The 57,671-nt window shown below is 50.5% G+C and carries 53 protein-coding genes and 1 pseudogene (2 of these 54 only partly in view); 21 read left to right on the plus strand and 33 right to left on the minus strand.

All coding sequences use genetic code 11. The features are described from left to right. From cydB to J4613_RS10785, 11 genes are all read right to left on the minus strand, one after another. A protein-coding gene (gene cydB / locus J4613_RS10735; protein WP_000568258.1) for a cytochrome d ubiquinol oxidase subunit II crosses the window boundary here: on the minus strand, positions 1–241 show its 5' end (the start). It extends 899 nt beyond the left edge of the window; the window shows 241 of its 1,140 coding nt (coding positions 1–241); the start codon lies at positions 239–241; the stop codon falls past the left edge of the window. 15 nt (positions 242–256) lie between these two features. Further along, on the minus strand, positions 257–1,825 hold the full coding sequence (gene cydA / locus J4613_RS10740) for a cytochrome ubiquinol oxidase subunit I (protein WP_000884369.1): 1,569 nt from the start codon (positions 1,823–1,825) through the stop codon (positions 257–259). A 1,582-nt stretch (positions 1,826–3,407) separates the two neighbouring features. Then, positions 3,408–4,277, minus strand: a complete 870-nt coding sequence (gene sucD / locus J4613_RS10745; RefSeq protein WP_109267083.1) for a succinate--CoA ligase subunit alpha — start codon at positions 4,275–4,277, stop codon at positions 3,408–3,410. Beyond that, positions 4,277–5,443, minus strand: coding sequence for an ADP-forming succinate--CoA ligase subunit beta (sucC, locus tag J4613_RS10750; RefSeq protein ID WP_001048590.1), 1,167 nt, complete (start codon positions 5,441–5,443; stop codon positions 4,277–4,279). The genes sucD and sucC overlap by 1 nt, the downstream gene beginning before the upstream one ends. Positions 5,444–5,584: 141 nt before the next feature. Further along, positions 5,585–6,793: a 2-oxoglutarate dehydrogenase complex dihydrolipoyllysine-residue succinyltransferase gene (odhB, locus tag J4613_RS10755; RefSeq protein ID WP_017441684.1), complete on the minus strand. Its 1,209-nt coding sequence runs from the start codon at positions 6,791–6,793 to the stop codon at positions 5,585–5,587. A 14-nt stretch (positions 6,794–6,807) separates the two neighbouring features. Continuing rightward, positions 6,808–9,609: a 2-oxoglutarate dehydrogenase E1 component gene (gene sucA / locus J4613_RS10760; protein WP_001181504.1), complete on the minus strand. Its 2,802-nt coding sequence runs from the start codon at positions 9,607–9,609 to the stop codon at positions 6,808–6,810. A 525-nt stretch (positions 9,610–10,134) separates the two neighbouring features. Then, on the minus strand, positions 10,135–10,851 hold the full coding sequence (sdhB, locus tag J4613_RS10765) for a succinate dehydrogenase iron-sulfur subunit SdhB (protein WP_001537859.1): 717 nt from the start codon (positions 10,849–10,851) through the stop codon (positions 10,135–10,137). Between the two features lie 16 nt (positions 10,852–10,867). Next, positions 10,868–12,634, minus strand: a complete 1,767-nt coding sequence (gene sdhA, locus J4613_RS10770; RefSeq protein ID WP_000775561.1) for a succinate dehydrogenase flavoprotein subunit — start codon at positions 12,632–12,634, stop codon at positions 10,868–10,870. Then, on the minus strand, positions 12,634–12,981 hold the full coding sequence (sdhD, locus tag J4613_RS10775) for a succinate dehydrogenase membrane anchor subunit (protein WP_000254356.1): 348 nt from the start codon (positions 12,979–12,981) through the stop codon (positions 12,634–12,636). The genes sdhA and sdhD overlap by 1 nt, the downstream gene beginning before the upstream one ends. Beyond that, positions 12,975–13,379, minus strand: a complete 405-nt coding sequence (gene sdhC, locus J4613_RS10780) for a succinate dehydrogenase cytochrome b556 subunit (protein ID WP_000263340.1) — start codon at positions 13,377–13,379, stop codon at positions 12,975–12,977. The genes sdhD and sdhC overlap by 7 nt, the downstream gene beginning before the upstream one ends. Positions 13,380–13,772: 393 nt before the next feature. Next, positions 13,773–14,018, minus strand: coding sequence for a hypothetical protein (locus tag J4613_RS10785; protein WP_001539488.1), 246 nt, complete (start codon positions 14,016–14,018; stop codon positions 13,773–13,775). Positions 14,019–14,118: 100 nt separating this feature from the next. Between J4613_RS10785 and J4613_RS10790 the strand changes: the two genes are divergently transcribed. Continuing rightward, the gene (locus J4613_RS10790; protein WP_000785808.1) at positions 14,119–15,402 is read left to right on the plus strand and encodes a citrate synthase; all 1,284 of its coding nucleotides are present in this window, start codon (positions 14,119–14,121) and stop codon (positions 15,400–15,402) included. Between the two features lie 136 nt (positions 15,403–15,538). Next, on the plus strand, positions 15,539–16,585 hold the full coding sequence (locus J4613_RS10795; RefSeq protein ID WP_079951128.1) for an AbrB family transcriptional regulator: 1,047 nt from the start codon (positions 15,539–15,541) through the stop codon (positions 16,583–16,585). A 54-nt stretch (positions 16,586–16,639) separates the two neighbouring features. On the opposite strand, the gene nei is transcribed toward J4613_RS10795, so the two are convergent. The 18 genes from nei to ybgI form a co-directional block, all read right to left on the minus strand. After that, positions 16,640–17,431: an endonuclease VIII gene (gene nei, locus J4613_RS10800; RefSeq protein ID WP_079951129.1), complete on the minus strand. Its 792-nt coding sequence runs from the start codon at positions 17,429–17,431 to the stop codon at positions 16,640–16,642. A 33-nt stretch (positions 17,432–17,464) separates the two neighbouring features. Continuing rightward, on the minus strand, positions 17,465–17,617 hold the full coding sequence (locus J4613_RS10805) for a hypothetical protein (RefSeq protein ID WP_079958602.1): 153 nt from the start codon (positions 17,615–17,617) through the stop codon (positions 17,465–17,467). A 67-nt stretch (positions 17,618–17,684) separates the two neighbouring features. After that, positions 17,685–19,580 (minus strand): glycosyl transferase, encoded by a 1,896-nt coding sequence (locus J4613_RS10810; RefSeq protein ID WP_080222552.1) that lies wholly within the window; start codon positions 19,578–19,580, stop codon positions 17,685–17,687. Between the two features lie 57 nt (positions 19,581–19,637). Next, entirely contained in the window at positions 19,638–20,471 is an 834-nt protein-coding gene (locus J4613_RS10815) for a glycosyltransferase family A protein (protein WP_001667936.1), read from the minus strand. A 192-nt stretch (positions 20,472–20,663) separates the two neighbouring features. Then, on the minus strand, positions 20,664–22,442 hold the full coding sequence (locus tag J4613_RS10820; protein WP_000273746.1) for a glycosyltransferase: 1,779 nt from the start codon (positions 22,440–22,442) through the stop codon (positions 20,664–20,666). Between the two features lie 93 nt (positions 22,443–22,535). Next, a complete protein-coding gene (locus J4613_RS10825; RefSeq protein ID WP_000702849.1) occupies positions 22,536–23,246 on the minus strand; it encodes an ABC transporter ATP-binding protein in 711 nt (236 codons plus the stop codon). A gap of 3 nt (positions 23,247–23,249) precedes the next feature. Further along, positions 23,250–24,020: an ABC transporter permease gene (locus J4613_RS10830; RefSeq protein WP_000998823.1), complete on the minus strand. Its 771-nt coding sequence runs from the start codon at positions 24,018–24,020 to the stop codon at positions 23,250–23,252. A 128-nt stretch (positions 24,021–24,148) separates the two neighbouring features. Then, positions 24,149–25,282, minus strand: coding sequence for a glycosyltransferase family 4 protein (locus J4613_RS10835; RefSeq protein ID WP_064239923.1), 1,134 nt, complete (start codon positions 25,280–25,282; stop codon positions 24,149–24,151). Between the two features lie 12 nt (positions 25,283–25,294). Next, complete coding sequence (locus tag J4613_RS10840; RefSeq protein WP_000973922.1) at positions 25,295–26,191, minus strand: glycosyltransferase; 897 nt, start codon at positions 26,189–26,191, stop codon at positions 25,295–25,297. Further along, entirely contained in the window at positions 26,188–27,339 is a 1,152-nt protein-coding gene (gene glf / locus J4613_RS10845) for a UDP-galactopyranose mutase (protein WP_001524621.1), read from the minus strand. Before glf ends, J4613_RS10840 begins: the two co-directional genes overlap by 4 nt. A 285-nt stretch (positions 27,340–27,624) precedes the next feature. Continuing rightward, complete coding sequence (locus J4613_RS10850) at positions 27,625–28,365, minus strand: hypothetical protein (RefSeq protein WP_001194237.1); 741 nt, start codon at positions 28,363–28,365, stop codon at positions 27,625–27,627. 1 nt (position 28,366) lies between these two features. Then, entirely contained in the window at positions 28,367–28,702 is a 336-nt protein-coding gene (locus tag J4613_RS10855; protein WP_001182680.1) for a hypothetical protein, read from the minus strand. Between the two features lie 459 nt (positions 28,703–29,161). Further along, positions 29,162–29,728, minus strand: coding sequence for a tyrosine-type DNA invertase (locus J4613_RS10860; protein ID WP_000824704.1), 567 nt, complete (start codon positions 29,726–29,728; stop codon positions 29,162–29,164). A 59-nt stretch (positions 29,729–29,787) separates the two neighbouring features. Then, the gene (locus tag J4613_RS10865; protein ID WP_001521652.1) at positions 29,788–29,919 is read right to left on the minus strand and encodes a hypothetical protein; all 132 of its coding nucleotides are present in this window, start codon (positions 29,917–29,919) and stop codon (positions 29,788–29,790) included. 323 nt (positions 29,920–30,242) lie between these two features. Further along, a complete protein-coding gene (pxpA, locus tag J4613_RS10870; RefSeq protein ID WP_001017911.1) occupies positions 30,243–30,977 on the minus strand; it encodes a 5-oxoprolinase subunit PxpA in 735 nt (244 codons plus the stop codon). Then, positions 30,967–31,899: a 5-oxoprolinase subunit PxpC gene (gene pxpC / locus J4613_RS10875; RefSeq protein WP_111742403.1), complete on the minus strand. Its 933-nt coding sequence runs from the start codon at positions 31,897–31,899 to the stop codon at positions 30,967–30,969. Before pxpC ends, pxpA begins: the two co-directional genes overlap by 11 nt. Next, complete coding sequence (gene pxpB / locus J4613_RS10880; RefSeq protein ID WP_111742404.1) at positions 31,893–32,549, minus strand: 5-oxoprolinase subunit PxpB; 657 nt, start codon at positions 32,547–32,549, stop codon at positions 31,893–31,895. Before pxpB ends, pxpC begins: the two co-directional genes overlap by 7 nt. A gap of 15 nt (positions 32,550–32,564) precedes the next feature. Further along, positions 32,565–33,308, minus strand: a complete 744-nt coding sequence (gene ybgI, locus J4613_RS10885; RefSeq protein ID WP_000798844.1) for a radiation resistance protein YbgI — start codon at positions 33,306–33,308, stop codon at positions 32,565–32,567. 328 nt (positions 33,309–33,636) lie between these two features. On the opposite strand from ybgI, the gene J4613_RS10890 reads away from it, so the two are divergent. Beyond that, complete coding sequence (locus tag J4613_RS10890) at positions 33,637–35,118, plus strand: MFS transporter (RefSeq protein WP_001041123.1); 1,482 nt, start codon at positions 33,637–33,639, stop codon at positions 35,116–35,118. Between the two features lie 38 nt (positions 35,119–35,156). Here J4613_RS10890 and phrB read toward each other — a convergent pair whose 3' ends face one another. Together phrB and J4613_RS10900 are read right to left on the minus strand one after the other, a co-directional pair. Continuing rightward, the gene (gene phrB / locus J4613_RS10895) at positions 35,157–36,578 is read right to left on the minus strand and encodes a deoxyribodipyrimidine photo-lyase (protein WP_001142022.1); all 1,422 of its coding nucleotides are present in this window, start codon (positions 36,576–36,578) and stop codon (positions 35,157–35,159) included. A 110-nt stretch (positions 36,579–36,688) separates the two neighbouring features. Next, entirely contained in the window at positions 36,689–36,895 is a 207-nt protein-coding gene (locus J4613_RS10900; protein WP_000401435.1) for a YbfA family protein, read from the minus strand. 336 nt (positions 36,896–37,231) lie between these two features. On the opposite strand from J4613_RS10900, the gene kdpF reads away from it, so the two are divergent. The 10 genes from kdpF to J4613_RS10950 all read left to right on the plus strand — a co-directional run bounded on the left by kdpF (position 37,232) and on the right by J4613_RS10950 (position 49,843). Continuing rightward, positions 37,232–37,321, plus strand: a complete 90-nt coding sequence (kdpF, locus tag J4613_RS10905; RefSeq protein ID WP_001670793.1) for a K(+)-transporting ATPase subunit F — start codon at positions 37,232–37,234, stop codon at positions 37,319–37,321. Then, positions 37,321–39,000 (plus strand): potassium-transporting ATPase subunit KdpA, encoded by a 1,680-nt coding sequence (gene kdpA / locus J4613_RS10910; protein ID WP_079899337.1) that lies wholly within the window; start codon positions 37,321–37,323, stop codon positions 38,998–39,000. Before kdpF ends, kdpA begins: the two co-directional genes overlap by 1 nt. Before the next feature lie 20 nt (positions 39,001–39,020). Further along, positions 39,021–41,069, plus strand: coding sequence for a potassium-transporting ATPase subunit KdpB (gene kdpB, locus J4613_RS10915; protein WP_000088026.1), 2,049 nt, complete (start codon positions 39,021–39,023; stop codon positions 41,067–41,069). A gap of 8 nt (positions 41,070–41,077) precedes the next feature. Beyond that, on the plus strand, positions 41,078–41,662 hold the full coding sequence (gene kdpC / locus J4613_RS10920; RefSeq protein WP_000579804.1) for a potassium-transporting ATPase subunit KdpC: 585 nt from the start codon (positions 41,078–41,080) through the stop codon (positions 41,660–41,662). After that, positions 41,659–44,343, plus strand: a complete 2,685-nt coding sequence (kdpD, locus tag J4613_RS10925; RefSeq protein ID WP_000997473.1) for a two-component system sensor histidine kinase KdpD — start codon at positions 41,659–41,661, stop codon at positions 44,341–44,343. Before kdpC ends, kdpD begins: the two co-directional genes overlap by 4 nt. Continuing rightward, entirely contained in the window at positions 44,340–45,017 is a 678-nt protein-coding gene (kdpE, locus tag J4613_RS10930; RefSeq protein WP_064239921.1) for a two-component system response regulator KdpE, read from the plus strand. The genes kdpD and kdpE overlap by 4 nt, the downstream gene beginning before the upstream one ends. Positions 45,018–45,294: 277 nt before the next feature. Continuing rightward, on the plus strand, positions 45,295–45,399 hold the full coding sequence (gene speFL, locus J4613_RS10935) for a leader peptide SpeFL (RefSeq protein ID WP_015632840.1): 105 nt from the start codon (positions 45,295–45,297) through the stop codon (positions 45,397–45,399). A 379-nt stretch (positions 45,400–45,778) separates the two neighbouring features. Beyond that, complete coding sequence (gene speF / locus J4613_RS10940) at positions 45,779–47,977, plus strand: ornithine decarboxylase SpeF (protein WP_001292402.1); 2,199 nt, start codon at positions 45,779–45,781, stop codon at positions 47,975–47,977. Then, positions 47,974–49,293, plus strand: a complete 1,320-nt coding sequence (potE, locus tag J4613_RS10945) for a putrescine-ornithine antiporter (RefSeq protein ID WP_000042658.1) — start codon at positions 47,974–47,976, stop codon at positions 49,291–49,293. Before speF ends, potE begins: the two co-directional genes overlap by 4 nt. Positions 49,294–49,357: 64 nt before the next feature. After that, positions 49,358–49,843: a pyridoxamine 5'-phosphate oxidase family protein gene (locus tag J4613_RS10950; RefSeq protein WP_000070053.1), complete on the plus strand. Its 486-nt coding sequence runs from the start codon at positions 49,358–49,360 to the stop codon at positions 49,841–49,843. A gap of 114 nt (positions 49,844–49,957) precedes the next feature. On the opposite strand, the gene pgm is transcribed toward J4613_RS10950, so the two are convergent. Together pgm and seqA are read right to left on the minus strand one after the other, a co-directional pair. Then, positions 49,958–51,598, minus strand: a complete 1,641-nt coding sequence (gene pgm, locus J4613_RS10955; protein WP_000974385.1) for a phosphoglucomutase (alpha-D-glucose-1,6-bisphosphate-dependent) — start codon at positions 51,596–51,598, stop codon at positions 49,958–49,960. Between the two features lie 24 nt (positions 51,599–51,622). Then, entirely contained in the window at positions 51,623–52,165 is a 543-nt protein-coding gene (gene seqA, locus J4613_RS10960) for a replication initiation negative regulator SeqA (protein ID WP_000848395.1), read from the minus strand. Positions 52,166–52,349: 184 nt separating this feature from the next. Here seqA and ybfF point away from each other — a divergent pair, with 184 nt between their 5' ends. The 8 genes and pseudogenes from ybfF to tcuB form a co-directional block, all read left to right on the plus strand. Continuing rightward, complete coding sequence (ybfF, locus tag J4613_RS10965; protein WP_000773245.1) at positions 52,350–53,120, plus strand: esterase; 771 nt, start codon at positions 52,350–52,352, stop codon at positions 53,118–53,120. Between the two features lie 133 nt (positions 53,121–53,253). Further along, on the plus strand, positions 53,254–53,547 hold the full coding sequence (gene ybfE / locus J4613_RS10970; RefSeq protein WP_001040939.1) for a LexA regulated protein: 294 nt from the start codon (positions 53,254–53,256) through the stop codon (positions 53,545–53,547). 150 nt (positions 53,548–53,697) lie between these two features. After that, positions 53,698–54,228: a flavodoxin FldA gene (gene fldA / locus J4613_RS10975; protein ID WP_001018621.1), complete on the plus strand. Its 531-nt coding sequence runs from the start codon at positions 53,698–53,700 to the stop codon at positions 54,226–54,228. Between the two features lie 203 nt (positions 54,229–54,431). Further along, positions 54,432–54,517: pseudogene (locus J4613_RS10980) on the plus strand (ryhB-regulated fur leader peptide). Next, positions 54,510–54,962, plus strand: coding sequence for a ferric iron uptake transcriptional regulator (fur, locus tag J4613_RS10985; protein WP_000131699.1), 453 nt, complete (start codon positions 54,510–54,512; stop codon positions 54,960–54,962). The pseudogene J4613_RS10980 and the gene fur overlap by 8 nt, the downstream one beginning before the upstream one ends. A gap of 114 nt (positions 54,963–55,076) precedes the next feature. Then, positions 55,077–56,003 (plus strand): tricarballylate utilization LysR family transcriptional regulator TcuR, encoded by a 927-nt coding sequence (tcuR, locus tag J4613_RS10990; RefSeq protein WP_000423378.1) that lies wholly within the window; start codon positions 55,077–55,079, stop codon positions 56,001–56,003. 97 nt (positions 56,004–56,100) lie between these two features. Next, on the plus strand, positions 56,101–57,504 hold the full coding sequence (gene tcuA, locus J4613_RS10995) for an FAD-dependent tricarballylate dehydrogenase TcuA (RefSeq protein WP_000228705.1): 1,404 nt from the start codon (positions 56,101–56,103) through the stop codon (positions 57,502–57,504). Further along, on the plus strand, positions 57,491–57,671 hold the 5' portion of the coding sequence (tcuB, locus tag J4613_RS11000; RefSeq protein WP_111742405.1) for a tricarballylate utilization protein TcuB. 959 nt of this gene lie beyond the right edge of the window; only the first 181 of its 1,140 coding nucleotides appear in the window; its start codon is at positions 57,491–57,493; its stop codon lies off the right edge, out of view. Before tcuA ends, tcuB begins: the two co-directional genes overlap by 14 nt.

Genomic DNA, 57,671 nt, shown 5'->3' on the forward strand with positions numbered 1-57,671 from the left:
CGGCGTAAACCATCGGCCAGGCAGCAAACAACGCACCGCCCGCGGTGATCAACCACACCTGGTTACCGTCCCAGTGCGGGGCGATAGAGTTAATCATAATTCGACGTTCGGTGTCGTTACGACCGAGGAAACGGGTGAGCATCCCCACCCCCATGTCGAACCCATCGGTGACGGCGAAACCAATTAGCAAAATGCCAACCAGCAGCCACCAGATAAAACGTAGTACTTCATAATCGATCATTTGACGACTCCTGTCTTAGCGTGCCGGCTGAGAAGTCACGGTGGACTGCTCAAAGTGATAACGACCGGTTTTCAGGCTGCTTGGGCCAAGGCGTGCAAATTTGAACATCAGGAACAATTCTGCCACCAGGAACAGGGTATACAGGCCGCAAATCAGGAACATGGAGAACAGCAGATCGCCCACGGTCAGCGATGAGTTCGCCACGGCTGTCGGCAACACTTCGCCGATCGCCCACGGCTGACGACCATACTCGGCGACGAACCAACCTGCTTCAACCGCAATCCACGGCAGTGGAATACCGTACAGCGCCGCGCGCAGCAGCCATTTTTTCTCACCGATGCGGTTACGAATCACGCTCCAGAAGGAAAGTGCGATGATCGCCAGCAGCAGGAAGCCGCACGCCACCATGATACGGAAAGCGAAGTACAGCGGCGCAACGCGAGGAATGGAATCTTTCGTCGCTTGCTGGATCTGCGCTTCGGTCGCGTCAGTCACATTAGGCGTATAGCGTTTCAGCAGCAGGCCGTAACCGAGATCTTTCTTCATGCTGTTAAACTGGTCGCGAACGGCCTGGTCGGTAGAACCGGCGCGCAGCTGCTCCAGCAGTTCATAGGCTTTCATCCCGTTACGGATACGCTCTTCATGCTGAACCATGAGATCTTTCAGACCAATAACCGGCGTGTCCACGGAACGCGTAGCGATAATGCCGAGCGCATAAGGGATCTGAATCGCCAGATGGTTTTCCTGTTTGTCCTGGTCAGGAATGCCGAACAGGGTAAAGGAGGCCGGAGCAGGTTGCGTTTCCCATTCTGCTTCAATCGCAGCGAGCTTGGTTTTCTGCACGTCGCCCATTTCGTAACCGGATTCGTCACCGAGTACGATAACGGACAGTACGGCAGCCATACCGAAGCTGGCAGCAATAGCAAAGGAGCGTTTAGCAAAGGCGAAGTCACGACCTTTCAGCATGTAGTAAGCGCTGATACCGAGGATGAACATCGCGCCGGTGACATAACCGGACGCCACAGTGTGAACAAATTTCACCTGTGCTACCGGGTTCAGCACCAGTTCAGAGAAGCTCACCATTTCCATACGCATGGTTTCGAAATTGAAATCCGCAGCGATTGGGTTTTGCATCCAGCCGTTCGCTACCAGAATCCACAACGCGGAGAGGTTGGACCCCAGAGCCACCAGCCAGGTGACGCACATATGCTGAACTTTACTCAGACGATCCCAGCCGAAGAAGAACAGACCTACAAAGGTGGATTCGAGAAAGAAGGCCATCAAACCTTCGATGGCCAGCGGCGCACCGAAGATGTCCCCAACATAGTGGGAGTAGTACGACCAGTTTGTCCCGAACTGGAACTCCATGGTCAAACCGGTAGCCACACCCAGAGCAAAGTTGATACCAAACAACTTGCCCCAGAACTTGGTCATATCTTTATAAATCTGTTTGCCGGAAAGGACGTATACCGTTTCCATAATGGCCAGCAGGAACGCCATACCGAGCGTTAGCGGCACAAACAGGAAGTGGTACATCGCGGTCAAGGCAAACTGTAAGCGCGACAGTTCGACTATATCTAACATCATGACTCCTTGCTCATCGCATGAAGACTCCGAGAGTGAACCCCGTTAGAAAGGGTCACACGCATGCCCCAATACAAATTTATTTGCGGCCTTCCATCGTACTATCCCCTCGGGAAGGAAACAGTAATGATGAAAAGTTACAAACATGTTAATAAAAAACCCAAATTGATCCCGCAAATATATTACGCCGTAAAACCCTTACAATAAACAGGTTTTTAGTGGGTCAGATTTGCTTTTTTCGACAGCGATCAATTTATGGCTAATCTATCGCTTTTCAGGGAATTTGATCACGGACAATTTAACCAGTTTTGATGCTCTTTTCCAACATTTAAATATTGATTAAAATCAATTTTTAAAGTTAATGTTAATAATGTTTATTCATTGAATGCATGGTGAATTTTTTGTTAACTTTTTGTTTTTGCAAAGAGTAATTTCAAACCCCCTGTAAAAAGAGGCTTATTCGATAAGGCTAAACATTTTGTGCGTTTTTTACTGCCCCGCATCCAGTAAAAAACATTCCACATTGATGTTCAATTATTGCTAAATAGCTCACAGATTTTTTCTGCAGGTTATCAACACTTATTATTTTATACATTTAGTCTATTTTTATTTTACTTATAATTAACACCGCAAAGAAACTATCTCATTGCACACGCGCCATCATCCCACCGGGATTACCCTGCCCCAACTTCCCTTTCCCGACGACTAACGGCCAGGATCATCTTGCCAGGTTATCGCCTTAATTATCGCTAATAAGCCTTCCAGATAGCCAGGATCAAACATTTTACTCGCTAATTTTTCTTTATTTCAACAACACCGTATTTACCTCTCCATAATTATTATAGCGAAGATTCTGTTATCACCTTCACAGATTAACCCTCAATTTCTACGTCACTCATAGTGATAATTCTGTTTATTCGCAGCCATAAATACCCTTTAAACATGATTAATCACGAACGAATAGTGTCAATAAGTTCTTAATAATTTTTAAAGTTAACCTCTTTTAACCAGCAAAAGTTCATATGATTTATTAAACGATATCTTTAATACTTCATGGAAATAATGCCGGTACTCTTATGATTAAAATAGCTGTTTTATTCTGCCATTAAACAAGCAGTCTGTGTAAGCGCGATACATCTGAGGAGACATGTAGTTCGCGCTCAGGCAAACATGCGCGGCCACAGAGTCAAGCGTCAATTTACTATAGAAGTTAGCGTCAACATAGTGTAATGCTGCGATGCGTTTTTTTCATGGCGGAAAGCGCATAATCCGTCTCCAATGAGGTCGGCAGGTCTTTCACTAAGACAGCATCTGTGTTTTCTGCAAAAGAGTTAACCAGCAAACTGAGTAAATTTACTGCCGCTGCCAGACGGTTATTATCAATTATTTTTAGACTCCACCATGTTTTTTTACTGAGGCATCATTTTCCTATAGCTCAATATTTACAAAGCCAATAATTTTATATCCCGGATGCTTCACCCGTACTTTGCCACAAACAATAAAGCCATAAAAAAGGCCACCGTAAAGGTGGCCAACCATGTCGAAAACGGACATTTATCTGTTCCCGCAGGAACAGCGAGTTTTATTTTATAATTGCTTTCAGCGCTTCGCCGATATCGGCCAGGCTGCGAACGGTTTTCACGCCTGCGGCTTCCAGCGCGGCGAATTTTTCATCCGCAGTGCCTTTACCACCGGCAATGATGGCGCCAGCGTGGCCCATACGCTTGCCTTTCGGCGCGGTAACACCCGCGATATAGCCAACAACCGGTTTGGTCACGTGTTCTTTAATATAAGCAGCCGCTTCTTCTTCTGCGCTACCGCCGATCTCGCCGATCATCACGATCGCTTCAGTCTGCGGATCTTCCTGGAACAGCTTCAGGATGTCGATGAAGTTAGAGCCCGGGATCGGATCGCCGCCGATACCGACACAGGTAGACTGGCCGAAACCGTAGTCGGTGGTCTGCTTAACCGCTTCATAGGTCAGGGTACCGGAACGGGAAACGATGCCCACTTTACCTGGGCGATGAATGTGACCCGGCATGATGCCGATTTTGCATTCGCCCGGGGTGATAACGCCTGGACAGTTCGGGCCGATCATGCGCACACCAGCTTCGTCGAGCTTCACCTTCACGGTCAGCATATCCAGCGTCGGGATACCTTCGGTGATGGTGATAATCAGTTTGATGCCTGCATCAATCGCTTCCAGGATGGAGTCTTTGCAGAACGGCGCCGGAACGTAGATCACGGTGGCGGTAGCGCCGGTCGCTTCTACGGCTTCACGAACGGTGTTGAACACCGGCAGACCGAGGTGAGTGGTGCCGCCTTTACCTGGCGTTACGCCGCCAACCATCTGCGTACCGTAAGCAATCGCTTGTTCGGAGTGGAAAGTCCCCTGGCTACCGGTGAAGCCCTGACAGATAACCTTGGTATCTTTATTAATTAAAACTGACATTATTTCCCCTCCACTGCGGCAACAACCTGCTGAGCTGCATCCGTCAGACTTTTCGCTGCAATAATATTCAGGCCACTGTCAGCCAGTTTCTTCGCGCCGAGTTCGGCGTTGTTGCCTTCCAGACGCACCACCACCGGAACGTTCACGCCCACTTCTTCCACCGCGCCGATGATACCGTCGGCAATCAGGTCACAACGGACGATACCGCCGAAGATGTTAACCAGAACCGCTTTCACGTTGTCATCCGAGAGGATAATTTTAAACGCTTCGGTGACGCGCTCTTTGGTTGCGCCGCCGCCTACGTCAAGGAAGTTAGCCGGTTCGCCGCCATGCAGCTTAACGATGTCCATGGTGCCCATCGCCAGGCCCGCGCCGTTCACCATGCAACCGATGTTGCCGTCCAGCGCGACGTAGTTCAGTTCCCACTGTGCCGCCTGCGCTTCACGCGGGTCTTCCTGAGACTGGTCGCGCATTTCGCGCAGATCCGGCTGGCGGAACAGCGCGTTGCCGTCAGCGCCCAGCTTGCCGTCGAGGCAAATCAGATCGCCCTGCTTAGTGATCACCAGCGGATTAATTTCGATTAGCGCCAGGTCGCGCTCAAGGAAAATGGTTGCCAGGCCCATAAAGATTTTGGTGAACTGCTGCACCAGTTTACCTTCCAGACCCAATTTGAACGCCAGTTCCCGTCCCTGATACGGCATCGGGCCGGTCAGCGGATCGAGCGCAACTTTATGGATCAGATGCGGGGTTTCCTCCGCGACTTTTTCGATCTCTACGCCGCCTTCGGTAGACGCCATAAAGACCACGCGACGAGAACTACGGTCAACTACCGCGCCGAGGTACAGTTCTTTGCCGATGTCGGTCGCCGCTTCAACCAGAATCTGGTTTACCGGTTGGCCATTAGCGTCTGTTTGATAGGTCACCAGACGTTTGCCCAGCCAGTTTTCCGCGAAGGCGCGAATCTCTTCTTTGCTTTTTACTACCTTCACACCGCCCGCTTTGCCGCGGCCGCCAGCGTGAACCTGACATTTCACTACCCACGGGCCAGCGCCGATTTTAGACGCGGCTTCTTCGGCTTCACGCGGAGTAGTACAGGCATAACCCACCGGCGCCGGTAAGCCATAGCGGGCAAAAAGTTGTTTTGCCTGATATTCATGTAAGTTCATGTGTTCTGTCCATCCTTCAGGTAATCGTTATCTTTAGACCTGTAGGCCTGAAAGCTGCGCGCCATCAGGCATTACACCATCGCCGGATGGCGGCGTGAACGCCTTATCCGGCCTACAGGTAGCAGGTGATGCTCTTGCTGACTACACGTCCAACAGCAGACGGGTCGGATCTTCCAGCAACTCTTTGATGGTGACTAGGAAGCCCACGGATTCGCGACCATCGATCAGGCGATGATCGTAAGAGAGCGCCAGGTACATCATCGGCAGGATTTCCACCTTGCCATCCACCGCCATCGGCCTGTCTTTAATAGCATGCATTCCCAGAATCGCGCTCTGCGGCGGGTTGATGATCGGGGTAGACATCAGCGAACCGAATACGCCGCCGTTGGTAATGGTAAAGTTACCGCCGGTCAGGTCTTCTACGGTCAGCTTGCCGTCGCGGCCTTTGACAGCCAGTTCTTTAATTTTTTTCTCGATGTCAGCCATGCCCAGCGTATCCACATCACGCAGGACCGGCGTGACCAGGCCGCGCGGCGTAGACACCGCCATACTCACATCAAAGTAGTTGTGATACACCACGTCATCGCCGTCGATAGAGGCGTTCACTTCCGGATAACGCTTCAGCGCTTCCACTACCGCTTTCACGTAGAAGGACATAAAGCCCAGGCGGATACCGTGACGTTTTTCAAACACTTCGCCATACTGCTTACGCAAATCCATAATCGGCTTCATGTTGACTTCATTGAAGGTCGTCAGCATGGCGGTGGAGTTTTTCGCTTCCAGCAAACGCTCGGCCACGCGCTTGCGCAGGCGGGTCATTGGCACGCGTTTTTCGCCGCGCGCGCCCAGAGCGGGTTGTGCTGCAGGTTCAACAGCGGGTGCTTTAGACTCGCCTTTCGCCAGATGTTTTTCCACATCTTCACGGGTCAGACGCCCACCCACACCAGTGCCTTTAATGACGCTGGCTTCCAGATTGTGTTCAGCCAGCAGGCGACGGATCGCCGGGCTGAGCGCATCGTTGTTTTGTTCTTCCAGCGACGCCTGCTGGCGCTGTGCCGGCGTAGACGCTTTCTCTTCAGATTTGGCGCTGGTCTCTTTACCCGCGCTGTTGCCTTCACGCAGGCGACCCAGGATCTGGCGAGAGGTGACAGTCGTCCCCTCCTCTTCCAGAACCGCATCCAGAATGCCGTCCGCCGATGCCGGTACTTCCAGTACCACTTTGTCAGTTTCGATTTCTACCAGCACTTCGTCACGAACAACCGCATCACCCGGTTTTTTATGCCAGGTGGCGACGGTCGCGTCCGCTACGGACTCAGGCAGGTCGGGAACAAGAATATCTACGCTACTCATTATTTATCCTTTATTTAATCGACGTTCAGCGCGTCATTAACCAGATCTTGTTGCTGTTTCTGGTGAACGGACATATACCCTACCGCCGGAGAGGCGGAGGCCGGGCGACCTGCATAACGCAGAGCGGCCCCAAACGGAATCACTTCACGGAAATGATGCTGACTGCAGTACCATGCGCCCTGGTTGAGCGGCTCTTCCTGGCACCAGACAAAATCATGGACGTGAGCGTATGGTTGCAGCGCTTCCTGCACCGCTTTATGCGGGAACGGATAGAGCTGTTCGATGCGCACGATAGCGACATCTTTCTGGTCGTTTTTGCGACGTTGTTCCAGCAGGTCGTAATAAACCTTACCAGAACACATTACCACGCGTTTTACGGCTTTAGGGTCCAGCTCGTCAATTTCGCCAATGGCCGGCTGGAAGGAACCGTTCGCCAGTTCATCAAGCGTGGAAACCGCCAGCGGGTGACGCAGCAGCGATTTCGGCGACATCACCACCAGCGGACGACGCATCCCGCGCAGCGCCTGACGGCGCAGCATATGGTAGACCTGCGCCGGGGTGGACGGCACGCAAACCTGCATATTCTGCTCGGCGCAAAGTTGCAGATAACGTTCCAGACGCGCGGAAGAGTGCTCCGGCCCCTGCCCTTCATAGCCGTGCGGCAACAGCATCACCAGACCGCACATCCGGCCCCATTTCTGCTCGCCGGAGGAGATGAACTGGTCAATCACTACCTGCGCGCCGTTGGCAAAATCGCCAAACTGCGCTTCCCAGATAGTCAGGGTACGTGGTTCCGCCGTGGCATAACCGTATTCAAAAGCCAGTACCGCTTCTTCAGACAGCACGGAGTCCCAGACTTTAAACTGTCCCTGACCGCTGTGAATATGCTGCAACGGCGTATACGTTGAGCCGTTCGTCTGGTTGTGGATCACCGCATGACGATGGAAGAAGGTGCCGCGACCGGAGTCTTCCCCGGACAGGCGCACCGGAATGCCTTCATCGACCAGCGTGGCGTAAGCCAGATTTTCCGCACCGCCCCAGTCAAACAATTTCTCGCCTGCCGCCATTGCCTGACGGTCGCCATAAATTTTCGCCACGCGAGACTGCATTTCAATGGCTTCCGGCACGGTGCTGATACGTTTTGCCAGCTCCTGCAGACGCTTCATCTCAACTTTGTTCGGGTAGCTTTCGTCCCATTCGTGGTTGAGATATGGCGACCAGGTGAAGGAGTGCATGTTCATCGGACGCCACTCTTTCACTACGCACTCGCCAGCATCCAGCGCATCGCGATAGAGGTTGACCATTTCGGTGGCATCTTCCAGCGTTGCGACCTTATCAGCTTCCAGTTTGTCGGCGTAGATTTTACGCGGCGTCGGATGCTTTTTGATTTTCTGGTACATCAGCGGCTGGGTTGCGCTTGGCTCGTCGGCTTCGTTGTGGCCGTGACGGCGGTAGCACACCAGATCGATGAACACATCGCGTTTAAAGGTGTTACGGAAGTCCAGCGCCAGACGGGTCACAAAAGCGACGGCTTCCGGATCATCCGCATTGACGTGGAAAATCGGCGCCTGGACCATTTTACCGATATCGGTGCAGTAAGGCGTTGAACGCGCATCCAGTGGGTTAGAGGTGGTGAAGCCCACCTGGTTGTTGATAACGATACGTACCGTACCGCCCACTTCGTAACCGCGCGCTTTCGACATGTTCAGGGTTTCCTGAACCACGCCCTGGCCGGTCACCGCGGCGTCGCCGTGAATAGTGATCGGCAACACTTTGTTGCTGCTCGGTTCGTCCAGTCGGTCCAGACGGGCACGCACGGAGCCCATCACCACCGGGCTCACAATTTCCAGGTGCGATGGGTTAAACGCCAGCGCCAGGTGAACCAGACCGCCTTCGGTTTCGATATCTGACGAGAAGCCCATGTGATACTTCACGTCGCCGGTACCCAGATGTTCTTTATGTTTACCGGCAAACTCGTCGAACAGATCCTGCGGTTTTTTACCCAGTACGTTGATCAGCACGTTCAGGCGACCGCGGTGCGCCATCCCCAGCACCACTTCGCGAGTGCCGCTGTTACCCGCATGGCGAACCATCTCTTTCAGCATGGGTATCAGCGCATCTCCCCCCTCAAGCGAGAAACGTTTCGCACCCGGGAATTTGGCGCCCAGATAACGTTCCAGCCCTTCAGCGGCGGTCAGTTCGTTCAGGAAGCGTTTTTTCTCGTCAGCGCTAAAGGCCGCACGACCGGATTCGATGCGCTGTTGGATCCAGCGTTTCTCTTCGGTGCTGGTGATGTGCATATACTCAGCGCCAATCGGGCCGCAGTAGGTCTGTTTGAGCGCGTCGAGCAGCTCGCCCAGCTTCATCGTCTCTTTGCCGCTGGCAAAGGAGCCGACATTGAAGGTTTCCTGGAAATCGGCCTCGGTCAAATCATGGAAAGAAGGATCCAGATCCGCCACGCGTTCTTGCTTCCACAGTCCCAGCGGATCGAGGTTTGCATGTTGATGGCCACGGAAACGATAAGCGTTGATAAGCTGCAGGACTTTAACCTGCTTCACATTGGTGTCAGGGTCGGAAATCGTAGAAGAGTGACGTGAGCCAGCCAACGCCTGCCGCCGGAAATATTCACGTGTTTTTGAATGGAGTTGATCCGGTTTGACTCCGGTACCAGGTAACTGCTGGAACGTCAAACGCCAGTTAGCGTCTACCGAGTCAGGATCGGTTAAGAAGTCTTCATAGAGCTGTTCTATCCAGCTCTGATTCGAACCAGAGAGGTAAGAAGAGTCCAACCAGGCTTTCAAAGCGCTGTTCTGCATCGTGATCCCTTAAGCATCTTTTCTGCTTATTTAATACTCTAAATAGGTCACGTTTCAGGAAGGCGGCAAGCTTGCGAATCCCTGGGAGCTTACATCCAGTAAGTGACCGGGGTGAGCAAGTGCAGCCAACGCACATGCAACGTGAACTATGACGAGTATTTCGCCGTGGATACTAACCACGCATACGCTGTATGCGTGCCGGGGTTCACTTGTTGCGGACTGTCGTGTCATCTGCGTCCGCTAAGGAACCTTTAAAAACTGTCTAATAATCTTCGCTGTTCAGGCTACGACTGCGTTGCGGCCTTCGCTCACTCCGGTCACATAGTTAACTATGCTCCCGAAGATTCGTTCAGACCGCGCCTTGTCTCGCTCTGAACATCTCGATTATTACTAATCATATGGCAGTTTTTAGAGGTTTCCTGCACTTCTATTGCCCGATGGCGCCTGGCTTATCAGGCCTACAGAATACGTAACCTGTAGGCCGGATAAGACGGTACGTCGCCATCCGGCAACCACTACAACTACTTATGCGCTACGCTGCAACAGCATCGACTTAATATGGCCGATAGCGCGCGTCGGGTTCAGTCCCTTAGGACATACACTGACGCAGTTCATAATGCTGTGACAGCGGAATACGCTGAATGCATCGCTCATCCCTTCCAGACGACTGTCAGTCTCGGTATCACGACTATCGATCAGGAATCGATACGCCGCGAGCAGCCCCGCCGGACCGATAAACTTATCCGGGTTCCACCAGAATGACGGGCAGGATGTTGAGCAACAGGCGCAAAGAATACATTCATACAGCCCATCGAGTTTTTCACGCTGCTCCGGCATCTGTAAATGCTCACGTGCCGGTGGATTTTGCCCATTATTCAATAAGTAAGGCTTAATCTTCTCATATTGTGCGTAGAATTGCCCCATGTCTACCACCAAATCGCGGATCACCGGCAAACCGGGCAGCGGGCGAATCACAATCTTCTTACCCGGCTGAGTCAGCGCCGAAATAGGGGTAATACAGGCCAGACCATTCTTACCGTTCATATTCAAACCATCAGAACCACACACACCTTCGCGGCAGGAACGGCGGAAAGAAAGGCTGGGATCTTTTTCTTTAAGCTGGATTAACGCATCCAGCAGCATCATGTCGCGCCCTTCTTCGCCTTCCAGGGTGTAATCCTGCATACGCGGAGCGTTATCGACATCCGGGTTATAACGATAAATCGAAAATTCGAGTTTCATCATCCTGTCTCCGCAATTAATAAGTACGAATCTTCGGCGGGAACGCCGGACGCAGTTTCGGCTCCATATTGACGCTTCGGCGCGTCATGGATTCCGTTTGCGGCTGATACAGGGTATGACACAACCAGTTGGCATCATCACGCTCCGGGAAATCGAAGCGGCTATGCGCGCCGCGGCTTTCCGTTCGGAAGTTGGCTGATACGGCAGTGGCGTAGGCGGTTTCCATCAGGTTATCCAGCTCCAGACACTCAACACGCTGGGTATTAAACTCGCTGGACGTGTCATCCAGACGGGCGTTTTTCAGACGCTCGCGGATCACTTTCAACTGCTCAAGCCCTTTCGCCATCGCGTCGCCTTCACGGAATACGGAGAAGTTATGCTGCATACACTCCTGCAACGCTTTGCGAATAGCCACCGGATCTTCGCCATTGCGGTTATTGTTCCAGCGATTCAGGCGCTCCAGAGAACCTTCAACGTCAGACTCGCTGGCGTCGCGCAGCACGCCCTGCTCGGCGATGGATTCCTGTAAATGCAGCCCCGCCGCGCGGCCAAAGACCACCAGATCCAGCAGTGAGTTACCGCCCAGACGGTTGGCGCCGTGAACCGATACACAGGCGATTTCGCCTACCGCAAACAGCCCCGGAATGACCACGTCTTCGCCCTGCTCGTTCACGGTCAGCGCCTGACCGGTCACTTTAGTCGGAATACCGCCCATCATGTAGTGGCAGGTCGGGATAACCGGAATCGGCTCTTTCACCGGGTCAACGTGGGCGAAAGTACGGGACAGCTCCAGGATACCCGGCAGGCGAGATTCCAGCACCTCTTTCCCCAGGTGATCCAGTTTCAATTTAGCGTGCGGCCCCCACGGACCGTCGCAGCCGCGGCCTTCACGGATTTCGATCATGATGGAACGCGCCACCACGTCACGACCCGCCAGGTCTTTGGCGTTCGGCGCATAACGCTCCATAAAGCGCTCGCCGTGTTTGTTCAGCAGGTAACCGCCTTCGCCGCGGCAGCCTTCTGTCACCAGCACGCCCGCCCCGGCGATACCGGTCGGGTGGAACTGCCACATTTCCATGTCCTGCACCGGGACACCGGCACGCAGCGCCATACCGACACCATCACCGGTGTTGATGTGAGCGTTGGTGGTGGACTGGTAGATACGGCCTGCGCCGCCGGTCGCCAGCACCGTCGCGCGGGCTTTGAAGTACACCACTTCACCGGTTTCGATGCACAGTGCGGTACACCCCACCACCGCGCCATCCTGGTTTTTCACCAGATCCAGCGCATACCATTCGGAGAAAATCGTGGTGTGGTTTTTCAAATTCTGTTGATACAGCGTATGTAGCAAGGCGTGACCGGTACGGTCAGCCGCCGCCGCGGTACGTGCCGCCTGCTCGCCGCCAAAGTTTTTCGACTGGCCGCCGAACGGGCGCTGATAGATACGTCCATCATCAAGACGGGAGAACGGTAGCCCCATGTGCTCCAGTTCCAGAATCGCTTCCGGTCCGGTCTTACACATATATTCGATGGCATCCTGGTCACCAATGTAGTCCGACCCTTTTACGGTGTCGTACATGTGCCATTCCCAGTTATCTTCATGGGTATTGCCGAGCGCCACGGTGATACCGCCCTGCGCGGAAACGGTATGGGAACGGGTCGGGAAGACTTTCGAGAGCAGCGCACAGGTTTGGCCGCTCTGGGAAATTTGCAGCGCCGCGCGCATACCTGCGCCACCGGCACCAATCACAACAGCATCAAATTCTCTGACTGGCAGTTTCATTACACACCCCACACCACAACAAATCCATAGATGACGTAAACCACCAGCGCAACAACGATAACGAGTTGCAGTATCAGACGCACTGCCAGTGGTTTAACGTAGTCGGTTAACACCTGCCACATGCCGATCCAGGCATGAATCAAGATGGAAAAAAGCGCCAGCAGGGTGAAGACTTTGGTGAAGGCCGATGAGAAGAAACCGGTCCAGGCTTCAAAGGTCAGTTCGCCGCTCGTGGCGAAAAAACCCACCATGTAGATGATGTATAACGTCAGAACGATAGCGGTAGCACGGACCAGGATGAAGTCATGTACGCCATTGCGTCCTAATGCGGAGGCGTTGCTTACCATACGAGGACTCCTGCGAGAAGTGAAAGCACGACAGTGATAACAAAAGAGATTTTGGCAGAGCGTTGACCCGCTTCGAATGTTTCTTCCAGATAGCCAAAATCCATTAACATGTGACGAATTCCCACGATGACGTGATACGCCAGCGCGGTAAGGATGCCCCACATGATAAATTTAACGATGAAGCCGTCCATGATGTCGGCGGCCTGCTGGAATCCTTCCGGAGAAGAGAGGCTGGTGCCCAGTAGCCACAGTAGTATGCCGACGGCGATGAAAGTAATCACACCGGATACGCGATGGAGAATGGACGCTATCGCTGTGATGGGGAACCGAATCGTTTGTAGATCCAGATTGACAGGTCTTTGTTTTTTCACATTTCTTATCATGAATAACGCCCACATGCTGTTCTTATTATTCCCTTAAGACTTCGGTTACAGAGGTGAATCTACCTGTAGCCAGAAAGACGACGGGATTTCCTTCCTCCGGTCTGCGTGCGGGTCAGACAGCGTCCTTTCTATAACTGCGCGTCATGTAAAACACTGCTTCCAGTAGCTAAAACGACACGTTACAACGCTGGGTGGCTCGGGATTGCAGGGTATTCCGGAGACCTGGCGGCAGTATAGGACGTTCACAAAATCATTACAATTAACCTACATATAGTTTGTCGGGTTTTATCCTGAACAGTGACACAGGTCACGATAACAACATTTTTTTAATTTTCAATCATCTGATTTGACAAACATTAAACAAAATTGTTACAAACAACACCAGAAAAAGCATATAATGCGTAAAAGTTATGGGGTCACTCTTTCACCTGTTAATAAGTTATGCAACAGTACAATGATATTGACCCATTCTTTCAGGACAGTTATTAGTGATAGACAGGTTACATTACTCGGATTGCTACGTTCCTGATTTGCTGCTAATTCGAAATTAATCAAGCCGTTACCTGCAAGCGCCCATTGCTCTGTACCCAGGTCATCCCCTCTTTCACAGAGCGGCGAGCCAAATAACAAACTGGTAACGGTTGATTGATGCATACACAGAATCTTCCCTGCACTAACGACGAGGAAGATGACGTGTAGAAGGCAAGTCTGAGTTCCGGCAGTCTTAAGCAATAAGGCGCTAAGGAGACCGTAAATGGCTGATACAAAGGCAAAAATCACCCTTACTGGTGACACTGCTATTGAACTGGATGTGCTAAAAGGTACACTCGGTCAAGATGTTATTGATATTCGTAGTCTCGGTTCAAAAGGAATTTTTACTTTTGACCCTGGTTTCACCTCTACCGCATCCTGCGAATCTAAAATCACCTTCATCGACGGCGACGAAGGCATTTTGTTGCATCGCGGTTTCCCGATTGACCAGCTTGCTACCGATTCCAACTATCTGGAAGTCTGTTACATCCTGCTGTACGGCGAAAAACCGACGCAGGAAGAGTATGACGAGTTCAGAACGACAGTCACCCGCCATACGATGATCCATGAGCAAATCACTCGCCTGTTCCATGCTTTCCGTCGCGACTCACATCCGATGGCGGTAATGTGCGGGATCACTGGCGCGCTGGCAGCGTTCTACCACGACTCGCTGGATGTGAACAATCCGCGCCACCGTGAAATCGCGGCGTTCCGCCTGCTGTCCAAAATGCCGACCATGGCGGCGATGTGTTACAAATATTCAATCGGTCAGCCGTTTGTTTATCCGCGCAACGACCTTTCCTACGCCGGTAACTTCCTGAACATGATGTTCTCCACGCCGTGTGAAACCTATGAAGTGAATCCGGTACTAGAGCGCGCGATGGACCGTATTCTGATCCTGCACGCTGACCATGAGCAGAACGCCTCAACGTCAACGGTACGTACCGCAGGTTCAAGCGGCGCCAACCCATTCGCCTGCATTGCCGCCGGGATCGCCTCCCTGTGGGGACCCGCGCACGGCGGCGCCAACGAAGCCGCGCTGAAAATGCTGGAAGAAATCAGCTCTGTTAAACACATTCCGGAATTTGTTCGCCGTGCGAAAGACAAGAATGATTCTTTCCGCCTGATGGGCTTCGGTCACCGTGTTTACAAAAACTACGATCCGCGCGCCACCGTGATGCGTGAAACCTGCCACGAAGTGCTGAAAGAGCTGGGCACCAAAGACGATCTGCTGGAAGTGGCGATGGAGCTTGAGCACATTGCGCTCAACGACCCGTACTTCATCGAGAAGAAACTGTACCCGAACGTAGACTTCTACTCCGGCATCATTCTGAAAGCGATGGGCATTCCATCTTCGATGTTCACCGTGATCTTCGCCATGGCGCGTACCGTTGGCTGGATTGCACACTGGAATGAAATGCACACTGACGGCATGAAAATCGCCCGTCCTCGTCAGCTGTATACCGGCTACGATAAACGCGATTTTAAATCGGCGCTGAAGCGTTAATTGACAACCGGATGGCGACGCAACCCTCGCCATCCGGTACATTTTCCCTTTTTTCTTATCCTCATTATTTTATTCTTACCCCGTTACTCTCTATGATTAATTAAGGTTTCGCTAAATATCATTCAGGGAGCATGGAATGCCGATTCTGCAGTGGTTTTTGTTGTTCCTGTTATCGCTGCTCATTTCCCTTATTTTTCTCTATCTGCACCTTCCGGCGGCGATGCTGCTCGGTCCAATGATTGCGGGTATCGTGTTGAGTTTGCGAGGTAGTACGCTACAACTTCCGCGCGGTATTTTTCTCGCCGCGCAGGCGATTCTCGGCTGTATGATCGCCCAAAATCTAACCGGTTCGATATTGATCACCCTCGCCCTCTACTGGCCGGTCGTGCTTTTAGTGTTGCTGGTGACGCTGCTTTCCAGCGCGATAGTCGGCTGGCTGCTGGTACGTTACAGCTCGCTGCCCGGCAACACCGGCGCATGGGGGTCTTCGCCGGGCGGCGCGGCGGCAATGGTAGCGATGGCGCAAGATTACGGGGCGGATATCCGCCTGGTGGCGTTTATGCAGTATCTACGGGTACTGTTTGTGGCTGGCGCGGCGGTGCTGGTGACACGCCTGATACTCGGCGACAGCGCGGCAACGGTCAGCCAACAGGTGGTCTGGTTTCCGCCGCTTAGCGGTAATTTATTGACGACGCTGTTATTAGCGATCGTGGCGGGCATTGCCGGTCGCCTGATGCGTATCCCTTCCGGCACGATGCTGCTCCCCATGTTGGCAGGCGCGTTTCTCCATTCGCAAGGCATCATTGAGATTGAATTACCCGAATGGCTGCTGGCCGTGGCATATATGGCGATAGGCTGGCGTATTGGGCTGGGTTTTGACAGACAGGTGTTTTTTATGGCGCTGCGGCCATTGCCGCAAATCTTATTGTCAATTTTCGCGCTGATGGCGATTTGCGCCGCGATGGCGTGGGGAATGGCTTACTACATGCAGATTGATTTTATGACGGCTTATCTTGCCACCAGTCCCGGTGGTCTGGATACGGTTGCCGCGATCGCGGCAGGAAGCAGTGCCGATATGGCGCTCATCATGGCAATGCAAACCCTACGGCTGTTCAGCATTCTGTTAACTGGGCCAGCAGTGGCCCGTTTTATATCAACCTATGCGCCCAAACAACCTTTGTAGGGCTGATAAGCGTCGCGCCATCAGGCAATAGCCGCTCGCCGATGGCGGTTCCGGCTATTTCTGGCAATGCGGGCACCAGTAAAACGGGCGTGAGGACAGTGTTGTCTTTTCAATAATGCCGCCGCACCGCTCGCACACTTCGCCGTCACGGTGGAAAACCTTAAAGCGAAACAGTGCGCCATGATGCTTGTTCTCATCCGCCTGACCGCGAGTCGTGTAGGACAGGCGCGGAATATCCAACAGCGCGTGAGAAAGCGCATTCAGTTGCGCCTCGTTGAGATCTTTCGCTTTATGCTGTCCGGTTAACCCTACCTGCCAGAGGATTTCAACGCGCAGATAATTCCCCAATCCCGCCAGAAAGGCCTGATCCAGCAACAGTCCGGAAAATTGTCGGTTGCGAAAACGCGGCGACAGCAATCGAGCTTTAACCTCTTCCGGAGTAAGACGCGCGTCCAACACATCCGGACCGACTCGCTGTAAAAAAGGGTGCGTCGTGAGCTGCTCTGCTGTCAGCATTTCGATATCAGACGCGCTATAAAGCAGAATAGTTTTATCCGCCGTTTGTAGCCTGACGCGCAATATACGCGTGGTCTGCGGTATTTCACCAGTATCGATCACCCGCCATACGCCATAGAGTTGGTTGTGGCTGTAGAGCGTCAGGCCATTTGAAAAGTGGGTCAATAACGCTTTTCCCCGCGTCTCTATCCGGGTAACAATTTGACTGGTAAGCTGCGATTCATACGGTTTTAACTGTGCAAAGGCAAACCAGACATCGGTTAAGGGTTTGCCTTTGATTGCCGCCTCCAGATTATCCGCCGCACGACGAATTTCCGGGCCTTCAGGCATGATAATATCCTTTGTTAACAGTTGATTAATGGACTACTCCGCCTCTGACTGTCTGGAATGCACATCGAACGCCATAATGAATATCCACAGCGGATGGACAAACAGGCGGTGGTATCCAGTGATAATAACATTATCGCAGCACGAGACCACTTCCCCGTCAGGGTTAACATGATCGCGCCAGGGCATAATCGACTCAGCCCTTGTCGGGCGAGCGCCCAATAATGATTGTCTGCCTACCGGAATTAAATGACGCTTAGTTATATTTTGCCCAAAATTTTTTTCTGTTGATCCTTTTAAAGCCTTCTTTCCAATAACTGGCATTCAACTCTTTGATATAATTTTCTCCGGGAAAAAGTTTATCCTTTAAAGGCAGTTTCTTGGCTAGCACGATTCTTTCTGCGTTAGATCCCGCGGACTCTGAATGTGTGAGGGAAGATAAGGCGTCCAGTTGAGCGCTTGAGGGTCTGGCTATCAATTCAAAAAAAGGTTCTGACAATACAACACTACTAAGTGCTGCATAATTTCCTTTTTGTATGAGCGGTTTGACGTACTCAAAAAAAGAAATAATCCCTGATTGCAATCTTGCTGCTTTTTTTAAATACTCAATTTCAGAACCACTGCTATCTTCACGTACAGGAATTATTCCATTATCCGTTTTTTTATAGCCAATTGTTGACCCAGTATTGTCAGCCATAGCGAACTCCATTATTTCCACTCCTCCTGATAAGAAAAGATCACACTTATCGTTGGGATGGCCATAGTTGGTTAGCCAACCAAACATCTTATTATAAATAGATCGGTTATCATTGGCGCCAGCAAAAGTTGCCAAATAAAACCCATGTATTTGTTTTTCTGCCCATTGCGCACCTAAAGAACGAGCAAATACTGATTGAATATTACCCATCCATCCTACATCGATAAGTGCTATATTTTTATAACCTTCACAGGCCGTTTTAAAGTAATCAGCGTAAACTTCCCTGTGCTGAGTATTTTTTAATAAAATATATGGAAATAATTTATTTATAAGCCAGTGAACCTTATGTTCCTCTCCTGAAACAGGAATATACTCCTCGTCAGGAAAACCAACATGATGTATATCTGAAATATGCTCACTCGCATCTAACCCCGCGATAGCAAGTATCTTTTTAATACTTTTCTTATTCTTACCACCAAAAAGATGCCAAATCCTGTGCATCGGCCAATCAGTCATCCCCACCATATAAGCTGATGCGCGGGATATATATAAATATTCACATTTTACATGTTCTTCTGAAAAGTATTCATTATAAATTTTATAGATTAAGTGAGCATCGCGTGCTAAAAAAAGCGCTTTATCAATTTTATGAATCTTTAACTGATTCGCTAACCAGGATACATAACCTAATAATAACGGACCAAATACTTTAAATCCTATCTCGTTTAAAGGATCATTTTGATGGAAAGCAGAAACTTGTTTAAGTAATAAAGCCTTACAAATAGATTCACCAATAATATCTTTAGCTTTCCAATGATTAGATACCCCATGATTATACTCCGACCAATCAGCATGGAGAGTATTTATACCGAGTTTTTTAGCGTTCAGAATATCTGCATGAACATTGTCGCCAACATGCATCCACGATGCAATATCTACATTTTCATTTTTCTTGACTATTGAAAACAACTTGCCACTATTTTTAGAGTGCCGCTCTTCACCAGATGAATAAACTGGAATGTTACTGATATCATAGCCACATGATGTTAACAACTCCTTTAATATTGCTGATGGAAGGTACATATCACTAATTAAAATAACTTTGCAACCATCACTAATAGCCTTTTCAAACAAACAGCTTCCACGCGAATTTTTATATAAAACAATCTTCTCCATTTGTATTTCCAGATCGATTATCTTTTCTACTGTCGCTGGTGAAAGCTGCGGATGCTTTTTTAAAATTTCATCGTATATTTCAGATATGAGTACTTCCGGCTCGCCGCCAAAACGCCTGACCCTATTCTCTCTGGCACTTACTTCCGCCTGAACTCTTATCTCTGGAAAATTATCAATAATATCAATCTCGCACGCTGATATAAAAAAGTTCTCAGTTGCTAAAGTTGATTGCATCAATGAAAACAAATCTCTGGGACGGTAAACCCTCCGGCTAACCAATGTATCAAAGATATCAAAGCTTACGGTCTTGTATTTTTTAAAGTTCATATCCATATTTTATTTAATCTTATTTTCAATATAAGAGATTTTATGAAAAAGACTATTGTTAGCAATATTTGAAAGTAACACATTGAGCAATGATGAGTCATCAATACTTCTCATCATTTTATTTTCTGCAATTTTGCATTCTATATCAAATAACTCATTGTTAATTACGGTATAATTGCCAAATTCAAAGTCATCATTTTCTCTGAAATGATAAAATGCCAGTGCTTCAGGTAAGATCCAAACATCATTTTCTGCAAGGTAATGAATAAAAAAAGGCCAGAAAAATGCAGGAGAGGATAATTTATGACTTTCAATCATATCGATAACAGAATTTTTATCGAATAAACACGAGGAAAGTGGAATAGAATTCCTGTAATAAATAACATCAAAACTAACAGGGCCAGCATTTAAATAGTGGTTCCATGGTTGCGTTGAATTTATAATTATTCTATTATTTTCCGCAATCTCAGCAACTTTATTTGTATGGCATGCTATTGCATTTACAGATGAATACGTTGACTGTATATTCGCCAAAACACTGAGTAGCCTTGACACATATTCAGGGGCCCAAGAATCGTCATCATCCATAAAGCATAAATAATTAGATTCAGACATCTTAATAGCATTAAAGATACAGCTTTCGTCGTAGATAACACTATATATATTTGACAGTTCTTTCAGATAAAAATCATCCACATTGTGACATTTCAATTCTTCCTCCATGCAGAAAATGATGATATTTATTTTTTTGAACGTCTGGTCATTAATGGATTGCAAGGCCCGCATTAATAGACGAGTACGCCCGGGTTTATGTCGGACAATAACTAAAAGACTCTTTTCCATATTCTGATTTCGCGTTTTACGGTATATATAAAAATTAACACCCTATGAATAAATGCTGACATTGGGTAAGGATTATAATATTTTATTAGACTGACACCAGATAAGGTGTAGCAACAGAACCATACCTAAGATTATCATAGTCATATAATTAAAAAATCGGTATAATTCTCATCAACACCACTTACATCATGTTTAATATTTATCTTCAGATTTTTTATTGAATTTTTTATACCAAAAGAGCTTTGAGGTAAGATAGGGCAAACTATTTTTCATCTCTTTTTTTGCAGATTTAAACCGATAAAAATTTTTGACTGCCGTAAACAAACCATTAATAATAACTTTAAAAAACTCCATTTTTGAGTGGGTAAGTTTTAATAATTTGCCATTTTCTATATTTAAATGATAGATAGTAATTCTCCGGAATGAAAACTTAGTAGGGTGATAATGACGATAATCAACCACGATTGGTTTTTTAATTAAAAAGAAAGCTGGAATTAAGTGTCCATTAAGGGTTATGCATCTAAAAAATTTGTAGATGGCTTTTTCTTTACCAGAACATGGGTAATCAACACAACCATTAACAATATCAATACCTTCTACATTGAATTTTTCATTATGAGTTATTGCATTAATTCTTTTTCTTATCTCCAGAAGATCTACATTATCTTCCCAAAACTCCCGTCCAGAAAGACAATCGTTATATGACATAATCATTGCTCTGGCAAGTTCATAGCGGCATGAAAAACTCGCAAGAAAGACTTCCCGCACAAAGAAAACACTTAACAGTAGTGCAGCAAACTTTCTTTTACTAATTAATGCAGGTACAGCAACAGTCCTGAAGTTCAAATAGCTATTTAGAACCGATATTTTTCTTTCAAAATCCATTTGCCACGAAGCCACACCATTAAGTGTGACAATATTATGTTTTTTATGCATATATCCAAATAGCAGGTCATCACCACGAACAAAGAAAGGAAATGAGTAATATTCAATAGCGTTAATATTAAAGGCAAAAAACCACCATCCACCGTAGCCTATTTTTCTTTCATTATCAAAAGTATCTAAAGAATCTATTTCCCGAGCATCCAGATAATGTTTATCCGGGTAATGTAAAAAATCTCTATGCCATATGGCACCAGATTCATGTATGATTGCCGGGTTATCTTCAAAAAGCATACAGCCAGTAACAACTGTATTTTTGTCTTTAGCCATCAGTAAAAAAGCATGAGTTCGACAAATCGATTCAATTTCACATGAGCCGTCGTCATCCATAAATATGACATGTTTGATATCGTTGATTTTCCCTGCCTCTATCAAACCTCTCATAAACCCGCCTGACCCACCGAGGTTTTCATTATTGATAACCATAATGCCGTTTCCTGACGGGTGATTAATCGCCTCGCCATTATTAACGACAATCAATTTAAAACGATCTTTAAATTCGCTCTGGGTTAAGAGTGTTTTATTAATTCTATTGATTGTTTTAGTAACAGCTTCTTTTCTATTATAAGTTGTTATAACTAAAGCCATAGATGATTTACTAACATGATCTTTAGTCAGAAATTCAAATCCATTTAAAACAGAGTCTTCGTCTGATTGCCACTCCACATAGATATATCCAAAATTTATTTTTGATATATCAATTTCAATCTCATCACTAATATTACATGACGAGTTAAAATCAATTTGCTTTAATACTCTAATGACACCATTCTCTTTATGCCTTACAGTTATAGTTCCGCGACCAATTATATTAACCCGCAAAAAAAGTGATGTTAAGGTTGTATATTTTTTCCATTTCTTAATTGAGAATGCATTAAAAAAAGTATCAAAATATGCAACCTTATGACGCGGAACAAGTAAGTTACGTGAGGTATAGTTATACTTCCCGCCCTGAGTTCTGAAATAAAGCTGCTCTTCCGTGCATAGATCAATGTTTGGTAAAATTACTTTTTGAAGTAAAAAATACATAACGAACCTATAAATTTATATTATCTGGGGTAACGCTATTATAAAATAGTAAATTACTCACCGCGTAGTGATATAAATACTGCAATAAGAATATTAAAATCCGCCTTTGCTAACTATCTCACCGTGCTCAAGCCTGATGAACTTATTACATACAGATTTAGCCAGTTCATCATCGTGAGTGGCCATTACCATAATGCCCGCTTTAGAGATAAAGCTATTTAATCTCATCTCTGCTTTTCTTTTAAAATCACTATCACCCACGCTCATCCATTCATCCATCAGTAAAATTTCAGGATTAATTGCAGTAGAAATAGAAAAACCAAGCCTCAGAACCATACCACTAGAATACGTTCTAACGGGGATTTTAATAAAATCACCTAACTCGCTGAACTCGATGACATCTTCTGTAATATTTTTTATTTCATTTTTTGACAGACCGAGAAATAGTCCCCTCAGTTTTATATTTTCCAGGCCTGTAAGCTCACCATCCATTCCCATCATGGGATCAATGAGGCTGGTGACTCGACCGATACATTCATACTTCCCTGAAGTTGGTTTATAGGCCCCTGCAAGTACTCTCAGAAGAGTGGTTTTGCCCGAACCATTGTGTCCGATAAGCGCAAGACGGTTACCTTCGGTAAGCGTAAAATCAATTTTTTTTAATGCCTCTACTTCAATAATCCCGGTATTCGATGAGCCAATTCGTCCACCTGAAGCAGCCTGTAGAAAAGTTTTTTTAAATGAACGGTGGCTGGAGTTAAATATAGGGAGTATTACGCCAACGTTTTTGCAAGAGATTTTCATTAATTATAACCAGTATACGATTCTTGAGCGATATTTAGTCAACACTAAGGTTGAGACCATCAACATAATAATAGAGGTTATTATTGTGTAAAACCATATAGTTACATCTGGTACAGTTCCCATTAATGGTTTCCTGAGCATCTCCATAAAGTAATAAAAAATATTATAATCAACAAATTCCTTTCTTCCCTTTGGTAATTGTTCCGATGTCCAAATGATGGGAGTTATAAAAAAACACAACGTTACCACACTTTGAACAACCGGTCCCATATCACGATATCTTGTGCAAAAAATGGCGAGAATCATACCTGTAGAAATTAATGAGATGGATGTTATTACAATTGCAGGTATAAAAAGGAGAATATCAAGATTTACCGATGTATTGGTAAAAAAAATCACGAAAGGTATAATGATAAAATTATGCAACATAATCATAAACTGCCGATAGAAAACACGTAATATATATAAATATAGCGGAAGGTCAGACTGTTTAATAATTGATGCGGACTCATTAAATATTCCACATGATTCATTAATAGTTGCTGATAGAAAGGCCCAAAAGATCATACCTAAAGTAAGATGCATGATAAAATTTTCGGAACCAGAACTGAACAGCGAACCGTAAAGAGGTCCCATTGCTGATATGGTGACCCCCATCGAAATCGTTATCCAAAAAGGCCCTAACACCGATCGCCGATATCGTCCCAGGACATCATTCCAACCTAGCGAAATCCAAAGTTGGTGCCTGGCCAGAGCTTCTTTCAAATCATTCATTGTTTCCGTGTCACCTTTACCTGAAGAACTTATTCTTTAACGATATGAAAATATAACTTATTTATTTTCTATAATATTTACATACTATTTATCTAAACACTGACCTACTTCATAAGCACTTTATGGTGTTAGCAACCAATAGTGTCTTTATAAATTTGCAATGTCTTATTAATGACTAATATGCTGGAAAACAATTCCTTTACACGTTTTCTTCCATTCGCCCCCATCTCTAAGCGAATCTGTGGATTTTTTAACAAATACTCTAATTCTACCGCTAACTCCTGAGCTGAATTACTTTTCACGATCAACCCATTATAGTTATGAATAATTAAGCTATCACATCCGCCGGTATCATAAGCAATACATGCACGTCCTACAGATGATGCCTCTAATAAAAGCCGTGGTACTCCTTCCGGATAAATAGATGGTAATGCAACGATATTCGATTTCTGAATAAGCTCATATACATTCGAAGAGCGTCCCAGCCAGTTAATTAGTCCTTCATTATGCCAGTGATGAATGAGCTCCAAAGGGATAGCATCTTTATCGTCCTCGGCCAATATACCTGCAACATTTAAAACAAAATGAATATTTTTTTGTCTGAGGATCTTTTTTGCTTCAATGAGATCGCCAAGACCTTTACTCCATAACATTCGGCTTGCAAAAAGGACTATCGGTATCTCATGTTTTTTCTCTATAGAGAATTTATAAATATCCGGGTTAATTCCAGCACCTTCGATAACGATAGTTTTATGATAATCAATACCTACTAAATGCGATATTTTTCGTCGATCTTTATCATGTTCAAAAATAAAAACACCACGCTTATTACCGGCAATATATTTGTAAACCAAAACGGTTAACGCACGCAATATTCTCATTGGCACGGTATTATATAAAAAGATTCGACCAAGTCCGACAAAGCTGATAACAACTGGACTATTACTTCTTCTGGCGCTAACTCCACCAATCAGGCAAGGTTTGAGCGTAATACAATGCAATAAGTCAGGATTAATCTCCTTAATAATTTTCCGAGCGTTAAGGAATGCTCTAAAAAAAACAAACATATTAAATGACTGAGCAACAAGAGACACATTGTGACAAATAAAACCAAGCGTTTTGAATTTTTTTATAATCTCTTCACCAATAAAATGACTTATGATATGAATTTCATAACCCGCATCCCTTGCCGCTATCGCACGTTCTGTCCAGTGTAAATCAAAGTACCAGTCTGAATTCACAAAATAACATAACCTTTTCATCTCTTCGTCCTGCTAATGATATTTCCCACTAATACCTTTAAGTCCATGAAGTATTCCCTGCCAGATAAAATATAGATAACGAAATTTCTTACGCTGCCATGGTAATATGGCGAGATATTTAGAGAGGCGTAATACTATAGAAAGAACACTGAATATCCTGGGAACGGGTAAAAGTTTTCTCAGCAGCAACAAATTTCTACAAAGATAATATACTTTCCATTCGGGGCAGATACACCTTCCATGAATAGAGATATCATGAATAAATTTAATTTCTGGGGAGTAACGAATTTTCTGCCCGGACAATACTAGCTTATAACCAAAGAAAAAATCATCATAATAAAGGAAAAGTTCATCATGGATATCGTTAAGATGGTTATTCAATACCTTTCGATCAATAATCATACCAACGAATGACACAGTTTGAACATCAGTAACCTGAGTTCTTACTGGAGAAAACCTCTCTGGGCGCATCGCATAATAAATAGTCTCAAACACCGTAGATGGGACCCTAATGAAAGGCAAATTCATCCGACAAGACCGCCCATAGGTGTCCTGAACTCGCGACGCAAATATACGGTAACTTGATGTATCTAATAACGAGAAATGCTTTAAAATATTAATTTCCGGGTAAGCATCATCATCATAGAAAAATACCCAATCGGCATTACTATATGAGCATATATATTGACTACCTACTTTAAATCCGCCAGCACCACCAAGATTATCTTTAAGATTAAGTATCGTGATGCCAGGTTCACTTAATGAAGAAAGCCATTCCCTGGTACCGTCGCTTGAGCCATTATTAACGATAACAATAGAGGAAAAACCCGCCTTAACAGTCTCTCGCACACTTTTTTTTAATTTTTCAAGACGATTAAAAGTTACGATTAGCGCTGTACACTTCATCAAACGGTAACTGTAAAAGCTGGCATTTCTTTTTGTTCATATAGCGACGTTAAGTATACGTCCGCCGTCTGTAATGCTTCAGCTATCGTGATGTCCATATCGAGATAACGATAAGTGCCAAGACGACCAATGAAAGTAATATTTTTTTCTTTTTTAGCCCGCGACAGATATTTATTCAGTAAATCCATTTTATCTGCCCTGCGAACAGGATAGTAGGGTATATCACCAGCTTCACATTCCCGACTATATTCTTGATAACATATTGAAGCTTCATGTCTCTCCCACGGAGAAAAATATTTGTGCTCAGTAATCCGAGTATAAGGAGTATCTATTGAACAATAATTCATTACTGCGCATCCTTGATAATCACTCTGGCAAATTATTTTTTTAAAGTCTAATGTACGATATTCCAGTCGGCCATATTGACAGGAGTAAAAGGCATCCAGCGCGCCACTGAAAAAAACATGATCATAATTTGTCCGCATTTCCTGAGTGAAGGAGCGACATAGTTCAACAGCGATATTTTCGTGTTCGACAATGGACTTGACCATTTGTGTATAACCAAATTTTGGTATTCCCTGAAACTTATGATTGAAATAGTTATCATCATAATTAAAACGAACAGGGATACGTTTCAATACAGAAGCGGGTAACGCGGAAGGATGAAGCCCCCATTGTTTAATGGTATAACCTTTAAAAAAGGCTTCATATAACTCTTTACCAATGAAACGCAAGGCCTGTTGCTCAAAATTTTGTGGTTCCAGAATGGTGCTATCACATTTTTGAAGCAGTAATTTCCTGGCGTCATCAGGTGAGCAGGCGACACCAAAAAATTGATTGATGGTATGAAGATTGATAGGTAGAGAAAATACCTGACCATTTACTGTGGCCTTAACCTTATTGATATAAGGCATCATCTCAGCGTATTTATTTACATAATTCCATACAGTTTCATTATCAGTATGAAAAATATGAGGACCATAAACGTGCACCATAATACCCGTGTGCTCATCTCGGGCATCATAAGCGTTACCACCGATATGCGAACGTTGATCAATAATATTGACTACATGTCCCTGCTCGGCTAACTGGCGTGCTATTACTGCGCCTGAAAGGCCCGCACCTACAATTAGTATCTTTTTACGTTGCATTATTTTTGTCACTCTGTTCGCAGACACAGATAATATTAGATAGTTTATCCAGAACCATTTTCATTTATATCAGAAGGGTAAAGTGAAATTTACTCAACGCATCCAGATAATTCCACGCTACCGCCACAGCGCGTAAACCCTCGCACTGATTACAGATTCATTAATGTCACACGTTATGCGGTATTTCCGGACAACGATGATTGCCATATTTATTTTGTGAAGATAACTCATTCAGAACGCAACATTATGGGTCTGAATACCGCGCGGCATGATGTAAATATGCTGTCAGCATAAATCCGGTGCGTTACCGGCCCCAGTTTTTACCAACCCACTCTGTTGACTGATGTCCGGACCGACGTCCGGTATCCTTATTCTTACCGCATCAGATAGCGGTACTCCTGTCGGGATATCCCAGCGTTGTTTCAGCGTCTGCTCCGCGAGCCAGACCTGCCTCACGCCGGTTCCCAGCATACGGGCCGTCATTTCCGGGCTACAGCCTGACAACAGTAATCCCAGCACCCGCCGTCCCTGTTTTGGCAGACGCTCTGACAGTAACCTGACCAGCGTGCGGCTGTTTATCTCCATCACCAGCTCCGGCACGCTCAACGCGCTTTTCATCTCCTCCTCGTAAGGCGATGTCTGTAGTGATGACCATATGGCAAGCTCAGCCATTCTGGCCAGAACCCTTACCGACATGGCGCGTTTAATCAGCCTCAGATGGCGGAAGTAACCTTCCACGCTGACGTCAACCGGTAAAAACGCGTTACTGCTGCAAAAAACCACTGTCCGCGGATAACGCTGAAAAACCTGTTGCCACAGCAGAAGCTGGGTTGATGGCCGTCCGGCGGATATCACCATCGCGCCGGGCCACCGACGCAACCGATCCAGCAGCCCTTCTGGTGTCCTGAGACGAACGCAGTCCTCCACGCAAAGGCCACCGGTATCCGGAAACTGCGCAGGATTTTCGCCTGACTGACAAAACATAATCAGCCGGAGAGGCGGCAGTACTCTGGTTAACGTCTGCATATCAGTACGTCAGAACCTGATACAGGCTGAACAACGCTGCGACGGTGGAGACCGCCAGCAGGAGCAAAAATATTTTCGCCCCCATACTGTACCGGCACTTACTGGTGCCCCCCCTTCCGGTGGATATTTCCGCATATTCTTGCGTCATCAGATTGTTCTCCTCTGGCCATTGCCGACCCGGCACTGCACCAGCAACGGCAGCTTCGTGTTGTGGAAACAACATGTCCGCACCCTTTCGTGGACCGGGAGCCATTCCATGTCTGTATGAAAAATGACGTCTGGCCCTATCTAAACACAGCACTCTGACACCCTGTCCGGTTCTGCTTTTCGGCTGCACAGGCCGTCAGTCCCCCTGGTAGTAAATGCTCCTGCCGCAGGGTAATTCTGCCCTGTGCGGAGTACAAAATGACAAATAGAAAACACAGTAATCTATTGATTTATATGTTGATTATGTAAATCAGCTTTCCCTGAACAGATTTCTCTGTGATTTAACAATATGATTCAAAAAGTAAAATAAAGGATTTAATTCTTTGATATGATAATTAATCAGCATTAAATATTATTTAATACGTTTTTTTAATACTTAAAATTAACATTTTGTGCAGGCAGGACAAAAATGGATACAGCATAGTGCTGGTTGGACCAGGTGAATTTTCCCTTAGTTTTTTTATTGTTATATGGATAACTCCTTAATAAGCAAGAGATTACGATTGCATGACTCTTGTGTGGAAGGGGTAAATCTGAGAGGATGATGAAAGCGCGAAGCGGACTTAACTTTTTGAATCAGAACGTACGGTTATACTCGACGTTTTTTTCGCCATATTCCATGAAAACGCCCGGCGTTACTTGCGGTGTATCTTACGGTGTGCTGGATATTCCTGTGCCCCAGATAGTCCTGTATGAGTCGTGTATCAATCCCTTTATCAGCAAGGGCGTAGCCGCAGGCATGTCGCAGCATATGAGGATGTGGCGCTATCGTTAATTCGGCCAACCGCCCTGCCTCACGAAGTATGTAAAAAAATTGTTGCCTGCTGAGCGGATGCCGTCGTAGCGACAGGAACAGCCAGTCTCCGTCAGCCCCTTTCTCAAGATACTTCCTGGCCCTGAGCCAGCTTTTCAGTACGTTATACTCATCGGGAAGGAGGGGGTGACACGTTGAAAAGCCATTTTTGAGGCGCCGGATATAAAGCTGTCTTCCTGCAAGATCAATATCCGACAAGCGCAGCCCCAGCAGCTCACTGGCCCGGAAGCCGTGAATAAACGCCATCAGGATTAAGCAGCGGTTTCTTTCCGGGAAGGGCATTCTGTCGGTCGCTGACAGCAGTTTTTCAATCTCTTCTTGCGTAAGATATTTTCTTTTCACAAAACAAATCCATCATAACAAAATGAGTAATATACTAAAAAATCACTGATCAGATGAGTTTAATTTTCGCTAAAAAAGTTGCTATGCGTAAACAGCTTAAAATCCATATAGCTGGCAATCTGGCACGCTATCCATGACGTGATAGTGAAACAGCGAATCAATCTGGCTTCAATCTCCTGATAAGTCGTCATGATGAGGAATATAAATGCTAAAAATGAGGCTATCGTGAGGTAAATCAATCAGAAAGGGGTAATAAAGAGTCAGGTAGTTTACCCGCCCCGGAGGTTTGATTAGATGGCGATAGCTAACAATATCATAATGATTTTCAAAAACTCTGCTGCTAACAGCAATAAGCTCATCATACTGGCTATTACAGCATCACTTGGTTATTTTTAAAATAATATATTATAAGGGGATTTATATAGTATTGAATAAATCCCTCTTCCTGACATTAAGAGAACAGAACACGATAATTTTTAGCAGCCGTAATATAATAGCTTCAATCGTCGGGCTCTCAGGCAATAACGTGTATATTACGCGCATTGAACGCGGCGCGTAGCCTGCGTGCGAATGCAAGCGCATACTCGCCGTCGCCATGAATGCACACCGTTTGCGCCGTGACAGTCGTCCACACGCCAGTAACGCTTTTCACTCTCCCGGCTTGTACCATATCCAGCGTTTGCGCCAGCGCCTGCTCTTCGTCGTGAATCAGCGCGCCAGGTTGCGTGCGCGGCACCAGGCTACCGTCGGCCTGATAGCCGCGATCGGCAAACACCTCCTGCCGCGTCACCAGGCGATGGCGCTCACCGGCCCGGATCAGCTCACTTCCCGCCAGTCCAACCAGTATCAGTGACGGATCATAGTCGTGTACCGCTTTCGCAATCGCCTGTGCCAGATGAGGATCTTTCGCCGCCTGGTTATAGAGCATACCGTGCGGTTTGACATGGCGCATCACGCCGCCTTGCGCCTGGACAATCGCCCCCAGCGCGCCGATTTGGTACAGCGTCTGGGCGTATACCGTTTCCGGCGGCAAAACCATCGCCGTCCGCCCAAAATTATCCCGATCCGGAAAGCTGGGATGCGCGCCGATCGCCACGCCGTTTTTCAGCGCCTCGCGCACACAGGTCAGCATGGTTTGCGCATCACCGGCGTGAAAACCACAGGCGATATTGGCGGAGGAGACCAGCGTTAATAATTCGCTGTCGCTGGCGCAACCTTCGCCCAAATCCGCATTTAAATCAATGTTCATACTGAAGTCGCCAGGTAAGCTGTTCCAGATAGCGCCGACGCTCGCGGCGCGCGTTGAGCGCCTCCTCCAGCGAACATTGCACAAAATGGATCGGTTGTCCTAGCGGGATCTGCGCCAGATGGTACATATCTGCCTCGATGATGCAGGCAATGCGCGGATAGCCGCCAGTTGTCTGGGCATCATTCATTAACACAATAGGTTGGCCGTTGTAAGGCACCTGCACGACACCGGGCAGCAAACCGTGCGACAGCAGTTCGCGATCCGTTGTCCGCGTTAACGATTGTCCCTGCAAACGATAGCCCATGCGATTACTTTGCGGACTGAGCTGCCACGGCGAACGCCAGAACGCTTCTTGCGAGGCGCGATCGAACTCACGGTATTCCGGCCCCGGTAGCGCACGGATGCGATTCCCCCACAGTAACTGCTTCACGCCCTGCGGCCCGCTAAACTGTCGCGATGGTTTACCCGTCGCCAGCCGATCGCCATCTTTTAGCAGCCGTCCTTCCAGCCCACCGATGCCGGACTTCAGATCGGTACTACACGATCCCATCACCTCCGGCACAGCAATACCGCCCGCCACCGCCAGATAGCTACGCATCCCGTGAAGCGGTCGATGCAGCGTAAGACGCTGACCCGCTTTTACCGGCAATCGCCAGCCGGTCCAGACCGGTTGATCATCCAACTGCGCCTCGCAGCCTGCGCCGGTAAGAGCGAACCAGGTCTCATTTTCAAATTCGACAACCAGTTGGCCGAGAGTGATTTCCAGCGCCGGGGCATTCGCATCGTTCCCGACCAGGAGATTAGCGGTCTGAAAGGCGGGTTTATCCAGCGCGCCACAGTGACTCAGCCCCGACTGACGAAAGCCGTGACGCCCGCTATCCTGCACGGAGGTATAAATCCCCGCGCGAATAATATTCAGCATATTCCCTCCTTTTGCGGCACAAAGCGTACGCTGTCGCCAGGGCGTAGCAGAACCGGGGGCTCCCGCATCGGATCGAATAACTTCAACGGCGTGAGGCCGATCAGCTGCCAGCCGCCCGGCGTGGATAATGGATAAATACCCGTCTGCGCGCCGCCGATGCCGACAGAACCGGCCGGAACCTGCAGGCGCGGCTCCGCGCGTCTGGGCATATGGAGCGGTTCTGGTAAATTCCCAAGATAGGGAAAGCCAGGCTGAAAGCCTAAAAACCAGACGACATACTCAACGGAGGCATATAGCTCCACGACCTGCTTTTCACTCAAACCGCTGTGCCGTGCCACCGCCGCCAGATCCGGCCCGCCTGCGCCGCCATAGATCACCGGGATCTCAACCGAACGCGAGTCCGGCTCCAGCGCCTCGCTCTCTTCCCACCAGCGCTGCAGACGCTCAATCGCATCCAGCGCCAGGGTTTGCGGTTCCCGCAAGATCACGGTGATATTGTTCATCCCGGGAATGGCTTCCACCACGTTCGGCATATCGACCAGACGCTGCGTCAGACGCCAGATGCGTTTCTGGCTCGCCAGCGTAATCGGCGGTTCAAGTTCCAGGACGACCGCCGTTTCGCCTAACAGATAACAACGCGCTCGCTGCACTTTATTACCTCTCAGTTATGCCGGGTTAGGGATATCAATAAACGTCACATCCAACGCCGTGTTTTCGTTCAACCATTCGCTCAGGGCGCGAATACCGCCGCGTTCAGTGGCATGGTGCCCGGCGGCATAAAAATGCAGCCCCTGTTCGCGCGCGGAATGAATGGTCTGTTCAGACACCTCGCCGGTAATAAAAGCATCCACGCCGAAGCGGGCGGCGCTATCAATAAAACTTTGCCCGCCGCCGGTACACCAGGCGACACGCTGCACATTCTCTGGCCCGGTATCGCCGCACCATAGCGGTTTACGCCCCAGACGCGCTTCAATCCATGAGGCCAGTTCCAGCCCCGGCACCGGCATTGAGAGCTCTCCCCACGGCACCAGCGGCTCAATTTCTCCTTTCACGGTAATGCCTAATAGCGCCGCCAACTGCGCATTGTTGCCCAGCTCAGGGTGCGCATCCAGCGGCAGATGCCAACCGTAAAGGTTAATATCATTTGCCAGTAACGTTTTTAAGCGACGGCGTTTCATACCGCGAATAACCGGAGACTCGCCTTTCCAGAAGTAACCATGATGAACAATGACCGCATCGGCCTGCAAACGCACCGCCTCATCGAGCAGCGCCTGACTTGCGGTCACGCCGGTAACGATTTTCTGTACCGTCTCTTTTCCTTCGACCTGTAAACCATTCGGCGCATAATCGCTTATTGCCGCACTGTTCAGCTTGTCGTTAATCAGTTGTTCCAGCTCGGTGTTTTTCATCATCGCTCCCTTTAACCCACGTTCTACTTTCCCGTTACGGGTTCAGCCTCCGTTAACATAGCCTCCCGTTAGCCGTTCGTCGATAAACATTTGTTTGACACATCAAGAAACAATCACCCCCGGGTTTGGCGCAAATTACTTAGCAAAACACGATCGGTTTCATGTATATTTATGCAATCAGAACGCATATTGCAGAAAAAATCAGTTCTGTATCATGTTGGTAACTTTAAGGAAACACGGCGATGCGGCAGGCTTAATAAGCCCACAAAGAAAGGCATTATCTGAGATGCCCGCTTTCTTGCCGCAGTGCATCTATCCCGGAAATACGATGAATAAACAAGCATCTCAACCCCGCGCTATTTACTACGTTGTCGCCCTGCAAATTTGGGAGTACTTCAGCTTTTATGGTATGCGCGCCCTACTGATTCTTTATCTCACCAATCAGCTAAAATACGACGATAACCACGCCTATGAGTTATTCAGCGCTTATTGTTCGCTGGTCTACGTAACGCCGATTCTTGGCGGCTATCTGGCGGATAAGGTGCTTGGCAACCGAATGGCAGTCATGCTGGGCGCATTTTTAATGGCTATAGGTCATTTAGTGCTGGGCGCCAGTGAGATCGCGCCGACATTCCTTTATCTGTCGCTGGCGATCATTGTCTGCGGCTACGGCCTGTTTAAATCGAATATTAGCTGCCTGCTGGGCGAACTGTACCAGCCGGAAGATCCGCGCCGCGACGGCGGGTTCTCGCTGCTTTACGCAGCGGGCAATATTGGTTCGATCGTGGCGCCTATCGCCTGCGGCTATGTGCAAGAGGAGTACAGTTGGGCGATGGGCTTTGCGCTCGCTGCCATTGGTATGCTTGCGGGGTTAGTGATCTTCCTGTGTGGAAATCGTCATTTCACCCACACTACCGGCGTGAATAAAGCCGTGTTGTGCGCCAGAAACTACCTGCTGCCGAACTGGGGCTGGCTGTTAATTTTGCTGGTAGCGGCGCCGTTGCTGATTACCGTTCTGTTCTGGAAAGAATGGTCTGTCTATGCCTTAATCGTGGCGACCGCGATCGGCCTGGTCGTGCTGGCAAAAATTTATCGTCAGGCGCAAACGGCCAAACAGCGCAAAGAACTGGGGCTGATTGTCACCCTGACCCTGTTCAGTATGCTGTTCTGGGCGTTTGCCCAGCAGGGCGGCAGTTCTATCAGCCTGTATATCGACCGCTTTGTGAACCGCGATATTCTGGGCTATTCCGTTCCTACCGCCATGTTCCAGTCGGTGAACGCCTTTGCCGTGATGCTGTGTGGGGTCGTCCTGGCCTGGCTGGTTAAAGAGAGCGTAAGCGGTAATCGCACCGTGCGTATCTGGGGCAAATTCGCGCTGGGTCTCGGTCTGATGAGCGCCGGATTCTGTATTCTGACCCTGAGCGCACGCTGGTCCGCCGCTTACGGACACTCTTCAATGCCGCTAATGGTGCTGGGACTGGCGGTGATGGGCTTTGCCGAGCTGTTTATCGACCCGGTCGCCATGTCGCAAATTACGCGCATTGATATCCCCGGCGTCACCGGCGTATTAACCGGAATTTATATGCTGCTGTCCGGCGCGATAGCTAACTATCTGGCAGGCGTCATCGCTGACCAGACCTCGCAAAGCGCCTTCGACGCCAGCGGCGCGGTTAATTACGCCATCAACGCCTATGTGGATGTTTTTGAACAGATCACCTGGGGCGCGTTAGCCTGCGTAGGGGTTGTCCTGCTGATTTGGCTGTATCAGTCCTTCAAATTCAAAAGCCGCGCGCTGGCCGTCGAATCCTGATAGCAGAATGCCCGGTAGTTTGCGCTACCGGGCCTGTATCACGCCCCTTTTCTCGCCGCCTCATAGGCGGAAAGCGTTGCGATTCTCGCCTGTTTGTGCTCCACAATAGGCCGAGGATAATCAAGCACGACTCCCGCTTTTTCCGCCCACCGCCACGGCTCGTGAATCGCTTTTCCAGGGATATCGCGTAATGCCGGTAGCCACTGGCGGATAAATTCGCCGTCGCGATCGAACCTCTCTCCCTGAGTCGTGGGATTAAAAATACGAAAATAAGGCGCGGCGTCAGTACCGGTTGAGGCGGCCCACTGCCAGCCGCCATTATTGGCGGCAAGATCGCCGTCAATAAGCTGCGACATGAAATAGCGCTCCCCCAACCGCCAGTCAATCAACAGATCTTTTACCAGAAAGCTGGCGGTAATCATGCGTAAACGGTTATGCATCCAGCCCGTCGCATTAAGCTGGCGCATCGCCGCATCGACAATGGGATAACCGGTTTCGCCTTTCTGCCATGCCTGAAAATAGTGCGGGTTTTCCTGCCACGCGACGCGTTTTGTCCAGCGGATAAACGGCTGGTGTTTGCATAATGCCGGATACCAGGTCATTAAATGACGGTAAAATTCCCGCCAGATGAGCTCATTCAACCAGACGCTTCCCGGCCCGCCGTCCAGCGCCTGCGGCTGCTCCGCCAGTAATCGGTGCAGGCACTGTCGCGGCGACAGGCCGCCCGTCGCCAGGCTGGCGGAAAGCCGACTGGTGCCGTCGACCGCAGGGAAATCCCGCCGTGACTCATACCCGTCTGCGCCCTGCGCGCAAAACTGACGTAGCTGCGCGATGACCGCGTTTTCTTCCACCGGGAAAAGCGCGGCGTCAAACGCCTGTTGCGGGTAGTTAAGCGAGACTGGCGTTAAGGGTGTAGAAAGCGCGCCGCTCACCCGGATCTTCGGGGCCGGAACGCACGGCGGAATATCCTCTTTTAGCCGTTTCAACCAGGCGTTTTTAAACGGCGTAAAAACTTTATACATTTCATGATTGCCGGTCATCACCGCGCCGGGCGCAAGAATCACGCTATCGTCAAAGCCTTCGCAGATGACAGATGGCAGCGTTTTTTCCACCGCCGCATCACGCTGACGCTCGTTAAACTCATACTGATAGTTATAAAACAGATGGCTGACGTCATGCTGCCGGCAAACGTTTTTAACCGTCTCAATACTGGCGTTAAAATCCGCCACTTCATGAAACAGCAGCGGAATCCCTTTCTCTGCAAGGGCCGTCTGTAGCGCATTGAGCTGCGCGCTGATGAATGCCGCCTGCCGCGGCGCCATATCATGGGCCTGCCACTGCGCGGGGGTGGAAATATAAAGCGCCAGCACCCGCGCGGATGCATCGCGGCAGGCGGCGGCCAGCGCAAGGTTATCCTGTAAACGCAGATCGCGCCTGAACCAGACTAAATGGGTGGGCATACAACTCCTGAAAGATGAAACGTCACGGCGAATAGCGTTAAACAGTGTAGACCCTGGCGCATAAAAAAACCGCCAGCGTGGCGGCTGACGGTTTTTCAGGCTGGTCGCGATTAATAAAAGTCGCAGGTGGCTTTTTCAGCCTGCGCCATCCATACCGGTTTATCACTGGTTTTCGACCAGACACGGTGCAGATAACTATAAAAACGCGCGCGGTCTTTCCAGAAGAGCATCACCGGCAACGCCAGCACGCCTGCGGTCACCGCGAAAGCACGACGTGCAAAAATGACATGCGCTGGATAGTCTTTATAGTGTTCCATACGTTTCCCCCCTTTATACCGACGCTATCCGCCCCGGTATAGATTGAATCGGTGAATAGCACCGAAAAATTGAACCTCGTTACCTGATTAAAATAGTACCGCTTTCGGTGTAATTTTACTACTCATCCGACCACTTATTTTCACGCTTTTCCAGCAGATTTACATTCAAAGCGTAAATTAGTTACAAAAAGGTTAAATTAATACTAATCATTAGTTAAATAATGGTCTTTGCCATTTTTATACTTTTTTTACACTCCGCCCGCCAATTTTTGCGAAATCTTTGCAGCCAAAAAATTACCTTTCTCAGGAGTAAAACAATGCCACTGGAGGTGCTCTGTGAGTGCAGGCGTGATAACCGGCATCGTGCTGGTTTTCTTACTTTTAGGTTATCTGGTCTATGCCCTGATTAATGCGGAGGCGTTCTGATGGCCGCGCAAGGATTTTTACTGATCGCCAGTTTTTTACTGATTTTATTGGTACTGGCGAAACCGTTGGGTTCGGGCCTGGCAAGGCTCATCGCCGCCGTTCCGTTGCCGGGCGTGGCTGGCGTTGAGCGTATCCTCTGGCGGACTCTTGGCATTACCGACCACGAAATGAACTGGCGTCAGTATTTACTGGCGCTACTGACGCTCAATCTGCTGGGACTGGGCATCCTGTTTTGCCTGCTATTCTGGCAGGAGTGGCTGCCCTTAAATCCGCAGCGGCTACCGGGGCTGTCCTGGGATCTGGCGCTGAATACCGCCGTCAGCTTTGTCACCAATACCAACTGGCAAGCCTACAGCGGCGAAAGCACGCTGAGCTACTTTAGCCAGATGGCCGGGCTGACGGTGCAAAATTTCCTGTCGGCGGCGACCGGGATTGCGGTGGTTTTTGCGCTTATCCGCGCCTTTACGCGCCAGAATGTGCACACGCTGGGTAATGCCTGGCAGGATCTGGTACGCATTACGCTATGGATATTATTTCCTGTCGCGTTAATTATCGCGCTGTTTTTTATCCAACAAGGCGTACTGCAAAACCTGTCGGCTTATCAGCCCATCACCACCCTTGAAGGCGCTAAACAACTTTTGCCGATGGGTCCGGTTGCTTCGCAGGAGGCGATCAAAATGCTTGGCACCAACGGCGGCGGTTTCTTTAACGCCAACTCTTCGCATCCGTTCGAAAACCCCACCGCGCTCACTAATCTGGCGCAGATGCTGGCGATATTTTTGATTCCAGCCGCGCTCTGTTTCGCCTTTGGCGAAGCGGCGGGCGATCGCCGTCAGGGACGCGCGCTACTGTGGGCAATGTCATTCATTTTTGTAGTCTGCATAGCGGTAGTGATGTGGGCGGAAGTTCAGGGAAATCCACATCTGTTGGCGGCAGGCGCGGACAGTAGCGTCAACATGGAGGGTAAAGAAACACGCTTTGGCGTGCTGGCCAGCAGCCTGTTTGCCGTCGTCACGACCGCGGCGTCCTGCGGGGCGGTAAATGCCATGCACGACTCGTTTACCGCTCTGGGCGGTATGGTGCCGATGTGGCTGATGCAAATTGGCGAAGTGGTCTTTGGCGGCGTCGGTTCAGGGCTGTACGGCATGTTGCTGTTTGTCCTGCTGGCGGTGTTTATCGCGGGGCTGATGATCGGTCGCACGCCGGAGTATCTGGGGAAAAAAATCGACGTGCGCGAAATGAAAATGACCGCACTGGCGATTCTGGTCACGCCGATGCTGGTCTTGTTGGGTTCAGCGCTGGCGATGATGACGGATGCCGGACGCAGCGCAATGCTGAACCCTGGCCCGCACGGTTTTAGCGAAGTGCTATATGCCGTCTCCTCTGCCGCCAACAATAACGGTAGCGCCTTTGCGGGTCTGAGCGCTAACTCGCCTTTCTGGAACTGTTTGCTGGCGTTCTGCATGTTCGTCGGCCGTTTCGGCGTGATTATTCCTGTCATGGCCATCGCCGGATCGCTGGTCAGTAAAAAAGTACAGCCGGCCAGTCAGGGAACGCTGGCGACCCACGGCGCGCTATTTATTGGACTGCTCATCGGCACGGTACTGCTGGTCGGCGCGCTGACGTTTATTCCTGCCCTGGCGCTTGGCCCGGTAGCGGAACATTTCTCTTTACCTTGAGCGATGTGGAGTACATTGATATGAGTCGCAAGCAACTGGCGCTGTTTGAACCTGTTTTACTCGTACAGGCGCTAACGGATGCCGTAAAAAAATTAAGCCCACGCGCCCAGTGGCGTAACCCGGTGATGTTTGTGGTCTGGGCCGGCAGCGTGCTAACCACTCTGTTAACGCTCGCTATGGTAACAGGACAAATAGCGGGAAGCGCCTTGTTTACAGGGATTATCAGCCTGTGGTTATGGTTCACCGTACTGTTCGCCAATTTTGCCGAAGCGCTGGCGGAAGGCCGCAGCAAAGCTCAGGCAAACAGTCTGAAAGGAGTGAAAAAGACCGCGTTCGCTCGCCGCCTGCGCGCCCCGCGCCATGATGCGCAGGCCGATAACGTGCCCGCCGCTGAACTGCGGAAAGGCGACATTGTCCTGGTCAAAGCGGGCGATATTATTCCCTGCGACGGCGAGGTCATCGAAGGCGGCGCCTCGGTGGATGAAAGTGCGATTACCGGCGAATCCGCGCCCGTGATCCGTGAGTCCGGCGGCGATTTCGCCTCTGTCACCGGCGGAACGCGAATTCTTTCCGACTGGCTGGTGATTGCCTGTAGCGTCAATCCTGGCGAAACCTTTCTTGACCGGATGATCGCGATGGTGGAAGGCGCGCAGCGGCGGAAAACGCCTAACGAGATTGCCCTGACGATTTTGCTCATCGCCCTGACCATTGTCTTTTTACTGGCGACCGCCACCCTGTGGCCCTTCTCCGCCTGGGGCGGTAACGCGGTCAGCGTCACCGTGTTGGTGGCGTTGCTGGTGTGCCTGATCCCCACCACCATCGGCGGGCTACTCTCCGCCATTGGCGTAGCCGGAATGAGCCGAATGTTGGGCGCGAACGTCATCGCCACCAGCGGCCGCGCCGTAGAAGCCGCGGGCGATGTCGACGTGCTGCTGCTGGATAAAACCGGCACTATCACGCTCGGCAACCGCCAGGCGTCCGATTTTATACCCGCCCGAGGGGTGGACGAACGCACGCTGGCTGACGCCGCGCAGCTCGCTTCGCTGGCCGACGAAACGCCGGAAGGTCGCAGCATTGTGATCCTCGCCAAACAGCGCTTTAACCTGCGTGAACGCGATGTGCAGTCGCTTCATGCCACCTTTGTTCCGTTTACCGCACAAAGCCGCATGAGCGGGATTAATATCGATAACCGGATGATCCGTAAAGGCTCGGTGGACGCGATTCGGCGTCATGTCGAGAGCAATGGCGGCCATTTTCCCGCCGATGTCGAGCAAAACGTCGAGAACGTGGCGCGTCTGGGCGCGACGCCGCTGGTGGTCGTGGAAGGCGCGCGCGTACTGGGTGTTATCGCCCTCAAGGATATCGTTAAAGGCGGCATTAAAGAACGTTTCGCCCAGCTACGAAAGATGGGCATTAAAACGGTGATGATCACTGGCGATAACCGCCTGACGGCGGCAGCGATTGCCGCCGAAGCCGGTGTGGACGATTTTCTTGCCGAAGCCACGCCGGAAGCCAAGCTGGCGCTGATCCGCCAATATCAGGCGGAAGGACGGCTGGTCGCCATGACCGGCGACGGCACTAACGATGCCCCGGCGCTGGCGCAGGCTGACGTCGCGGTGGCGATGAACTCCGGCACCCAGGCGGCGAAAGAAGCCGGTAATATGGTGGATCTGGACTCTAACCCGACCAAGTTGATTGAAGTGGTGCATATCGGTAAGCAGATGTTGATGACGCGCGGCTCGCTCACCACCTTCAGTATCGCGAATGATGTAGCGAAATATTTCGCCATTATTCCCGCCGCGTTTGCCGCTACCTATCCGCAGCTAAACGCGCTCAACGTGATGGGGCTGCATTCGCCGAACTCCGCCATTCTGAGCGCGGTGATCTTTAACGCCCTGATTATTATTTTTCTGATCCCGCTGGCATTAAAAGGCGTGAGTTATAAGCCGCTTTCCGCATCGGCCATGCTGCGCCGTAATTTATGGATCTATGGTCTGGGTGGTCTGGTGGTGCCGTTTATTGGTATCAAAGTGATTGATGTGCTGCTGACCCTGCTGGGTCTGGCGTGAGGTGTATGATGATCGGTTTACGTCCTGCTTTTTCGACAATGTTATTTCTGCTGTTATTGACTGGCGGCGTGTATCCGCTTCTGACCACGGCGCTGGGGCAGTGGTGGTTTCCCTGGCAGGCTAATGGCTCGCTGATTCATAAAGACAATGTGATACGCGGCTCAGCGCTTATCGGACAATCGTTTACCGCCGCGGGCTATTTTCATGGCCGGCCCTCCGCCACCGCCGATACGCCTTATAATCCACTGGCGTCGGGCGGAAGCAACCTGGCCGCCAGCAATCCCGAACTGGATGCGCAAATACAGGCCCGCGTCGCCGCGCTACGCGCCGCTAACCCCCAGGCGAGTTCCGCGGTTCCGGTTGAGCTGGCGACGGCCTCGGCAAGCGGGCTGGATAATAATCTGACACCCGGCGCCGCGGCATGGCAAATCCCCCGCGTGGCGGCGGCTCGCCAGCTTCCCGTTGAACAGGTCGCGCAACTGGTTGCAGAATATACGCACAGGCCGCTGGCGCGCTTTCTTGGGCAACCGGTGGTGAATATTGTTGAGCTTAATCTGGCGCTGGATGCGCTACAGGGACACAGAGCGAAATGAACGACGAACCCTTGCGTCCTGATCCGGATCGCTTGTTGGAACAAACGCCCCCGCCCCACCGGGGGAAGTTGAAAATTTTCTTCGGCGCCTGCGCAGGCGTCGGAAAAACCTGGGCGATGCTGGCGCAAGCGCAGCGGCTGCGAGCGCAGGGGCTGGATGTGGTGATCGGCGTGGTAGAGACGCACGGCCGTGAAGAGACCGCCGCACTACTTGACGGGCTGACCATTCTGCCGCCAAAACGTCACTCGCACCGGGGGCGGCAAATTCGCGAATTTGACCTGGATGCCGCCCTCGCCCGGCGTCCGGCGCTAATTTTAATGGATGAGCTGGCGCACAGTAACGCGCCTGGCTCACGCCATCCTAAGCGCTGGCAGGATATTGAAGAGCTGCTGGAAGCGGGAATCGACGTTTTCACCACCGTGAACGTACAACATCTGGAAAGTCTGAACGATGTGGTGAGCGGCGTCACGGGGATTCAGGTGCGCGAAACCGTCCCCGATCCCTTTTTTGATGCCGCTGATGAAGTCGTACTGGTCGATCTGCCGCCCGACGATCTGCGCCAACGGCTCAACGAAGGTAAAGTGTATATCGCCGGTCAGGCGGAACGCGCTATTGAACATTTTTTCCGCAAGGGCAATCTGATCGCCCTCCGCGAGCTGGCGCTACGCCGGACAGCCGATCGCGTGGACGATCAGATGCGCGCCTGGCGCGCGCATCCGGGCGAAGAAAAAGTATGGCACACCCGCGATGCGATTTTACTGTGTATCGGGCATAACACCGGCAGCGAAAAACTGGTGCGTACCGCGGCGCGTCTGGCCTCCCGGCTCGGCAGCGTCTGGCACGCCGTCTATGTCGAAACGCCAACGTTACACCGCTTACCGGAAAAACAACGGCGGGCTATTTTAAGCGCGCTGCGCCTGGCGCAGGAGCTTGGCGCGGAAACCGCCACCCTGTCCGATCCCGCCGAAGAGAAAGCGGTCGTGCGCTATGCCCGCGAGCATAATCTGGGGAAAATCGTCATGGGCCGCCCGGCGTCGCGACGCTGGTGGCGACGTGACGCTTTCGCCGACCGTCTTGCCAGGCGCGCGCCGGATCTCGATCAGGTGATCGTCGCGCTGGAAGAGCCGCCTGCCCGCGCGTTGGCGCAAACGCCTGATAACCGACCTTTTAAAGAGAAATGGCGTGGGCAGATTCAGGGCTGTCTGGTCGCCGTAGCGCTTTGCGCCATCACCACGCTTATCGCTATGCAGTGGCTTGTCACCTTTGACGCCGCCAATCTGGTGATGCTCTATTTGCTGGGCGTAGTGGTGATTGCGCTGCTTTACGGACGCTGGCCGTCGGTGGTGGCGACGGTGATTAACGTGGCGAGTTTCGATCTCTTTTTTATCGCGCCACGCGGTACGCTCGCCGTTTCGGACGTGCAGTATTTGCTGACCTTTGCCGTGATGCTGACGGTTGGTCTGGTGATTGGCAATCTTACTGCCGGGGTGCGCTATCAGGCGCGCGTCGCCCGTTATCGGGAACAGCGTACCCGTCATTTATATGAAATGTCTAAAGCGCTGGCCGTCGGGCGTAGCGAACATGATATCGCCGCGACCAGCGAGCGGTTTATCGCCTCGACGTTTCAGGCGCGCAGCCAAATTTTATTACCTGATACTAACGGTAAGTTGCTGCCTCTCACCCACCAGCAAGGCATGACGCCGTGGGACGACGCAATTGCGCGCTGGAGTTTTGATAAAGGCCAGCCTGCCGGCGCAGGCACCGATACCCTCCCTGGCGTGCCTTATCAAATCCTGCCGCTGAAAAGCGCCGATAAAACGTACGGTCTGGCTATCGTCGAACCGGGTAATTTGCGTCAGTTAATGGTGCCGGAGCAGCAACGCCTGCTGGAAACATTTACTCTGCTTGTCGCCAACGCGCTGGAACGACTGACGCTGACCGCCAGCGAAGAACAGGCGCGTCTCGCCAGCGAGCGAGAAAGTATTCGCAACGCTCTGCTGGCGGCGCTGTCGCATGATTTACGCACGCCGCTGACGGTATTGTTCGGCCAGGCGGAAATTTTGACGCTGGATTTAGCCAGCGCAGGATCGCCCCACGCGCGTCAGGCCAGTGAAATCCGCCAGCATATTCTCAACACCACCCGGCTGGTGAATAATTTGCTGGATATGGCGCGTATTCAGTCCGGCGGGTTTAATCTTAAAAAAGAGTGGCTGACGCTGGAAGAGGTCGTCGGTAGCGCGTTACAGATGTTAGAGCCGGGTTTATTGCATCCGATTACATTGTCGCTGCCGCAACAGTTAACGCTTATCCATGTCGATGGCCCCTTATTTGAGCGTGTCCTGATCAACTTGCTGGAAAACGCCGTTAAGTACGCCGGGCCGCAGGCCAGTATCGGCATTGATGCTGCGGTTAAGGACGATCGTTTACAACTGGATGTCTGGGATAACGGGCCGGGTATTCCTGCGGGGCAAGAACAGAAGATTTTCGATAAATTCGCTCGCGGCAACAAAGAGTCCGCCGTCCCCGGCGTGGGGCTGGGGCTGGCGATTTGCCATGCTATCGTAGAGGTACACGGCGGCACGCTTACCGCCTATAATCGACCGCAGGGCGGCGCCTGTTTCCGTGTGACGCTGCCGCAAGGAAAGCCACCTGAACTTGACGATTTTCATGAGGATATGTGACAAACGTTCTGATTGTTGAAGATGAACAGGCCATCCGCCGCTTTCTGCGCGCCGCGCTGGAAGGCGACGGCCTGCGCGTGTATGAAGCTGAAACATTACAACGTGGTTTACTGGAAGCCGCCACGCGAAAGCCCGATCTGATTATTCTCGATCTCGGCCTGCCGGACGGCGACGGAATCGATTTCATTCGCGACCTGCGTCAGTGGAGCGCAATACCGGTGATTGTCCTTTCCGCCCGCAGCGAAGAAAGCGATAAGATTGCCGCGCTTGACGCCGGAGCTGATGATTACCTGAGCAAGCCATTCGGCATTGGCGAGTTGCAGGCGCGTTTGCGTGTCGCGCTGCGACGGCACGCTGCCAGCTCTAGCGCCGATCCGATCGTCCGCTTTTCCGGCGTGACGGTCGATCTCGCCGCACGGTTGATCCACCGTGGCGACGAAGAAATCCATCTGACGCCGATTGAGTTCCGCCTGCTGGCGGTATTACTCAATAATGCCGGCAAGGTATTAACCCAACGGCAGTTATTAAACCAGGTCTGGGGCCCTAACGCCGTGGAGCATAGCCACTATTTGCGCATCTATATGGGACATTTACGCCAGAAACTGGAACAAGATCCCACCCGCCCACGCCATTTTATTACCGAAACCGGAATTGGCTATCGCTTTATGCCGTGAATAGCTATTCATTATTTTTAAATAACTTTTAATTTTTATGTCATTTATTTTCGGCGTCGCGAATAATTATTTTCGCGGCGATATTATATTTTATGGAGGATATAAAAAACATATAATTAACATTTAAGAAACAATCCGTTATTTCACAGCACGATATGCATAATCGCCGACTAATTATTTTTCAAATGATCGTTTTTTGTTGATCTGGTTCACAGATTGCTGGCGCTTCCTGGATAAAATATCCATGCTTTCAATAAATCAATGAAAGGACCTCAAAATGGAAAATAATAATCGTTTTATGCCCCATATAAGGCGGACAACGCATATTATGATGTTTGCCCACCGTAATAGTTTCGACTTTCATTTCTTTAATGCCCGGTAGTTTTTCTGCTACGGGTACTTCAGCATACAGGTCTTTCCGACCCTTATGTCATTCAGGTCTATTGCCTAAATAACTCGAATTGTTAAAAGCGACAGTACGGTAATTCCTTTACGCCCAGCCAGCTAACTATGTGGTTTGACAGAAGAAATTCCGACTCGGCGCAATTTTAGTTATCGCGGTTTCTGCCTGTATATCGTAGTACTCAACTCCTTAAATCCTGAATTTCCTGCAACCGGACGGGTTGGGATTTATTACATCTAAAATAAAGCTAATTTACTGATTTTTTTATCAGCGGGATAGCTTTGATTTTTTCCGGAAGAATCAGTTTCTCATGCGAGAAATTGAGGGCCTGCTATTACCTGAAATAAAGAGATGAAAAATGTCAGAATTAAAAATTGCCGTTAGCCGTCATTGCCCGGATTGTTTTTCTACACACCGTAATATTGTAAATGTTGATGAGAGTCGTTTCATCGACGTGGCTGCCATCGTGTTATCCATCGACGACATTGAACACGGAAAACTCGATGAAATCGACGCAACGGGTTACGGTATTCCCGTGTTTGTCGCGACTCATGACGAAGGGCGCGTACCGCCTGAGTATTTGCCGCGTATCTCTGGTGTATTCGAATATAATGAATCCCGTACTGCCTTCTATGGTCGCCAGTTGGAAACCGCAGCAAGCCACTACGAAACGCAGTTACGCCCGCCGTTTTTCCGCGCGCTGGTGGATTATGTCAACCAGGGCAACAGCGCATTTGACTGCCCGGGGCATCAGGGCGGCGAATTCTTCCGCCGTCATCCTGCCGGTAATCAGTTCGTGGAATACTTTGGCGAAACGCTCTTCCGCTCCGACCTATGCAACGCGGACGTGGCGATGGGCGATCTGCTGATTCACGAAGGCGCGCCTTGCATTGCGCAGCAACATGCGGCGAAAGTCTTTAACGCCGATAAGACCTACTTTGTGCTGAACGGGACCTCCTCCTCTAACAAAGTCGTACTCAACGCGCTGTTAACGCCGGGCGATCTGGTACTGTTTGACCGTAATAACCACAAATCTAACCACCACGGCGCATTATTGCAGGCGGGCGCAACGCCAGTTTATCTGGAAACCGCGCGTAACCCGTATGGTTTTATCGGCGGGATCGACGCTCACTGCTTCGAAGAAGATTACCTGCGCGAGCTGATTAGCGAAGTCGCGCCGCAGCGCGCCCGCGAAGCACGTCCATTCCGTCTGGCCGTCATCCAGTTAGGCACCTACGACGGTACCATTTATAACGCCCGTCAGGTCGTCGATAAAATTGGTCATCTGTGCGACTACATCCTGTTTGACTCCGCCTGGGTCGGCTATGAACAATTTATTCCGATGATGGCCGATTGTTCGCCGCTGCTGCTGGAACTGAACGAAAACGATCCGGGTATTCTGGTGACGCAGTCCGTTCACAAACAACAAGCCGGTTTCTCCCAGACCTCGCAGATCCATAAAAAAGATAGCCATATCAAAGGGCAATCGCGCTACGTTCCGCATAAGCGCATGAACAACGCCTTTATGATGCACGCCTCCACCAGCCCGTTCTATCCGCTGTTCGCCGCGCTGGACGTTAACGCCAAAATGCACGAAGGCGTCAGCGGTCGCAATATGTGGATGGATTGCGTGGTTAACGGCATCGATGCCCGTAAATTGATCCTCGAAAACTGTCATCACATCCGTCCGTTCGTACCGGAACTGATTGATGGTAAGCCGTGGCAGTCATACCCGACGTCAGAGATCGCCAGCGATCTGCGCTTCTTCCACTTCGTTCCGGGAGAACACTGGCATGCGTTTGAAGGCTATGCCGAACATCAGTACTTTGTCGACCCTTGCAAACTGCTGCTCACCACACCGGGCATTAATGCAGCGAGCGGCGAATATGAAGACTTTGGCGTTCCTGCCACGATCCTCGCCAACTTCCTGCGCGAGAACGGCGTTGTGCCGGAAAAATGCGACCTCAACTCCATTCTGTTCCTGCTGACGCCGGCAGAAGACATGGCGAAGTTACAACAGCTTGTCGCCCTGCTGGCTCGTTTCGAAAAACTGCTGGAAGCTGATGCGCCGTTAGCGGAAGTATTACCGTCCATCTACAAACAGCATGAAGCGCGTTATGCCGGCTATACCCTGCGTCAGCTTTGCCAGGAGATGCACGATCTCTATGCGCGGCACAACGTGAAACAGCTGCAAAAAGAGATGTTCCGTAAATCGCATTTCCCGAAAGTCAGTATGAATCCGCAAGAGGCCAACTATGCCTATCTGCGCGGCGAGGTCGAACTGGTTCGCCTGCCGGAAGCGGAAGGTCGTATCGCGGCTGAAGGCGCTCTGCCTTACCCGCCGGGAGTGCTGTGTGTAGTTCCGGGTGAAATCTGGGGCGGTTCTGTCCTGCGTTACTTCAGCGCCCTGGAAGAAGGGATCAACCTGCTGCCGGGCTTTGCGCCTGAACTGCAGGGCGTTTATATCGAAGAACACGACGGCCGTAAGCAGGTCTGGTGCTACGTCATTAAACCTCGTGACGCGCAGCGCTCCCTGCTGAAGGAGGAAAAATTATGAGTAAACCTAAATCCAATAAAATGGGTGTCGTGCAGCTCACAATTCTGACTATGGTCAACATGATGGGCTCCGGGATCATCATGCTACCGACCAAACTGTCTGAAGTCGGCACGATATCCATTATCTCCTGGCTGGTCACCGCCGTCGGCTCGATGGCACTGGCCTGGGCGTTTGCGAAATGCGGTATGTTTAGCCGTAAATCCGGCGGCATGGGCGGTTACGCCGAATATGCCTTCGGTAAATCCGGCAACTTTATGGCGAACTATACCTACGGCGTCTCGCTGCTGATCGCCAACGTGGCTATCGCCATCTCCGCTGTCGGCTATGGTACCGAACTGTTCGGCGCCGCGCTGACGCCGCTCCAGATCGGTCTGGCGACTATCGCCGTATTGTGGGTTTGTACCATCGCAAACTTTGGCGGCGCGCGTATTACCGGACAGATCAGTAGCGTTACCGTTTGGGGCGTCATCATTCCGGTTGTCGGCCTGTGCATCATTGGCTGGTTCTGGTTTAGCCCCAGCATGTACGTAGCGTCATGGAACCCGCACCATGTTCCGTTCTTTAGCGCGGTCGGTTCTTCCATCGCCATGACGTTATGGGCATTTCTTGGACTGGAATCCGCCTGCGCCAACGCAGACGTGGTCGAGAATCCGGAAAAGAACGTCCCCATCGCGGTACTGGGCGGTACGCTGGGCGCGGCGGTCATCTATATCGTTTCGACTAACGTGATTGCCGGGATTGTGCCGAACATGGATCTGGCGAACTCCACGGCGCCGTTTGGTCTGGCGTTTGCACAGATGTTCACGCCTGCGGTAGGTAAAGTGATCATGGCGCTGATGGTAATGTCCTGCTGCGGCTCGCTGCTGGGCTGGCAGTTCACTATCGCTCAGGTCTTTAAATCCTCCGCTGACGAAGGCTATTTCCCGAAAGTCTTCTCTCGTGTAACGAAAGTCGACGCGCCGGTACAGGGGATGTTGATTATTGTGATTATTCAGACTGGCCTGTCGCTGATGACCATTAGCCCGTCGCTGAATAGTCAGTTTAACGTCCTGGTTAACCTGGCGGTGGTGACGAACATTATTCCGTATATTCTGTCGATGGCCGCGCTGGTTATCATTCAGAAAATGGCGAATGTGCCGTCATCAAAAGCGAAAGTCGCTAACTTCGTGGCCTTCGTTGGCGCCATGTATAGCTTCTACGCGCTCTATTCCTCCGGTGAAGAAGCCATGCTGTACGGCTCAATTGTGACCTTCCTCGGCTGGACGTTATACGGCCTGGTCTCACCGCGTTTTGAATTGAAAAATAAACACGGCTGATGGCGCGCCCGGGCTGCGGTAACGGTAGTCCGGGCATTTTCACTCTTTGAATAAGATAATAGAAATGAGTAATCCAGAACGGGAAGTCACTGATATAGCAGAAATACTGGCTATTCTCAGTAAACACGAAGTGTGTCGGATAGGGTTTAACGACAATCTCTGTCCGTATGTTGTCCCCGTAAATTTTGGCTACGAGTATCAGAACGGACGCTGGATATTTTATTTTCACGGCGCACGCACCGGGAAAAAGATGCGTCTGTTACGTAAGAACCCGGCAGTATGCATTGAAATGGACGGCGACCATGCATTACTACGTGCCGATGACCCCTGTGATTATAGCTACGCCTACACCAGCGTTTTCGCCACCGGACTGGCATCGATATTGCAAACGCGCGAGGAGATGCGCCACGGCCTGGACGTCATTATGCGTCAGACCGATCCGGGAAAAACCTTCAGTTATCGGGAAGATATGATGAAAGCGGTTTGCGTGGTGCGTATCGAATGCGACGCCCTCACCTGCCGCCGACATCTGGCGACTCAGAGCGAATAAGTCAGATATCACAAGCGCCTTATCCGGCCTGGAGGCGGTTTACAGGCCTGATAAGCGCAGCGCCGTTAATACAAAAAAGGAGCCGTAAGGCTCCTTTTTCTTCCATATCGCCCATCAGGCGTTTTTCAATACTTCGCTAACGATTTCAACGGCTTCTTTCTCAATCTGCTTGCGATGTTCTTCCCCCAGGAAGCTTTCGCAATAGATCTTGTAAGCGTCTTCCGTACCGGATGGACGCGCGGCGAACCAGCCGTTGTCGGTCATTACCTTCAGGCCGCCAATCGATGCGCCATTACCCGGCGCTGCGGTAAGACGCGCGGTGATCGGGTCGCCTGCCAGCGTGCTGGCGCTCACCATTTCCGGAGACAGTTTAGACAATGCCGCTTTCTGGGCCGAGGTCGCTGCCGCCTGCAGACGGTTATAGCTCGGCGCGCCAAAACGCGCTGCCAGTTCATTGTAATGCTCTTGCGGGTTTTTCCCGGTAACGGCGGTGATTTCCGCCGCCAGCAGGCACATGATGATACCGTCTTTATCGGTAGACCACGGCGTACCGTCGAAACGCAGGAACGAAGCGCCCGCGCTCTCTTCCCCGCCGAAACCAAAGCTGCCGTCGAACAAACCGTCAACAAACCATTTGAAGCCAACCGGCACTTCTACCAGCTTGCGTCCCAAATCATTCACCACGCGGTCAATCATCGCGGAAGAGACCAGCGTTTTACCGACAGCCACGTCTTTGCCCCACAGCGGACGATGCTGGAACAGATAGTTAATGGCGACCGCCAGATAATGGTTCGGGTTCATCAGCCCTGCAGGCGTCACGATGCCATGACGGTCGTAGTCCGGGTCGTTGGCGAAGGCCAGGTCAAACTTGTCACGCAGCGCCAGCAAACCCGCCATCGCACATTCGGAGGAGCAATCCATACGGATCGCGCCATCTTTATCAAGGTGCATAAAGCGGAAGGTTTGATCAACCTGATCGTTAACTAACGTCAGGTTAAGTTTGTAATGCTCAGCGATACGTTTCCAGTATTCAATACCGGAGCCGCCCAGCGGATCGACACCCAGCGTCAGACCGGCTTTCTGAATCGCCGCCATATCAACGATATCCGCCAGCCCTTCGACAAACGGCTGTACCAGATCTACCGCTTTAACGTGGCCCGAGGCCATTGCCGCATCCAGAGAGATGCGCTTAACGCCTTGCAGGCCGCCCGCCAGCAGCGCATTGGCGCGATCTTCTACCACTTTAGTGACGTTGGTATCCGCCGGGCCGCCATTGGGCGGATTATATTTAATACCGCCATCTTCCGGCGGGTTGTGCGACGGCGTAATGACAATACCATCAGCCAGCGGGCCGCCTTTTTTGTTATGGACCAGGATAGCATTTGACACGGCAGGCGTTGGCGTAAAGCCATTATTTTCCTGCACGATAACGTCTACGCCGTTTGCCGCCAGCACTTCCAGTACGGAAATGAAGGCCGGTTCCGAGAGCGCATGGGTGTCTTTCCCCACATAGCAGGGGCCGGTAATGCCATTTTTCGCCCGCTCTTCAGCAATCGCCTGGGCGATCGCCAGAATATGCGGTTCGTTGAAACTGTGACGACCTGCGCTGCCGCGATGGCCGGAAGTGCCAAATTTCACGGCATGTTCTGCATTCCCTGCCTCCGGTTTCAGTACATAATACTGCGCCGTCAGTTGGGCGACGTTAATCAAATCACTCTGTTGCGCGGGTTGTCCTGCGCGGTTGTGGATTGCCATTGCCTGGTCCTTCTAATGCAAGGATTAAATTGTTCCGCAAACCTTTTCAATCAATTCCGCCGGGAATTGCATTGACTGCATGATGTGTTCGATCATGCTGCATTTACGGCCGGTGTTGGTGTTGGTGATCACCCAGTACGGCGTGCCGGGAACGTGCTTAGGTTTAGTTTGATTCCCATTTTTCAGCAGCGTTTGTTCATCCGCCGCAAAATAGACGCGCGTGCGGCCATGCAACGACTCCGTCGCCTCCGCAAACGCGTGGTGATCCAGTGAATAGAGTGTAGTCAGAATCAGCATAAAGCGGTTGACCGCTTTTTTCTGCTCGGCATATTCGTCAGACAACAACAGCTCACGCATCGCGCGAACTTTGTCTTTTACCGGGTTAACCGGTTTCGCTTCGGCAACGGGTTGCGCCGCAGGCGTCCCCTTCACCGCTGAAGCCGTTGGCTGTGTCGTAGCGGAAAACTTCAACATACGCCGTAAAATGTCGGATGCGCTCTCGCCGATATGCTTGGTGTGGCTGGCAATATAGCTATAGAGTTCATCATCAACTTCAATCGTTTTCATCTTAATCCAGTGCGATGTCTTTGCTGAATACAAGTCATTGGGATTATAGGAACAAATCCCAACAGCGGATAGCGTTAAGCCCGGCTGACAAAAAAACTCGGAGTAAACCTTAGAGGTTGCAGCCCAGTGGCAGAATGGTCAACATAATACCCTAACCCGACAGAGCGAAAAAAAGAACTTTGCCATGAAATTAAACATCCGAGCGCAATCTGCACAAAACCTGCACAATAATTCCCCCATCGTTCTCGTTCATGGTCTGTTTGGCAGCCTGGACAACCTCGGCGTACTGGCGCGCGATCTGGTGACCGATCACGACATTATTCAGGTCGATATGCGCAATCATGGTTTATCGCCGCGCGATCCGGTCATGGATTATCCGGCAATGGCCCAGGATCTTCTGGATACGCTTGACGCGCAGCAGATTGAAAAAGCGACGTTTATTGGTCATTCCATGGGCGGAAAAGCGGTAATGGCGCTGACGGCGCTGGCGCCCGATCGCATCGATCGTCTGGTCGCGATTGATATCGCCCCCGTGGATTATCACGTTCGCCGCCACGATCGCATTTTCGCGGCCATTAACGCCGTCAGCGAATCCGACGCGACATCCCGCCAACAGGCGGCAGGGATTATGCGCCAGCACCTCAACGAAGAAGGCGTGATCCAGTTTCTGTTAAAATCCTGGGCTGAAGGCGAATGGCGTTTTAATGTTCCGGTATTATGGGAGCAGTATCCGCATATCGTCGGCTGGGAAACCATTCCGCCCTGGGAACATCCGGCGCTGTTTATTCCAGGCGGTAACTCGCCGTACGTGACCGAAGCGTACCGCGACGCGCTGCTGGCGCAATTCCCTTTGGCGCGCGCGCATGTGATCGCCGGCGCGGGCCACTGGGTACATGCCGAAAAACCAGAGGCGGTTCTGCGCGCCATCCGCCGTTATCTGCACGATAAACGCTAACTGATTAAAAACTCATCGCCTGTGCGCGATTACGCGCGCGGGCGTTGGCGTCGCTTCCTCGCTGATGTATGATGGCGCGCTATCCATCCGGGCATAAGCCTGGCTGATTGTTTCCCCCGAAGTCACCAAAATCATGGCCAAAGAACAAACGGACCGTACGACATTAGATCTGTTCGCGCACGAGCGTCGCCCGGGACGACCTAAAACGAATCCGCTTTCGCGCGATGAACAGTTACGCATCAACAAGCGCAACCAGTTAAAACGCGACAAAGTTCGTGGCCTCAAGCGTGTCGAATTAAAACTCAACGCACAAGCGGTTGACGCGCTGAATGAGCTGGCCGAAGCGCGCAACATTAGCCGCAGCGAGCTCATTGAAGAAATATTAATGAAGCAGCTTATGGCGCTGCGCGGCCAGGGTTTAGTCTGAAAATAAGTTTTGTTTCATATTTCGTGTAGCAGAGCGTGCAGTCCCGCGTGATTGCTGTTTCCGCATATCTGCCTGTTCTGCTATGATTGCCCTTATCCGTGGGCAATTCGCCACCACCATTTCAATAAGTTTCAAGAGGTTATTTTACTCATGGCAATCACTGGCATCTTTTTCGGCAGCGACACCGGTAATACCGAAAATATCGCAAAAATGATTCAAAAACAGCTTGGTAAAGACGTTGCCGATGTGCATGACATTGCAAAAAGCAGTAAAGAAGACCTGGAAGGGTATGACATTCTGCTGCTGGGCATCCCAACCTGGTACTATGGCGAAGCGCAATGTGACTGGGATGACTTCTTCCCGACTCTCGAAGAGATTGACTTTAACGGTAAGCTGGTGGCGCTATTTGGCTGTGGCGATCAGGAAGACTACGCGGAATACTTCTGTGATGCGCTGGGCACGATTCGCGACATTATTGAGCCGCGCGGCGCCACGATTGTGGGTCACTGGCCAACCGCAGGCTATCATTTTGAAGCCTCTAAAGGTCTGGCTGACGACGATCATTTTGTCGGCCTGGCGATTGACGAAGACCGTCAGCCTGAACTGACCGCCGAGCGTGTTGAAAAATGGGTTAAGCAAGTTTCGGCTGAATTGCACCTCGACGACATCCTCAACGCCTAATCTTATGCGGCGCAGCGTTATATCTGCGCCGCATCAATAGACAAGACCAATCAAAATAATTGCTACAAATTTGTAACTTTCGCACCCATCCCTGTACAATGTCCGGGTGTAATCAGGTGGCGCCAGAATTTGCAGGCAAAACCACAGTTTTATTAACATCTGCGAGAGACTTGCGGTTTTCATTTCGGCATGGCAGTCCTATAATGATACGCATTATCTTGAGTGCAATTTCTGTCACTTCTCTAATGAAGTGAATCGTTTAGCAACAGGACAGATTCCGCATGACTGACAACAATACCGCATTAAAGAAGGCTGGCCTGAAAGTAACGCTTCCTCGTTTAAAAATTCTGGAAGTTCTTCAGGAACCAGATAACCATCACGTCAGTGCGGAAGATTTATACAAACGCCTGATCGACATGGGTGAAGAAATCGGTCTGGCAACCGTATACCGTGTGCTGAACCAGTTTGACGATGCCGGTATCGTGACCCGCCATAATTTTGAAGGCGGTAAATCCGTTTTTGAACTGACGCAACAGCATCATCACGACCATCTTATCTGCCTTGACTGCGGAAAAGTGATTGAATTTAGTGATGACTCTATTGAAGCGCGCCAGCGTGAAATTGCGGCGAAACACGGTATTCGTTTAACTAATCACAGCCTCTATCTTTACGGCCACTGCGCTGAAGGCGACTGCCGCGAAGACGAGCACGCGCACGATGACGCGACTAAATAAGTGTAAATCTTTCGAAGAGCCAACCGCCCGGTTGGCTTTTTTATATCCTCCCCTTTCCTGCCGCTTGATGTTGATTTAATGTAAAAAACGCTATCGCATCTCAGGAGAGCAGGAATGGAGCTTCGCCAGTTACGCTATTTCGTGCGTATTATTGAAACCGGCAGTATGGGCAGCGCCGCACAGGATCTTGATATTGGCGTTTCAGCATTAAGTCAACAGATGTCCCGTCTGGAAAACGAGCTCGCCATCCGTCTGCTGCAGCGCACTTCGCGCGGCGTAACGCCAACCAACGCCGGGCTGGCCTTTTATTCACAGGCGCAACTCGCCCTGCGTCATGCCGACGACGCGATTCTCGCCGCCAGAGAAGCGCGCCTTTCCGGTCATGTGAGCGTAGGAATGGCTCCCAGTACCGCCTCCATACTGGGTATACCGTTTATCCATGCCATGCAGGAAAACTATGCCGATGTCCGACTGCATGTGGTGGAAAGCTTGTCCGGTAATCTGGAAAGAATGATCAATACCCGCCAGATTGATTTAGCCGTTGTCTTTCAAAAAGATAAAATCCTGCGCTGGAGCGCCAGACCGATCCTTGAAGAACAGCTTTTTCTGATTGGCTCCCATGCCCTGCTGACGGCGCTTCCTGATAACCCGATCACACCTGAACAACTGGCAGGCATTCCGCTCATTATGCCAAGCCAGGGACACGGGCTGCGCGGCAGGCTGGACGCTGTCTGCCAGGAACATGCGCTTAACGTTGAAATCGTCGCGGAAATTGACGGCCTGGCGTTGTTGATGCGCGCCGTGCGCGACGGTCTTGGCGCCACGTTGCAGCCCGGCGCGGCGATTTCTCATCTGGATAACGACGCGCTACGCGTGATCGGCGTCCATAATCCGGTACTCAGCCGCCCCAATTTTTTAGTCAGCCTGTCGGATGATGAACTGACGCCCGCCGGCCTTGCCGCCAGAGTAGTCCTTACCAAAGTTATGCGTCAGTTAGTCGACGCCGGTGAATGGCCAGGCGCAACCCTTTACGCTTACTAAACCCCTGTTTAGCGCTACCTGATAGCGCGCCGCTTATTTATCCGTATACATTTCAATTACAAATTTAACAAATAGTTAAATGGTACGGGAGTATAAGATGGTTGATGTACTGGTGATAGGCGGAGGCAATGCCGCATTATGCGCCGCCCTGACCGCACGGGAAGCGGGCGCATCGGTTCTGCTGCTGGAGGCTGCCCCGCGAGAATGGCGCGGCGGAAATTCTCAGCATACACGAAACCTGCGCTGTATGCATGATGCGCCGCAGGATGTGCTGGTAGAAAGCTATCCTGAAGAGGAATTCTGGCAGGATCTGTGGCGAGTCACCGACGGCAACACCAACGAGGCGCTGGCGCGGCTGGTCATTCGCACCTCTTCGCAATGCCGCGACTGGATGCGCAAACATGGCGTTAACTTTCAACCGCCATTATCTGGTGCGCTCCACGTTGCGCGCACCAATGCGTTTTTTATGGGCGGCGGGAAAGCGCTCGTCAATGCCTATTACCGTAGCGCCGAACGGCTGGGCGTACAGATTCGCTATAACACGCCGGTTCACGCGCTTGAACTTCATGACGGCGAATTCGTGGCAGCGCTGGCGGGTAGCGAACGTATTACCGCCAAAGCCTGCGTATTAGCGGCTGGCGGTTTCGAATCAAACCGTGAATGGCTGCGGGAGGCCTGGGGAGAAAACGCCCGCGGCGAATGGCCCGCGGATAATTTCCTGATTCGCGGCACGCGTTTTAACCAGGGCGTATTACTCAAATTTATGATGGATGCCGGCGCGGATATCATTGGCGATCCGTCCCAGTCGCACTGCGTAGCGATTGATGCCAGGGCGCCGCTGTACGACGGCGGTATTTGTACTCGCGTGGATTGCGTATCGCTGGGTATTGTCGTGAATCGCGACGCCGAACGTTTTTATGATGAAGGCGAAGATTTCTGGCCGAAGCGTTACGCCATTTGGGGGCGGCTGGTGGCTCAACAGCCAGGACAAATTGGCTATTCGATTATTGACAGCAAAGCCATCGGCCACTTTATGCCGCCGGTTTTTCCTGGCGCGCAGGCCAATACGCTGGCTGAGCTGGCCTGCCAGTTGGGGCTGGACGCGGAAAAATTTACCCATACCGTCACGCAGTATAACCAGGCCTGCCAACCCGGTCATTTTGATCATACCTTGCTTGATGACTGCGCCACCAAAAACCTGACGCCGGCGAAAACCCACTGGGCGCGCCCGCTTGATGCGCCGCCCTACTACGGTTATGCGCTGCGACCCGGCATCACGTTTACCTACCTGGGCCTGAAAGTCAATGAACGTGCCGCGGTGCATTTTGCCGGTCATCCAAGCCGCAACCTGTTTGTTGCCGGCGAGATGATGGCAGGAAATGTTCTGGGCAAGGGGTATACCGCAGGCGTAGGCATGTCTATCGGCACAACCTTTGGCCGCATTGCGGGAATAGAAGCCGCCCGCGCGGCGCACAAGGAGGCGCAGCATGAAACAGCTTGAAAAATTAATCATTGAGGCCACCGTGCTTACCGAACCGGAAGCCGAGGTCGAACGCGTCATGCAAGTGTGTAACGCGTGTCGCTACTGCGAAGGTTTTTGCGCGGTATTTCCGGCGATGACCCAGCGGCTCGAATTCGGTAAAGCCGATATTCATTATCTGTCGAATT

Origin of the sequence: Salmonella sp. 32020114201800008SM (genome assembly GCF_017572025.1) — a bacterium.
GTDB classification, from domain to species: Bacteria; Pseudomonadota; Gammaproteobacteria; order Enterobacterales; family Enterobacteriaceae; genus Salmonella; species Salmonella enterica.

Bases quoted from the DNA above. Each gene is read 5' to 3' on its own strand.
- fldA (WP_001018621.1), top strand. From the start codon at position 53,698: ATGGCAATCACTGGCATCTTTTTCGGCAGCGACACCGGTAATACCGAA.
- kdpC (WP_000579804.1), top strand. From the start codon at position 41,078: ATGATCGGTTTACGTCCTGCTTTTTCGACAATGTTATTTCTGCTGTTA.
- tcuR (WP_000423378.1), top strand. From the start codon at position 55,077: ATGGAGCTTCGCCAGTTACGCTATTTCGTGCGTATTATTGAAACCGGC.
- J4613_RS10835 (WP_064239923.1), bottom strand. From the start codon at position 25,282: ATGAAAAGGTTATGTTATTTTGTGAATTCAGACTGGTACTTTGATTTA.
- sucA (WP_001181504.1), bottom strand. From the start codon at position 9,609: ATGCAGAACAGCGCTTTGAAAGCCTGGTTGGACTCTTCTTACCTCTCT.
- J4613_RS10795 (WP_079951128.1), top strand. From the start codon at position 15,539: ATGCCGATTCTGCAGTGGTTTTTGTTGTTCCTGTTATCGCTGCTCATT.
- J4613_RS10785 (WP_001539488.1), bottom strand. From the start codon at position 14,018: ATGCATCAATCAACCGTTACCAGTTTGTTATTTGGCTCGCCGCTCTGT.
- ybgI (WP_000798844.1), bottom strand. From the start codon at position 33,308: ATGAAAAACACCGAGCTGGAACAACTGATTAACGACAAGCTGAACAGT.
- J4613_RS10790 (WP_000785808.1), top strand. From the start codon at position 14,119: ATGGCTGATACAAAGGCAAAAATCACCCTTACTGGTGACACTGCTATT.
- sdhC (WP_000263340.1), bottom strand. From the start codon at position 13,379: ATGTGGGCGTTATTCATGATAAGAAATGTGAAAAAACAAAGACCTGTC.
- sucD (WP_109267083.1), bottom strand. From the start codon at position 4,277: ATGTCAGTTTTAATTAATAAAGATACCAAGGTTATCTGTCAGGGCTTC.
- seqA (WP_000848395.1), bottom strand. From the start codon at position 52,165: ATGAAAACGATTGAAGTTGATGATGAACTCTATAGCTATATTGCCAGC.
- nei (WP_079951129.1), bottom strand. From the start codon at position 17,431: ATGCCTGAAGGCCCGGAAATTCGTCGTGCGGCGGATAATCTGGAGGCG.
- ybfF (WP_000773245.1), top strand. From the start codon at position 52,350: ATGAAATTAAACATCCGAGCGCAATCTGCACAAAACCTGCACAATAAT.
- potE (WP_000042658.1), top strand. From the start codon at position 47,974: ATGAGTAAACCTAAATCCAATAAAATGGGTGTCGTGCAGCTCACAATT.
- sdhA (WP_000775561.1), bottom strand. From the start codon at position 12,634: ATGAAACTGCCAGTCAGAGAATTTGATGCTGTTGTGATTGGTGCCGGT.
- J4613_RS10805 (WP_079958602.1), bottom strand. From the start codon at position 17,617: ATGCCCTGGCGCGATCATGTTAACCCTGACGGGGAAGTGGTCTCGTGC.
- J4613_RS10820 (WP_000273746.1), bottom strand. From the start codon at position 22,442: ATGTATTTTTTACTTCAAAAAGTAATTTTACCAAACATTGATCTATGC.
- fur (WP_000131699.1), top strand. From the start codon at position 54,510: ATGACTGACAACAATACCGCATTAAAGAAGGCTGGCCTGAAAGTAACG.
- J4613_RS10865 (WP_001521652.1), bottom strand. From the start codon at position 29,919: ATGACGACTTATCAGGAGATTGAAGCCAGATTGATTCGCTGTTTCACT.
- sdhD (WP_000254356.1), bottom strand. From the start codon at position 12,981: ATGGTAAGCAACGCCTCCGCATTAGGACGCAATGGCGTACATGACTTC.
- speF (WP_001292402.1), top strand. From the start codon at position 45,779: ATGTCAGAATTAAAAATTGCCGTTAGCCGTCATTGCCCGGATTGTTTT.
- odhB (WP_017441684.1), bottom strand. From the start codon at position 6,793: ATGAGTAGCGTAGATATTCTTGTTCCCGACCTGCCTGAGTCCGTAGCG.
- tcuA (WP_000228705.1), top strand. From the start codon at position 56,101: ATGGTTGATGTACTGGTGATAGGCGGAGGCAATGCCGCATTATGCGCC.
- phrB (WP_001142022.1), bottom strand. From the start codon at position 36,578: ATGCCCACCCATTTAGTCTGGTTCAGGCGCGATCTGCGTTTACAGGAT.
- kdpA (WP_079899337.1), top strand. From the start codon at position 37,321: ATGGCCGCGCAAGGATTTTTACTGATCGCCAGTTTTTTACTGATTTTA.
- sucC (WP_001048590.1), bottom strand. From the start codon at position 5,443: ATGAACTTACATGAATATCAGGCAAAACAACTTTTTGCCCGCTATGGC.
- pxpC (WP_111742403.1), bottom strand. From the start codon at position 31,899: ATGCTGAATATTATTCGCGCGGGGATTTATACCTCCGTGCAGGATAGC.
- kdpB (WP_000088026.1), top strand. From the start codon at position 39,021: ATGAGTCGCAAGCAACTGGCGCTGTTTGAACCTGTTTTACTCGTACAG.
- J4613_RS10830 (WP_000998823.1), bottom strand. From the start codon at position 24,020: ATGAATGATTTGAAAGAAGCTCTGGCCAGGCACCAACTTTGGATTTCG.
- glf (WP_001524621.1), bottom strand. From the start codon at position 27,339: ATGCAACGTAAAAAGATACTAATTGTAGGTGCGGGCCTTTCAGGCGCA.
- speFL (WP_015632840.1), top strand. From the start codon at position 45,295: ATGGAAAATAATAATCGTTTTATGCCCCATATAAGGCGGACAACGCAT.
- J4613_RS10900 (WP_000401435.1), bottom strand. From the start codon at position 36,895: ATGGAACACTATAAAGACTATCCAGCGCATGTCATTTTTGCACGTCGT.
- J4613_RS10950 (WP_000070053.1), top strand. From the start codon at position 49,358: ATGAGTAATCCAGAACGGGAAGTCACTGATATAGCAGAAATACTGGCT.
- J4613_RS10815 (WP_001667936.1), bottom strand. From the start codon at position 20,471: ATGGAAAAGAGTCTTTTAGTTATTGTCCGACATAAACCCGGGCGTACT.
- pxpA (WP_001017911.1), bottom strand. From the start codon at position 30,977: ATGAACATTGATTTAAATGCGGATTTGGGCGAAGGTTGCGCCAGCGAC.
- J4613_RS10890 (WP_001041123.1), top strand. From the start codon at position 33,637: ATGAATAAACAAGCATCTCAACCCCGCGCTATTTACTACGTTGTCGCC.
- cydA (WP_000884369.1), bottom strand. From the start codon at position 1,825: ATGTTAGATATAGTCGAACTGTCGCGCTTACAGTTTGCCTTGACCGCG.
- J4613_RS10825 (WP_000702849.1), bottom strand. From the start codon at position 23,246: ATGAAAATCTCTTGCAAAAACGTTGGCGTAATACTCCCTATATTTAAC.
- sdhB (WP_001537859.1), bottom strand. From the start codon at position 10,851: ATGAAACTCGAATTTTCGATTTATCGTTATAACCCGGATGTCGATAAC.
- ybfE (WP_001040939.1), top strand. From the start codon at position 53,254: ATGGCCAAAGAACAAACGGACCGTACGACATTAGATCTGTTCGCGCAC.
- pgm (WP_000974385.1), bottom strand. From the start codon at position 51,598: ATGGCAATCCACAACCGCGCAGGACAACCCGCGCAACAGAGTGATTTG.
- J4613_RS10850 (WP_001194237.1), bottom strand. From the start codon at position 28,365: ATGCAGACGTTAACCAGAGTACTGCCGCCTCTCCGGCTGATTATGTTT.
- kdpD (WP_000997473.1), top strand. From the start codon at position 41,659: ATGAACGACGAACCCTTGCGTCCTGATCCGGATCGCTTGTTGGAACAA.